The following is a 55142-nucleotide window of genomic DNA, read 5'->3' on the forward strand; positions in this document are numbered from 1 at the left end:
CGACACCCTGGCGCGACGCTTCGGCGCGGCGGCCGAGCGGGGCCTCGCCGCCCTCGCGGCGCGCGATCCCGAGGCGGCGGCGCGCCAGCGGCGCGAGGCCGAGGCGCTCCCGCCCGGCCCGGCCGGCCGCCTGCTCGCGGCCCCAGAGGCCGCGCGACGGCTCCGCGAGGACCCGGTCCTGGGCGCCGAGGTCTGCGCCGCGCAGCGCGCCGAGCTGGAGGACTGGGCGGCCGGCCTCGCCGGCCGCGCCAGCCTCGCCGGGCCCGGCGCGCCGGCCGTGGCGGTGGTGCCCGTGCCGGTGGACCGCGCGCCGGCCGACGCCGTCGCGGCCGAGGACGGTTACGCCCCTCCGCTCCCGCCCGTGCTGCTATGGCCGCTGCTGCCGGTCCGCCGCCACGGCCTCGTCGCCGCCCCGTTCCGCCCCGCCCCGCGCCTCCACGCCAGGACGAGCGCGCACCTCTTCGAGCGGCCAGCGCGGCCGGGGCGCGTGATCGAGCGGGTCCGCAAGCCCCAGGCGCAGGCGTTCGATCCCCGCCCACGCCACCATCACGGCGTTGTCCGTGCACAGCCGCAGCGGTGGGGCGACCAGGCGCACCCGGTTCCGCCCCTGGGCGCCTTCCAGCCGCGCCGCTAGCGCCGCGCGCACGGTCGCGTTCGCCGCCACGCCGCCCGCCACCACCAGCGCCCGCGCCGCCGGCAGCATCGCGAGCGCGTGCGCGGCGCGGTCGGCCAGCACCTCGGCGACCGCGGCCTGGAAGGAGGCGGCGAGGTCGGCCCGTCCCTGCTCGTCCGCCGCCGCGCCCTTCGCGACCAGGTGCGCCACCGCGGTCTTGAGCCCGCTGAAGGAGAAGTCGCAGCCCGGCCGCCCGAGCAGCGGCCGCGGCAGGGGAAAGCGCCGGGGGTCGCCGCGCGCCGCCAGGCGCTCGAGATGCGGCCCGCCGGGCCAGGGCAGGCCGAGCAGCTTGGCCGCCTTGTCGAAGGCCTCGCCCACCGCGTCGTCGAGGGTGGTGCCGAGCCGCCGGTAGCGCCCCACGCCCTCGACCGCGACGCACTGGCAATGGCCGCCGGAGACGAGCAGCAGCAGATAGGGGAAGTCCGGCGGTCCGCCCTCGATCAGGCCGGGCAGCCGGACGGTCAGGGCGTGCGCCTCGAGGTGGTTCACCGCGACGAAGGGCAGCCCCCGGGCGAGCGCGATCCCCTTGCCGAAGCTCGCGCCGACGATCAGCCCGCCGATCAGCCCGGGCCCCGCGGTCGCCGCCACCCCGGCGAGGTCGCCGGGCGCGAGGCCGGCGCGCTCCAGCACGGCGCGGGCGAGGCGCGGCAGGTGGCGCAGATGGGCGCGCGCGGCGATCTCCGGCACCACGCCGCCGAAGCGGGCGTGCTCCTGCTCCTGGCTCAGCACCGCCTCGGCCAGCACCGTGCCGTCGCCGGCGAGCACCGCCGCCGCCGTCTCGTCGCAGCTCGATTCGAGGCCCAGCACCGCGCCCTGCGCCGCCATCGCCACCTTCCGTCCGTCCCGGCCCGGCTCTAATAGGCCCCGCCATGTCGGCCGGCCATCCATCCCCCCCGCACGGGCGGCGCCCCGGATCCCCGCCGCCCGCCGGTCCGGCGCCCCGCCCCGCCGTGCCGGTGCGCCCGCACGGCCGGCCGCTGCCGCTGCGCGTCGGCACGCGCGGCTCGCCGCTCGCGCTCTGGCAGACGCGCGACTTCCTGCGGCGGATCAGCGGCTTCTGCCCGGTGCTGCGCGCGGCGCAGGCCTTCGAGGAGCACGCCATCACCACCTCCGGCGACCGCATCCAGGACCGCAGGCTCGCCGATCTCGGCGGCAAGGGCCTGTTCGCCAAGGAGATCCACGAGGCGCTGCTCGACCGCCGGGTGGACTTCGCGGTGCACAGCCTGAAGGACCTCGAGACCGAGCTGCCGCCCGGCATCGTGCTCGCCTGCACGCTCCGGCGCGAGGATGCGCGCGACGCGCTGATCCTCGGCCCCGGCTGCCGCGCCCCCGATCCGGCCGACCCGTGGGGCGCCATCCCCGCGGGCGCCGTCGTCGGCACCGCCTCGGTCCGCCGCCAGGCGCAGATCCTGCACGCGCGGCCCGACCTCAAGGTGGCGACGATCCGCGGCAACGTGCAGACCCGTCTCGCCAAGGTGCGCGAGGGGGGCGCCTACGCCGCCACCCTGCTCGCGCTCGCCGGGCTGCGCCGGCTCGGGCTCGAGGGCGAGGCGGCGCTGGTGCTCGACGCCGAGGCGATGGTGCCGGCGGCGGGCCAGGGCATCGTCGGCGTCACGGTGCGCGCGGACGACACCGAGCTGCGCGAGCTGCTCGCCGCCATCGAGGACCCGGAGGCGCGGGCGGTCTCGACCGCCGAGCGCGCGCTGCTCGCGGCGCTCGACGGCTCCTGCCGCACCCCGATCGGCGGCCACGCGCGGCTGCTGCCGGACGGGCGGCTGCACCTGACCGGGCTGGTGGCGCGGCCGGACGGAAGCTTCCTGCTCAAGCGGAGCCTGACCGGCACGGTGGCCGAGGCGGAGCGGCTCGGCCGCGCGCTCGGCGAGAGCCTGCGGCGCGACTCGCCCGCCGACATCTTCGCGTGAGGGGGCGCGGCCGCCGTGAGCGCCTCCGCCCCTGCCGGCCGGACGCCGCCGGACGCCGTCCTGATCACCCGGCCGGAGCCCGGCGCCGCCGAGACCGCCGCGCGGGTGGCCGCGCTCGGCTGGCGGCCCGTGCTCGCGCCGGCGCTGGTGCTCGCGCCCCGGCCGGAGGCCGCCGCCGCGGCGCTGGCGCGCCCGGCCGCGGCGCTGCTGCTCGCCAGCCGGGCCGCCGCCCGCGCCTTCGCGCCCGGGGCGGCCGGCGTCGCGCCGCCGCCGGTGTTCGCCGTCGGCGCGGGCACCGCCGCGGAAGCGCGCGCCCGGGGCTTTCCCGAGGTCGCGGCGGCGGAGGGGACCGCGACCGCGCTCGCGGCGCTGGTCGCCGACCGGCTCGATCCCGCCACCGCCGGACCGCTGCTGCTCGCGGTCGGCGAGGGCTATGGCCAGGACCTTGCGGCCGCGTTGCGGGCACGCGGCTTCCGTGTGCGGCGCCGGGTGGTGTATGCCGCGGCGCCGGCCCGCGAGTTGCCGGAGCCGGCGCGCGCCGCGTTGCAGGCGGGCGAGGTCGCCGCCGCCCTGTTCTTCTCGCCCCGCTCGGTCGCCGCGACCATGGCGCTGCTGCGCCGCGCGGGCCTGGAGGCGACCCTCGCGCGGATCACGGCGCTGGCGATCAGCGCCCGGGTGGCGCGGGCGCTCGAGGACGCCGCCCCGCCCGGCGGCTGGCGGTGCCTCCGCATCGCCGCGCACCCGGGGGAGGAGGCCATGCTGGCGCTGCTCGGCCCGCGCCGCGCGGCGGCGGCCGGGACGGAGCCGGCGCCGGGACGAGCGGAGGACGGCGTGCCGTGGCTGGACGAGGCGCCGCAGCGCGGCGCGGGAAGCGCAGGAGTGGCATGAGCGAGCAGACCCCGAAGGACCCCGCCGCCGCGGCCGGCACCGGCGCCCCGCCTGCCGAGGCCGCGGCGCCTCCCCCGGCGCCGGAGGCGGCGCCCCCCGCCGCGGCCGTGCCGCCCGCCCCGCCGCCTCCGGCCGGCCTGGCGCGGCGCCTGGCCGGGATCGAGCCGGCGGCGCTCGCCTGGCTCGCCCTGGCCGCCGTCGTGCTGGTCATGGCCGTGGTCGCGCTGTGGCGCTCGCCCGTTCCGTCCGCCGAGACGGCGAGCCGGATCGCCGCGGTGGAGGGCGCGGCCGAGGGGCTGAACCGGCGCCTCGCCGTGCTGGAGGAGACGGGCGCCCGGCTGGAGCGCCTGGAGGCGACGCTGGGGCAGCGCCTCGGAAGCCTCGCCGAGGGCATGGACCGCACCCAGCGCGCGCTCGCCGCCCTGGAACAGCGCCTGGGCGCGGTGGAGCAGCAGCGCCAGCAGCCGGCGTCGCCGGCCGCGGCCGATCCCGCGGCGCTGGAGCAGCGGATCGTGGCGCTGGAGGCCGCGGTGGTCGCGCTCGACGCGCGCCCTGTCGCCGATCCGGCCGCGCTTGCGGCGCTGCGCCAGGCGCTGGAGCAGCTCGCGGTCCGCGCCGAGCGCGCCGCCGAGCGGCAGGAGGCGCTGCTCGCCCGGCTGCAGGCGGTCGAGGCGGAGGCGGCGCGGCGCCACGAGCTGCTCGCCCGCACCCTGGCCGACCGCCTGGCCGCGCTCGAGCGCACCGTCACGGAGCGCGCCGCCGCGGCCGAGCGTGCCGCGGCCGAGGCCCGCCAGGCGGCCGAGCAGCGCGTCGTGGCGCTCGAGCAGCGCCTCGGCGCGCGCCTCGCGCAGGCGGAGCAGGCGACCGCCGCCCAGCTCGAGGCGCAGGCGCGGCGCCTGGCCGCGCTCGAGGGCCGCGCCGCGCGGCTCGCGGCGCTCGACGCGCTGCGGGCGCGGCTGGAGGCCGGGCAGCCGCTCGGCCCGGCCCTGCGCGCGCTCGGCGCCGCCGAGCCGCCGCCGGCGCTCGCCCGCTTCGCGGACGCGCCGCCGCCGACCGAGGCCGCCCTGCGCCTGGGCTTCGAGGAGCACGCCCGGGCCGCCCTCGCGGCGAGCGAGGCGAAGCCTCCCGGCGGCGAGGGCGGCGTGCTGGAGTCCGCGCTCGCCCGCCTCTCCGGGCTGGTGACGGTGCGGCGCGGCGAGACCGTGGTCTGGGGCGACGCCGCCGCGGCCGAGATCGAGCGCGCGCGCCGCGCGCTGGACGCGGGCGACCTCGAGGCCGCGCTCGCCGCCCTCGGCCGGCTTCCCCCGGCCGCGCAGGAGGCGATGCGGCCCTGGACGCAGCAGGCGCGGGCGCTGCTGGAGGCGCGCGCGGCGCTGCACCAGCTCGCCGCCGCCCCGGCCTCGGCAGGCTGAGCCGCGATGCGCCGCGCCCTCGCCCTCCTCGTCCTGCTCGCCGCCGGCGTCGCGCTGGCCCTCTGGCTCGCCGACCTCGGCGGGATGGTGGAGATCCGGGTGCGCGACACCTGGATCGGGGTGAGCTTCCCCGTCGCCCTGCTGCTGCTCGCGCTCGGCTTCCTGCTGCTGCACGGGCTGCTGCGCGCCCTCGCCTGGCTGCGCGGCCTGCCGGCGCGGCGGCGCGCCCGCCGCGCGGAGCGCCGCCGCATCGAGGGCGAGGCGGCGGTGACGCGCGCCCTGGTCGCGCTCGCCGCCGGCACCCCGGCGCAGGCGCGCATCGAGGTGCGGCGCGCCCGCGTGCTGCTCGGCGACACGCCGCAGGTCCTGCTGCTGGGCGCCGAGGCGGAGCGCCTCGCCGGCCGCGAGGAGGCCGCGGCGGAGCTGTTCCGGGCGCTTGCCGCGCGCGAGGACAGCGCCCGCTTCCTCGGCCTGCGCGGCCTGCTGCGCCAGGCGATGGCGCGGCAGGACTGGGCGGCGGCGCGGCGCCTCGCGCGCGAGGCCGAGGCGGTGCAGCCGGGCGCCGCCTGGGTGCGCGAGGAGCGGGCGCGGCTCGCGCTGCTGACGCACGACTGGCGCGAGGCGCTGGCCCTCGGCGCGCCCGACGTGCCGCGCGCGGCGCTGGCGCTGGCCGCCGCGGCGCAGGAGCCGGATCCGGACAAGGCGGCCGAGCTGGAGCGGCAGGCGGTCGCCGCCGATCCGGGCTTCGTCCCGGCGGCGCTGGCGTATGCGCGGCGGCTGCGCGCCGGGGGCAGCCCGCGGCGGGCGCGCGCCGTGCTGGAGCAGGCCTGGATGCTGACCCCGCATCCCGAGCTCGGCCGGGCCTATCTGGAGGAGGGCGAGGACGCGCTGGCGCGGGTGAAGCTCGCCGAGGAGCTGGTCCGGCGCAATCCGGACCACCCCGAGAGCCGGCTGCTGATGGCGCGCGCGGCGCTGGACGCGGGTCTCACCGGGCGCGCGCGGAGCGTGCTGGAGGCGCTGGTCGCCACGCCCGGCGCGGCCGATCGCCGCGCCTTCCTGCTGCTCGCCGAGCTCGAGGAGACGGAGCACGGCGACAGCCCCGAGGGCCGCGCGGCGCAGGCGCGCTGGCTGCGCGACGCGGCGAACGCGCGGCCGGAGCCGCGCTGGCGCTGCACGAGCTGCGGCGCGGAACACCCGGCCTGGGAGCCGGTCTGCGGGGTCTGCCAGACGGTGGGGCACATCGTCTGGGCGGCGCCCGGAACGGCGGTGACGCAGGCGGTCGCGGGCGGCGCCGCCCCGGCCACGCCGGGACCGCAGGCGCGGGCGGCGGAATAGGCGGGCCGCGGGCAGCCCGCCCGCCGCGGCGCGCGAGGCCCGCCGCGGCGCGCGAGGCCGGCAGGAGGATGCGCACGCCGGCCGCGCCGGGGCATCCGGCGCGCCCCCGGCCGCGGCGCCTTCGCGCACGCCGCGCCGTGCGCAGGCCGTGGGCACGGGCCTGCATGGGCGGGCTGCGGGGCGCGCCGGCACGGCCTTGCGGCGAAGGGAGGTGGTCCCGCGGCGCGACGGATGATACCATTGCGTAACGGGGCTGGCGGGGACAGCGCGGCCCGTCGGGATCAGGTCATGAGCGCGAAAATCACGCCGGCCCCTGCCGGGTTCCTCCTGTCCGATGCGCCGTTCCTGAACGGGAACAGGATTGCGGTCTATTCTTATGCCGCAACCGCGATCTATGGTCTGCTTGTTTTCTATGCGTACTATCGCGGCTTCTGGTTCAGGGATGCCGCCGGGTTCCCGACGCCGACGGATTTCGTAAGCTTTTGGTCTGCCGGATTCATCGCGTACGCCGGGCGGGCTCCAGAAGCATACATCTGGGAGCTACACAAACAGGCAGCAATTTTCGCAATCGGACGCCAATTCGAAGAAATTTTTCCTTGGCATTACCCGCCTACGTTCCTCCTGGTCGCCCTGCCGCTGGCGTGGTTGCCCTATCTGCAGGCCTGGTTCCTCTGGGTGGCGCTGAGCGGAGCGTTCTTCCTGGCCGCGCTGCGCCGGATCCTGCCGCGGCTCGCCGTTCCGGTCGGGCTCGCCGCGCCGACCTCGCTCGCCTGCGCCGTGGTGGGGCAGAACGGCTTCCTCACGGCCGGGCTGATGGCGGCCGCCCTGGCGCTTCTCGACCGCCGGCCGCGGCTCGCCGGCCTGTTCCTCGGCCTGCTCACCTACAAGCCGCATTTCGGGGTGCTGTTCCCCCTGTTCCTGGCGCTCGAGAAGCGATGGAGCACCATCCTCAGCGCCGCGGCGTCCGCCGTCGCCTTCGCGGGGATCTCCGCCCTCGTGTTCGGAACGGACACCTGGCGGGCGTTCTTCGAGTCGATCGCCGTCACGAACGCCATGCTGCATGCGGGCGCCGCCGGGTGGCACAAGCTGCAGTCGGTCTATGCCCTGTTCCGGCAGCTCACCCGGGACAACCTGGTGTCCTGGGCCGCGCACGGCCTGGTGGCGGCCGGCGTCGGCGCGCTGGCCCTCCGCGTCTGGACCCGCTCCGCATCGCCCGCCGTCAAATCGGCGGCGCTCGTCGCCGCCTCCTTCCTGGTCGCCCCTTATGCCTACGTCTATGACGCGGTGGTCCTGACGGTCGCTGCGGCCTTCCTGGCACGGGATGGGCAGGAGCGGGGATTCGGCCCGTGGGAGAAGATCCTGCTGTGCCTCGCCTGCATCGTCCCCGCGTTCTTCTATGTCCTCAACACCACGGCGTCCCTGGTTGCGGGCTTCCTGCTCCTGTTCGTGGCCGTCCGGCGCGCGTAGCGTTTCGCACCGCCCCGCAGCGATCCCTTCCCCCCATCGCATGCGCGGGAACCGGTACGGACCTGGCGCGCGCCGGCGTCGCGGCGGGCGGGCAGCCGAGCCCGGTTCTGCCGGCGCCGCCTCCCGCACCCTGGAGCCGTTTCCGCTCGGCGGTGCGCGCGGCGACGGCTCCGACTCGTCCTCTGCCGAGCCGATTCACGCTCCCGGCTGTCTCCGGCCGTCCGCGATCCGCCCTATCCGATTCGCGCCAGCATGCCCCGGTGGTTGACCAGCCGCGCGAAGCCGCGCCCGACGACGTACCAGTGCACGAGGAACGCCTCGCGGGCGAGCCGCGCGAGCGTCGCCGGCGTGGCGCGGAAGCGCGCCTCCGCCGCGCAGGGCGCGACGGCGAGGCCGAGGCCGCGCGCCATCATCAGGGCGCGCGCGAGGTGGTGGCGGCTGGTGATCAGCAGGTCGGGCGGGGCGGGCGCGGCGCCCCAGACGGCGCGGAAGTGGCGCAGGTTCTCCAGCGTGTGGCGCGAGCGCGCCTCGGTCGCGAGACGCGCCGGCGCGAGCCCGGCGGCGAGCAGATGACGCCGCCCGGCCTCGGCTTCCGCCGGCAGCCCCGGCCGCGTCGCCCCGCCGAGCAGCACGACGGCCAGCGACGGATCCCGCGCCGCGAGGGCGGCGGCGCGGTCCAGCCGCGCGCGGAAGACGGCGCAGGGCGTGCCGTCGCGCCGCAGCCGCCGCCCGAGCACGAGGACGCGGCGCGGCGCGCCGGCGGCGGGCAGCGCCTGCACGGGCGCGGCGCGGGCGACGCGCAGCACGTGCCCGAACGCGACCGCCAGGCTGATCCCCGCCGTCGCCAGCGCGACCACGCAGGCGAGCAGCAGCGTCGCCAGCCCGTCGCCCCCGAGGAAGGGCTCGACCGCACCCCCGGCCGCCAGGGTCCCGTCCGGCGGCCAGGCGCGCGCCGCGCCTGCGGGAATGCTCCTTTCCCCTCCCTCCATCGCGCGACGGTCCTGCGACGGGCCACGCGGCGCCGCGGCCTCTCCTCCGCCCCCCTACTCGCGCAGTTGCGGATTGTCGAAAAGCGGCTCGCGGTAGCGGCGCAGCGCCGCCGAGAGCGCCGCCGCCAGGTCGCGCCGCTCGGCGTCGCCGAGGTCGCGGCCGATCTCCACGGCGCGGCGGCGCGGCGCGGTCAGGTGCAGCTCGCAGGCGGCGCCCGCGCGCTCGCGCAGCGCCACGCGGGACCAGTAGGGATCCAGCGACTCCTCCTCGCGCCGGCCGCGCCCGTCGCAGCGCGTCACGGTCAGGCGGCCGGCGGTGAGCTGCACGATCTCCAGCCGCCGCGCGCTGCGGCGCCGGTGCAGCGCGATCAGCCCGAGGACCAGGCCGAGCTCGCCCCCCAGGAAGCCCGTCACCGGCCAGGCGCCGAGCGCGGCGAACAGCGCCGCCGCGCCCGCCGCCGGCAGGGCGAGCAGCAGCGCCAGCGCGCGCAGCCCGGCACGGCCAAGGCCGCGCGGGGGGGTGATGACGGCTTCGAACAGGAGGGGCTCGGACGGGACCGGAGGGACTGCCATTGCGGCCGGACATGGGTTAGGGCTTGCCGTACCGCCATCCTGCCACACCGCACGCCGCATGTCCGCCCCCGCCCGCCGCGCCGGCCGCCGCGCCTCCCCTGCCCGCACGCCCGCCGGGGAGCCGCCCGCGCGGCCGGCGAGCCGTGCCGCACCGGCCGCCGCGCCGGGGCGGGCACGCGCCGGCGCGGCGGCCGCAGGAGCGGCGGCCGGCAGCGGAGGCAAGGGCCGGACCGCCACCGCCGCCCCCGCGGCGCCCCGGCACGGCACCGCGGACGCCCCGCGCCGCGCGCGGCCGCTGTCGGCCGCGCCGGCGGCGGCCTTCCTCCGCGCGCTCGCCGCCGCCAACCCGTCGCCGCGGACCGAGCTTCACTACACCGATCCCTTCACGCTGCTGGTCGCCGTGGTGCTCTCCGCCCAGGCCACCGACGCCGCGGTCAACCGCGTCACCCCGGCGCTGTTCGCCGCCGCGCCCACCCCGGCGGCGATGGCCGCGCTCGGCGCCGAGGGGATCGCCCCCTACATCCGCAGCATCGGTCTCTGGCAGGCGAAGGCGCGCAACCTGGCGGCGCTCGCCCGCCTGCTGGTCGAGCGCCACGGCGGCAAGGTGCCGCGCGAGCGCGCGGCGCTGGAGGCGCTGCCCGGGGTCGGGCGCAAGACCGCCAACGTCGTGCTCAACGTCGCCTTCGGCGAGCACACCCTCGCGGTGGACACGCACATCTTCCGCGTCGCCAACCGCACCGGCCTCGCCCCCGGGCGCACCCCGCGCGAGGTCGAGGAGCGGCTGGTGCGGCGCTGCCCGCCGGAGCTGCTGCGCGACGCCCACCACTGGCTGATCCTGCACGGCCGCTATGTCTGCAAGGCGCGCCGCCCCGAGTGCTGGCGCTGCGTCGCGCGGGCGCACTGCAACTACCCCGACAAGGTCCTGGTCCCGCCGCCGGCGGGCGCGCAGCCCGCGCGCCGCCGGGGCGCCGCGCCGGCGCCGGAGGCCGGCGGCAGCGCCTGATCCGGCCTCGCCGCCCGGTCCGCAGGCGCCGGACGCCCGGAGCGGTTCCCGCTCGCCCGCGGTCGCGGCAGCGGCTCCGGCTCAGGGGCGGGTGCGGCGGGTCACGCTCCCGTTCCCCCTGTCCCCCGTCCGCGACCGGCGTGCCCGCGCGCCGCCGGCGGATGTCAGCGCGGCGCCGCGGGCGGCGGCGGCAGCGCCTCGCGCTGCACCGCACCGGGCAGGGCCGGCCCGGCGGCGGCCGGCAGCCCGGCGCCGGGCGGCGCATAGGCCGGCGGCCCGGGCGGAGGCGTCGCCGGCAGGGCCGCGCCCCCGCTGCTGAAGCGCAGCAGCACCCCGCGCAGCGGGTCGGAACCCGGATTGTGCACGGCCATCTCGATCACGATCTGCCGCGGCGAGACCTCCCGCCCGTAATAGGCCCGGTTCCAGGCGCTGCGCTGGCTCAGGATCGAGCCCTCCAGCGTCAGCCCCGCATACAGCCCGCGCGCGCGCGCGAAGGCAACGATGTCCGCGCCGATCGCGGTGGTGAGCGCGCCCTCGACCCCGACGCCGAGATGCGCGAACGCGACGGAGGCGTCGGCGCCGATCTTGAACTGGCTGTCGAGCAGCGCGTTCAGGCCGCGATCGGTCAGGATGATCATCATGATCTGCAGGTCCTGCACGCCGATCTGCAGCCCGGCGCTGACCGAGGCGATGCCGTAGAAGGCCGGCGAGGACCAGGAGCCGGCGCCGTCGCGCGCGAGCAGCACGCAGTCCCCGCCCTCGCCGCCGAAGAGGAAGCCGGCGCGGAAGACGCGCGGGCAGACCATCACCGCGCGGGCCCGGCGCAGGAGCCGCGCCGCCTCGCTCGCGCCGTCCCCGAGCATCAGCTCCTGCACCGCGAGGGTGGCCCGGTCCACGACGGCCTGCTGCTCGGCCTGCGCGCGCGCGGCCCGGGGGACGCCGAGCAGGAGCAGGAGAAGGGCCAGGATCGCGGCGGTTCCGGGACCGGCCAGGGTCAGCAGACGGCGCATGAACCTTTCCCTCCAAGCCCTTGATCCGCTGGCATCATACGGACCGGATCGCGGCGCAGGCAAGGCAAGCTTCGGGCAGGGGCGGGGCGGCCTTTTCGCGCCGTCACGCCGCCGGCCGGTCTGGCTCGGCCGCGGGCAGGGTCCAGGGCTCCTCGTTCACCGCCGCGACGCGCCAGTCGGTGCCGTGCCGCTCGAGCCGCGTCAGCGACAGGTTGCGGATCGAGAAGTGCAGCGCCTGGTGCGGCGTGAGCCCGATCGCATGCGCGAGCGCGGCGCGGATCGAGCCGCCATGCGCGATCACCACCACGTCCTGGCCCTCGAGCAGGTGCGCCATGCGCTCGAGCGCGGCGCCGACGCGCGCCAGCACGTCGCGGAAGCTCTCGCCGCCCGGCGGCCGCTCCTCGCCCGAATGCGGCCAGAAGGGGTGCGGCGGCTCGGTCAGGAGGGCCGGCAGCGCCTCGTGCGGGATGCCCTGCCAGGCGCCGAGATGCTGCTCGGCGAAGTCGGGCTCCTCCTCGAGCGGCTGCTCCGGATAGCCCGCGGCAAAGATCGCGGCGGCGGTGGCGCGGGTGCGCGAGAGGTGGGTGACGAACCAGCGCGCCGGGTGCGGCAGCCGCGCCGCGAGCCAGCGGTAGAGCGCCGCCTCCTGCCGCAGCGCGAGGTCGCACAGCGCGACGTCCATCGCCCCGTAGAGCACGGCGCGGGCGGAAGGCTCGACCAGGGCGTGGCGGACCAGGAAGAAGCGGGTGACGGGAGAGGACACGGCGGAGATGTAGTCCGCCCGGCTGCCGGGGAAAACGGCGTGGCCGGGAGCGTGCCGCCGGCGCGGGCGGGAGTGCCCCGGCGCGGCCAGGCCGTCGCGCCCCCTGGCCCGCCGCCATGGCCGCGGCGCGCTGGGCAGTAAGGGTTCGTTCAGCACGCCTCCGCACCCTGGGCCGAGCAGTCCGGTCCCTCGCCCGAGCCCAGCGCCGATGCCGCTCCTCGCCGCCGCCGCGCCCACATCGTTCCGTGAGGCCGCCGGCATGGCGACGGGCTTCGGGGCGGACACGCCGGAGGCGACGGGGCCGCGGGGGGCCGGGGCAAAGGGGCCGTGGAGAGAGGCGCAGGGGGCAGAGGCGCCGGGGGCAGAGGGGTCGAGGGCGGAACGGGTGCGAACCGGGGCGCGAGAGGCAACGGGGCCGCAGGCGGGCCACGCGCTGGCAACCCTGGTGCTGCGCCTCTCCGACGCGCCGCGAGGGGCGCTGCGGGCGGCGCACCGGACCGTGGCGCGCGCGCTGCTGGCGGCGGAGGCGGAGCGGTTCGGCGACGCCGCACCCCGGCTGGCCGAGACCGGCGCCGAGGGCGACCCGGTTCTGCTCGGCCTGCCGGAGCGCGAGGCGCGGCGCATCGCCGCGATGCTGGAGGGCGTGTTCGGCCGCGCCCTGGCGCCGGGTCTGGCCGAGATCCTGCCGGCGGGCGCGGAGGCGCGCGCGCTGCGGCCCTCCGGGCCGGACGCGGCGGGCGCGCCTGGGCTGGACGGCCCGGCGGAGGCCGCCCTGGCGGAGCTCGACGCCCGCATCGCCGCCCTGCCCCTGGCGCAGTGCGCGCGCCGGGAGCCGCTCCTCCGGCTGCACCCGCGCGAGCGCCCCGGCCTGGCCGGCCTCCGCCTCGCCCTCGACGCCGCGGCGCTGGCCGCGGCGCTCGGCCCCGCGCTGGCCGGGGATGCCGACCTGCTGGGCCACGCTGCGGCCGTCCTGGCGCCGCGGCTGCTGCGCGCCCTCGCCGACCCGGCGGCGCGCGCGGAGGTGCTCGGTTCCGCGCCGGACGGTGCGGCCCCGCTGTTCGTCGCGCTGCCCGCGGAGGCGGCCCGGCAGGCGGCGGCGCTGCTCGGCGCGGCGGCGGCTGCGCCCGGCCTGCCCCGGATGGTGCTGATGGTGCCGCTCGCGGCGGTCGCCGCGCAGCCCGGCGGGCTGAGTTCGCTGCGGGCGGCGGCGGAGGGCGGCGCCGTGGCGGTCGCGCTCGAGGGGCTTGACGCCGAGGCGCTGGGCCTGCTCGCGCCGGAGGCGGCCGTCCTCGCCGAGGCCGAGCGGCTGGCCCTGCGCTGGTCGCCGCGCCTCGCCGAGGACCGCGCCGCGGGCGCGGCGCTGCGCCGGCTCGACCCGGCACGGCTGCTGCTGCTCGGCTGCGACGGGCCGGAGGCGCTGGAATGGGGCGCCGCCCACGGCATCGCCTGCTTTGGCGGGCCGTGGATCGGCCTGGCGCTGGCCGCCCTGCGCCGGCTCGCCTGCCCGCACGCCGCGGGATGCGCCCTCGGCGCGTGCGCCGCCCGCGCCGCCGCGACCGAGGCGGCGGGGCGCGCCGGCTGCGCGAACCGCCCGCTGCTCGCGGCGCTGCTGCCGGACCGGGGTTTCCCCGCGTGATCCTCGCCGCGCACAGACCGGCGGAGGACGGCACCGCGCCGGCCGACGCCGGCACGCTGCCGATCCGCGCGGCCGCCGTGCTCGCCGCCGGGGCAGGCGGCGGGCGGAGCGCGGCGGTGGAGCTGGTCGCCCTGGTGCGCGATGCCGTGGCGGCCGGGGCGGAGCGCCAGGTGCTGCTGCTGCGGCTCCCCGCGCTGCTGCGCGGCGGCGGCCGGGGCGCCCGTCACGCGGGCCTGCTGCGCGAGGCGCTGGCGCCGCTCCGGCAGCATCCGCGCCTGCGCGTCTTCGACCTGCCGAACGGGGACGTCGCGGCGGTGGGCGGGCCCCGGGCGCCGCAGCTCGAGGCGGCCCACGGCGCCTTGCGGGCCATGCTGGAGGACGGGCCCGGGCCGGACGGAAGGCCGCCCGCGGCGGTCCGCCTCCATCGCCTGCCGGAAGAGGCGGCGGCGGTGCTGGCCGCGATCGAGGACGCGCTCGGCCTGACCGCCGCCGCATCGCCCCCCGGCCACGCCGCAGGGGCCGCCCAGGCGCCGCGGGCGCCGCTCGACGGGGCCGGGCTGGCCGCGGCGGAGCGCGCCCTGGCGATGGCGGACCTCACGCCGTTCCTGCGCCGCCAGGCGGTCTGCCGCCTGTCCGGCGAGGACGGCGCGGCGCCGGAACCGCTGTGGGAGGAGCGCCGGGTGCCGCTCGCCGAGATCGGCGCGGTGCTGCTGCCCCGCTCCGATCTCGCCGCCGCGCCGCACCTCGCGCGGCGGCTGCGCCGGGCGCTCGATCGCCGGCTGCTGGCCGAGCTGGCGCGGCCGGAGGAACTGCGCGACCTGCACCCGCTGCTGCTGCCGCTCGCGCTGGAGAGCGCGACCTCGGCGGAGTTCCTGCGGTTCGACGCCCTGCTGCCGTCCCGCCTGCGGGCCGGGGGCGGCCTCGCCGTGGCGCTCTCCGCCGAGGACGTGCTGCGCGACCCCGCCGGCTACGCCTTCGCGCGCGACGTCCTGCGCCTGCGCGGGCACAGGGTCGTGCTCGACCTCTCCTCCCCGGCGCTGGCGCCGCTGCTGCCGATGGCCCGGGTGCGGTTCGACCTGCTGCGGCTCGACGCCCAGGCGGTGCAGGCGGAGGCGGAGCCCGGGGCGATGGCGAGGCTGCGCGCGGCGCTGCCCGCCGAGCCGGGCCGCGTGGTGCTGTCCGAGGTCGAGCGTCCCGCCGCGATCGCCTGGGGCTGGGAGATGGGCATCACCCTGTTCCAGGGGCGGCTCGTGGAGCGCCGGCGCATCTTCGGCTAGGGCCGTTTCCGCCCGGCTGTGCGCGCGGCAACGACTGCGCCTCGTTCTCTGCCGCGCGGATTCACGCTCCCGGCTCTTCCCGGCCGTCCGCGATCCGCTCCACGGCCGTTCCCGCCCGGCTGCGGGCGGCAACGGCTGCGGCCGGGTGTCGGCCGAGCGGGTTCGCCCCCGGCGGTCTCCCCCCGCCCGCGATCCGCGCGCGGGCCGGCCCGCGGCGCCCGCGCCCTCAGCCCGTCACGTAGCCGAGCGCGCGGTCGCGCGCGGCCGCTTCGGGATCGCGTTCCGCCGGGTCGCCGAAGCCGCCGCCGCCCGAGGTCTCGAGCCGCACCACGTCGCCGCGCCGGAGCAGCACGCCGTCGCTCTTGGGCGGGATCGGCGTCGCCTCGCCGTCGCGGATCAGGAGCAGCCGGCCGCGGCGGCCCGGGCGCCCGCCGGCAAGCCCGTAGGGCGGGAAGCGGAAGCGGTCCATGTTGGCGGTGAAGAGGCAGCTCGGGCTCTCCACCCGCCACTCCCGCACCAGGCCGAGGCCGCCGCGGAAGCGCCCGGCGCCGCCCGAGTCCGGCACGAGGCCGTAGCGGGGGATGGAGAGCGGCATCTGGCTCTCGATCATCTCCACCGGGATGTTGGCGTTGTTGTGCATGCCGAAGGAGAAGGCGCTGACGCCGTCCTTCGCCGGGTGCGCGCCGGTGCCGCCGATCTCGATCTCGACCAGCACCTCGCGGTGGCCGTCCTCGGCGATGGTCTGGAAGGTGGCGACGTAGCTGCCGCCGTAGTAGGCGGCGGGGATGCGCTCCGGCAGCGCCTGGTGCAGCGCGCCGAACAGCACGTTGGCGAGGCGGTGGGTGGTGGCGACGCGGTGCGCGACGGCGGCGGGCGGGCGGCAGCTCGTGACGCTGCCCTCCCGGTGGCGGATGCGGATCGGGCGGTAGCAGCCGGCATTGGCCGGCATCGCGCCGTCGGTCGCGGCGATGACGGCGTAGTAGACGGCGCAGTCGGACATCGCCGGCGTGCAGTTGACCGGGCCGCGCTGCTGGTCGGCGCAGCCGGTCAGGTCCACCTCGATCTCGTCGCCGGCGACGGTGAGGCGGGCGTGCAGCCGCACCGGCTCGCCCGAGACGCCGTCGTCGTCGAGGAAGTCCTCGAACTCGTAGGTGCCGTCGGGCATGGCGCGGATCGCGGCGCGCATCGCCGCCTCGCTCATGTCGAGGATGCGCGCGGAGGCCTCGAGCAGCGCCGCGGCGCCGTAGCGCGCGGCGAGGCGGCGGATCGCGGCCGCGCCGACCTCGAGGCTGGCGAGCTGGCTCTGCAGGTCGCCGAGCATCAGCGCCGGCTTGCGCACGTTCTGGCCGATCATCGCCCAGACCGCCTCGTTGCGCCGGCCGTCCTCGATCAGCTTGAGCGGCGGGATGCGCAGCCCCTCCTGGAACACCTCGGTCGCGGTCGCGGCGTAGCTGCCCGGCGCCATGCCGCCCATGTCGATGTGGTGGCACAGCGCGCCGACATAGGCGACCCGCACGCCCTCGTGGAACACGGGCCGGAACACCAGCACGTCGTTGAGGTGCTGCGCGCCGCAATAGGGGTCGTTGGTGATCACCACGTCCTCCGCCCCCCACCGCGCCGGGTCCACGAAGCGGTCGAGCAGGGCGCGCAGCGCCGCGCCCATCGAGTTCAGGTGCTGCGGGATGCGCGCCGACTGGGCGACGTTGTTGCCCTCGGCGTCGAAGACGGCGGTGGAGTAGTCGAGCAGCTCGCGCACGATGGTCGAGCGGCTGGTGCGCCAGATGGTGACGTCCATCTCCGCGGCGGCCGCGGTCAGGGCGTTGCGGATCACCTCGATCTCGATCGGGCCGAGGGTCGGGCGCATGCGGTCCTCCTACGCCGCCCGCCGCGGGCGCGTCGCCACCAGCGCGCCGGCCGGGCCGAGGCGGGCGGTCCAGCCGCGGCCGATCCAGTGCGTGGCGAAGGGTTCCTCGACCAGGGCCGGTCCCTCGATGCGGTCGGCGGGCGTCAGCGCCGCGCGGTCGAAGACCGGCGCCTCGCACCAGGCGCCGTCGGCGAAGACGCGGCGGCTGCCCTTGCGCGCGGGCCGCGCGGCGGGACGCGGCTCGCCGACCTCGGGCCTGGGGAGGCGGCCGGTGGCGATCGCGCGCAGCGTCACGATCTCCACCGGCTCGTCCGGGTTGGCGTAGCTGAAGCGCCGGCGGTGCGCGGCGTGGAAGGCGGCGGTCAGGCGCGCGAGCGCCGCGGCGTCCGGCGCGGCCACCGCGCCCCAGGGGATCAGCAGCTCGAAGGCCTGGCCGACATAGCGCATGTCGGCCGCGATCTCGATCGCGCGCGCCTCGGGCGGGATGCCGTCGCGCGCGAGGCGGGCCTCGGCCTCGGCGCGCAGCGCGGCGACGGTCTCGGCGATCGCCGGCAGGGCGGCGGGCGCGGCGCGCAGCAGGCGCGAGCGCGCGACGTCCTGCACCAGGTCCGAGAACAGGATGCCGTAGGCGGAGAGCGTGCCGGGCTCGCGCGGGAAGATCACCTCGGCGATGCCGACCTCGGCCGCCACCTCGGTCGCGTGCAGGCCGCCGGCGCCGCCGAAGGAGAGCAGCGCGAAGTCGCGCGGGTCGAGCCCCTTCTCGAACAGGGAGAGGCGGATGGCGGCGCCGAGATTGGCGTTGGTGACGGTGAGGATGCCCTCCGCCGCGCCCTCGGGCGAGAGGCCGAGCCGCGCGCCCACCCGGCGCGCGATCGCCGCGCGCGCCGCCGCCGGGTCGAGGCGCATCATCCCGCCGAGGAAGTAGCCGGGATCGAGCCGGCCGAGGACGAGGCTGGCATCGGTCACGGTCGGCTCGGTCCCGCCGCGGCCATAGGCCACGGGCCCGGGCTGCGCCCCGGCGCTCCGCGGCCCGACCGTCAGGCGCCCCCCGGCGTCCACCGCGGCGATCGAGCCGCCGCCCGCGCCGATGGTGCGCATCTCCACCATCGGCAGGCGCACGGGCAGGCGGTCGATCTCGCCCTGGGTCACGACCGAAACGCGGCCGTCCTGCACCACCGAGACGTCGAAGGAGGTGCCGCCCATGTCCACCGCGACCAGGTTCGGCCGGCCGAGGAGCTGCGCCAGCCGCCCCGCCGCCAGCGCCCCGCCCGAGGGGCCGGAGAGCAGGAGCCGCGCCGGCTGCTCCGCGGCGGTGCGCAGGCTGCACACGCCGCCGTTGGACTGCACGAGGAGGACGCGCGGCCGGAAGCCGCCCTCGCCCAGCCGCCGCTCGAGCCGCTCGAGATAGGCCCGCACCACTGGCATCAGCAGCGCGTTGAGCACGGTGGTGGAGGTGCGCTCGTATTCGCGGATCTCCGGGCTGACCTCGGAGGAGAGGGAGAGCGGCAGGTCCGGGCGCGCCGCCCGGAGCAGCGCGGCGAGGCGCCGCTCGTGCGCCGGATTGGCGTAGGCGTGCAGCAGCGAGATGGCGACGCACTCCGCGCCGAGCGCCGCGATCCGCGCGAGCAGCGCGGGCAGGGCGGCCTCCTCCAGCGGGCGCTCGACGGTGCCGTCGGCGCGCAGCCGCTCGGCCACGCCGAGGCGGCGGTCGCGCGGGATCAGCACCGGGAAGGGGTCGGGCGCGAGGGCGTAGATGTCGCGGCGGACGTGCCGGTTGATCTCCAGCACGTCCTCGAAGCCGGCGGTGGTGAGCAGCACGCCGCGCGCGAGGCGGCGCTCCAGCACCGCGTTGGTGGCGATGGTGGTGCCGTGCAGCAGCAGGCCGACCTCGGCGAGGGCGAAGCCGAAGTGCGCGGCCGCCTCGCGCACGCCGGTCACGAGGCCGAGCGAGGGGTCGTCCGGCGTGGTCGGGGTCTTCCAGGCGTGCACCAGGCCGGTGCGGGCGTCGAAGATCTGGAGGTCGGTGAAGGTGCCGCCGATGTCCACGGCGATCCGCACCGGGCGGAGGGGCTCGTCGCTCTGGGTCACCAAGGCGTTCCTGGGGTCCTGCGGACGGGGCGCGCAGTGTGCGGCGCCCCGGCGCGCCTGACCAGGGGCGGCGGCGCCGGGGGAGCGCCGTGCGGGGCGGTCAGCCGCCGGCGCGGCCGCGCTCGATCAGCGCCGCGGAGCCGACGATCTCGGCGTAGCGCTCGCCGGCGTCGAGGCGGGCGAGGGTGCGCTTCTCCTCCTCCTGCATGGCGATGGCCCGCCGCGCCGCCCACTCGATGTCGGCGGGGTCGAGCACGAGGACGCCGTTCTCGTCCGCGAACACCGCATCGCCGGGTCGCACCGCCACGCCGCCGCAGGAGACCGGCACGCAGAAGCCGCCGCCCAGGCCGAGGATCTTGGTCGTGACCGGGGAGAGCCCGCGCGCCCAGACCGGGACGCCGCAGGCGCGCAGCTCGGCGATGTCGGTCACGAAGCCGTCCACCACGATGCCGGCGAGGCCGGCCTTGCGTGCGGCATAGGCCACCGCCCCGCCGACGCAGGCGTGGCGGAGGTCGCCGCAGCGGTCGATCACCAGCACGTCGCCCGGCCGCGCCTGGCCGACGGCGTGGTGCACCATGACGGCATCGGCCCCCGGGGCGCGCACCGTCACGGCGGTTCCGGCGATGCGGACGCCGGGGAGCAGGGCGCGGATCGCGGGGTCGAGGAAGCCGGTGTGCAGGAAATGGCCGATCGTCGCCGGCTCCGCCTGGCGCAGCAGGTCGAGCAGGCGGTCCCCGATCGGCGGCGGCAGCGGGGCGAGCGTGTACATCGGGCCTCCCTCGGCCGTGGCCGGTTGCGGACGGGCCCGGCGTCCGGCGCCGGCGGCGCGGAGGCGGGCCGCCCGATCTCGCCGCGGTCCGGGACGCCCGGTCAAGGCGGAAGGGCGGCGGCGCGCCGCTTGCCTCGCGCGCGCCGCCAGTGCCAAGCTTCCCCGGTCCGGAACGGCGCCCGCCCCGGAACTCCCGGGCGCGGAGCGTCCCGAGGGAGGGAGGTTCACGTGACCATGCGCACCCTGCTCGGCGCCGCCCTCGCGGTGCTGCTGCCGGCGCTGTTCGGCGGCGCCTCGGCGCAGGACCTGCCCAGGCTGCAGTTCAAGGCGATCGGCCTCAACAGCCCGACCGTCGCCTCGTCCGTGGACGAGATCCCGTTCTGGCGCGAGACGATCCCCCGCGCCTCGAACGGCGCCATCAGCGTGGACATCACGCCGCTCGACCAGATGGGCATCGACGACAAGACGATGCTCCGCCTGCTCCGCCTCGGCGTGATGGACTTCGCGGGCATGGACATCTCGAAGATGGCGGGCGACGACCCGCGCTTCGAGGGCTGCGACCTCGCCGGCCTCACGCTCGACATCGAGCGCGCGCGCGCCGCCTGCAACGCCTGGCGGGCGGTGATGGACCGGCAGATGCAGCGCAACTGGAACGCGCGGCTGCTCGCGATCGGCGGCAACCCGCCGCAGGTGTTCTGGTGCCGCACCGTCGTCCGCGGCCTCGAGGACCTGCGCGGCAAGAAGATCCGCGTCTTCAACAACACCATGCGCGACTTCCTGCAGGGCATCGGCGCGACCGCGGTCAGCATGGCCTTCGCCGAGGTGGTTCCGGCGCTCAACAACGGCGTCGTGGACTGCGCCGTGACCGGCAGCCTGTCGGGCAACACCGCGGGCTGGCCGGAGGTGACGCGCTCCCTCTATCCGATGTCGCTCGGCTGGAGCATCAACGTGCTGGCGGTGAACCTCAACACCTGGAACCGGCTCGAGCCGCGGGTGCAGGCCTTCTTCCTCGAGCAGGCCAGGGCCTACGAGGAGCGCATGTGGAACACGCTGCGCGAGGCGACGGCGCAGGCGGACAACTGCAACACCGGCCGCCAGCCCTGCACCATGGGGCGGCTCGCCAGCATGACCATCGTGCCGGTCAAGCCGGAGGAGCAGGAGCTGCACCGGCGCCTGGTCGAGGGGACGGTGCTGGCGAACTGGGCCCGCCGCTGCGGCGCCGAGTGCGCGCGGGAGTGGAACGAGACCGTCGGCCGGACCCTTGGCCTCGCCGCTCCCGTGCGCTGAGCGCCCGCGCCGCCCGCCGCGGGGCGCAACCGCCGGCGCGCCGCCGCCCGCCGGCGCCGCGCGCGCGCGAGGAGGCGCCTGATGCTCGCGGCCGCGCACCGCGTGGCCCGGGCGGGCCTCTGGCTCGGCGGGCTGCTGATCCTGCTCGCCGCCCTCCTGATCGGCGTGGACGTGGCGCTGCGCAAGCTGTTCGTCGCCTCGATCGGCGGCGCGGACGAGCTCGCGGGCTACGCGCTCGCGATCGGCACGGCCTGGTCGCTCGCCGCCGCCCTGCTCGATCGGGCGCACATCCGGATCGACAGCTTCTACCTGCTGCTCCCGGGCCCGGTGCGCGCGGCGCTGGACCTGATCGGCCTCGCGCTGTTCGTCGGCTTCTTCGCCCTGGTCGGCTGGCACGGCATCGGCGTGCTGCGGCAGTCCTGGGCCTCGGGCTCGCGCAGCCAGTCGGCGCTGGAGACGCCGCTCGTGCTGCCGCAGGCGCTCTGGCTCGCGGGCCTCCTCGTGTTCGTGGCGATCGGGGCGGTGCTGTTCCTCGCCGCGCTCGGCCGCCTGCTCGCGGGCGACCGCGCCGCGGCCAGCCGCCTCGTCGGCACGCGCTCGGCCCAGGAGGAGGTCGAGGAGGAGATGCGCGCCGCCGCGGCGCGCCGGGAGGCGGTCGGCCCGTGATCGCGACGGCGCTGCTCATCCTGCTCGGGCTGCTCGCGGCCGCGGTGCCGGTGGCGGCGGCGCTCGGCGCGCTCGGCCTCGCGCTCGACCAGATCTACGCCCGCTTCCCGCTCTCCCTCGCCATGGGGGAGCTCGCCTGGTCCACCTCCAACTCCTTCCTTCTGGTCGCCATCCCCTTCTTCGTGCTGCTCGGCGAGATCCTGCTGCGCTCCGGCATGGCGGAGCGGATGTACGCCGCGCTGGTGCAGTGGATGCCGTGGCTGCCGGGCGGGCTGATGCACTCGAACATCGTCGCCTGCGGGCTGTTCGCGGCGACCTCCGGCTCCTCCGTCGCCACCGCGGCGACGATCGGCACCGTCGCGCTCGGCGAGGTCGAGCGGCGCGGCTACAACGAGCGGCTGTTCCTCGGCACCATCGCCGCGGGCGGCACGCTCGGCATCCTGATCCCGCCCTCGATCAACATGATCGTCTATGGCGTGCTGACCGAGACCTCGATCCCGCAGCTCTACCTCGCCGGCATCCTGCCCGGCGCGGTGCTGACCGCGCTGTTCAGCCTGACGGTGCTGGCGGCGTGCCTGCTGCGCCCCGGCCTCGACGGGGCGCGGGTGGCGACGAGCTGGGAGGGGCGCTGGCGCTCGCTGCCCGACCTGCTGCCGCCGCTCCTCATCTTCGTCGCGGTGATCGGCTCGATCTACGCCGGCCTCGCCACGGCGACGGAATCGGCGGCGCTCGGCGTGCTCGCCGCGCTCGCCCTCGCTGCCTGGAAGCGGCGGCTGACGGGGGCGATGCTGCGCGCGGCGTTCGAGGGCACGATGCGCACCACGGCGATGATCATGGCCATCCTGATCGCCGCCTACTTCCTAAACTTCGTCATCACCTCGATCGGCCTCACCGCGCAGGTGAACCGCGCCATCACCGGCCTCGGCCTCTCGCCGATGGAGCTGCTCCTGGTGGTGATCGGCTTCTACCTGGTCCTCGGCATGTTCATGGAGACGCTCTCCATGATGGTGGCGACGGTGCCGATCATCGCCCCGCTCATGTTCCACGCCGGATTCGACCCGGTGTGGTTCGGCGTGCTCGTCATCCTGCTGATGGAGACGGCGATGATCACGCCGCCCGTCGGGATCAACCTCTACGTCGTGCAGGGGCTGCGCCGGCGCGGCCGCATCGACGACGTGATCCTCGGCGTCGCGCCCTTCGTGCTGACGCTGCTCGTCATGATCGCGATCCTGGTCCTGTGGCCGGAGCTCGCGCTCTGGCTGCCGCGCCGCGTCGCCGGAGGCTGACGCCCCCCGGCCGCCACGCCTGCCGCGCCCGCGCGGACCGCCCCCGGCGCGGGACGCCGTGCGGGAGGCGCAGGCGCTGGTCACCGCACACCACGCCGGCGGGCGCTTCCGCGCGCATCCCGCCCCCCTTTGAGCGCCACCCGCCGCACGATCCTTCGCCGCCGCGCGCGGCGGGGCGCGGCGGGCCGCCTCCGGCCGCGGCGAGGGGCTATGCCGCGCGCGCCCGGCGGCGTAGCCTCGCCGCACGGCACGCGCCCGAGCGGAGTGCCGTCCCGGGCCACAAGGGGAAGCGGGGGAGCCGGAAACGACCATGGCCGATATCCAATACCTGGCGCCGCGGACGCTGGACGAGGCGGTGGGCGCCTACGCCGCGGCCGCGGGCGCCGCCCGCATCCTGGCGGGCGGCACCGACCTGCTGGTGCAGATGCGGTCCGGCGCCGTGCGGCCCGGGGTGATCATCGACATTAAGAAGATCGCCGAGCTGACCCGCATCGAGGAGACCCCCGACGGCGGCTTCCGCATCGGCGCCGCGGTCACCGGCGCCGCGCTGGCGGAGCACCCGCGCTTCGGCAAGGTCTGGCCCGGCGTGCTGGAGGCGGTGAACCTGATCGGCTCGAAGCAGGTGCAGGGCCGCGCCTCGCCGGGCGGCAACCTGTGCAACGCCTCGCCCGCCGCCGACAGCGTGCCGGCGCTGGTCGCGGCCGGCGCGACCGTGACGGTGCAGGGCCCGAACGGGCGGCGCGAGATGCCGGTGGAGGCGGTTCCCGCCGGCCCGGGCCGCACCAGCCTCGCGCCCGGCGAGATCGTCGTCCGCTTCACCCTGCCGCCGCGGCCCGCGGGATCGGGCGACGCCTATCTGCGCATGATCCCGCGCACGGAGATGGACATCGCCGTGGTCGGCTGCGGCGTCAACCTGACGCTCCGCGACGGCGCCGTCACCGCGGCGCGCGTGAGCCTCGGCGCCGTCGCCCCGACCGTGCTGCTGGTCGAGGACGCGGCGAAGGCCTTGATCGGCTCGCGGCTCGAGGAGGCGGCGCTGGAGGCCGCCGCCGCCGCCTGCCGCGCCGCCTGCCGGCCGATCAACGACAAGCGCGGGACGATCGCATACCGCACCAGGGTCGCGGGGGTGCTGCTGAAGCGCGCCGCCGCGATCGCCGCCGAGCGCGCCGGGAGGGCCTGAGGCCATGGCCAAGCTGCACGTGTCCACCACCATCAACGGCGAGCCGGTGGAGTTCCTCTGCTCGCCGCAGCAGAGCATGCTCGAGGTGCTGCGCAACACGCTCGGCCTGACCGGCACGAAGGAAGGGTGCGGAACGGGCGACTGCGGCGCCTGCAGCATCACGCTGGACGGGCGGCTGGTCTGCTCCTGCCTGATGCTCGCCGCGGAGGCCGAGGGGCGCGAGATCGGCACCATCGAGGGCATGGCCCAGGGCGACCGGCTGCATCCGCTGCAGCGGAAGTTCCTCGAGCTCGCGGCGCTGCAGTGCGGCATCTGCACGCCGGGGGTCCTGGTCGCGGCCAAGGCGCTGCTCGACCGCAACCCCGACCCGACCGAGACCGAGGTGCGCTACTGGCTCGCCGGCAACCTCTGCCGGTGCACGGGCTACGACAAGATCGTCCGCGCGGTGCTCGAGACGGCGGCGGAGATGAGGGAGGAGGCAGCGCGATGAACGTCGTCAGCAACAAATGGATCGGCCAGCGCACCATCCGCCCCGACGGCGCCGACAAGGTCACCGGGCGCGCCGCCTACGCCGCCGACGCCACCATGCCCGGGATGATCTGGGGCAAGATCCTGCGCAGCCCGCACCCGCACGCCCGCATCCGCTCGATAGACACCTCGAAGGCCGAGGCGCTGCCGGGCGTGAAGGCGGTGGTGACGGCGAAGGACATCGTGGACTTCCCGGTGGACACGCCGGTGCCGCTCGGCATCCAGGACATGCGCTGGATGTGCCGCAACGTCATGGCGCGCGAGAAGGCGCTGTTCCACGGCCATCCCGTCGCCGCCGTCGCCGCCACCACGGAGGAGATCGCGGCCGAGGCCTGCCGGCTGATCGAGGTGGACTACGAGGTCCTGCCCTGGGTGATCGAGATCGAGGACGCGATCCGGCCCGACGCGCCGATCCTGCACGACTTCCTCCGCTTCGAGGGCAGGCCCTCGAACATCGCCGGCAAGCTCGAGCACAGGCTCGGCGACGTCGAGGCCGGCTTCGCCGAGGCCGACGTCGTGATCGAGCGCAGCTTCGCGACGCGGCCGGTGCACCAGGGCTACATCGAGCCGCACGCCTGCCTGGTCAGCGTCGCCCCGGACGGCAAGACGACGATCTGGAGCTCGAGCCAGGGCCAGTTCATGGTGCGCGCCATGACCTCGCTGCTGACGGGCATCCCGCAGAGCGACATCCGCGCCATCCCGGCCGAGATCGGCGGCGGCTTCGGCGGCAAGACCATCATCTACCTCGAGCCCGTGGCGGTGATGCTGTCGAAGAAGTCGGGCCGGCCGGTGAAGATGGTGATGACGCGCGAGGAGGTGATGCGCGCCACCGGCCCGACCTCCGCCTCGCGGAGCACGGTGAAGATCGGCGCGAGGAGGGACGGCCGCATCGTCGCCGCCCAGGGCACCTTCTACCTGCAGGCCGGCGCGCTGCCCGGCTCGCCGATCCGCGGCGCCGCCGGCTGCGCCTTCGCGCCCTACGACATCCCGAACGTGCACTCGGTCGGCTACGACGTCGTCTCCAACCGATCGAAGGTCGCCGCCTACCGCGCGCCCGGCGCGCCGATCGGCGCCTACGCGGTGGAGTGCGTGCTCGACGAGCTCGCCGAGGCGCTGGGGATGGACCCGCTGGAGCTGCGGCTGAAGAACGCGGCGCGGCAGGGGACCAAGGCGGCGCACGGGCCGGTCTATCCGCGCATCGGCTTCGCCGAGACGATCGAGGCGGCGCTCGCGCACCCGCACTACAAGGCGCCGCTCGGCAAGCGCCAGGGCCGGGGCGTCGCCTGCGGCTTCTGGTTCAACGCCGGCGGCGAATCGAGCGCGCAGGTGAACGTCACCGAGGACGGCAACGTGGTGGTGACCACGGGCCATCCGGACATCGGCGGCTCGCGCGCCTCGATCGCCAACATCACGGCGGAGCTGCTCGGCATAGACTATCGCCGCGTCTCGGTGCTGATCGGCGACACGGCGACGATCGGCTACAGCAACCTCACGGGCGGCAGCCGCGTGCTGTTCGCCTCGGCGACGGTGGTGACGCAGTCGGTCGAGAAGGTGATCACCCAGCTCCGCGAGCGGGCGGCGAAGATCTGGGGCATAGACCCCGACGCGGTGAAGTGGGAGGACGGCCAGGCGCTTCCCGCCGGCGACAACGCGGGCAGGTTCCCGCCGCTCACGCTCAAGCAGCTCGCCGCGAAGGCGAGCGAGACGGGCGGGCCGATCGGCGCCGGCGTGCAGCTCAACACCACCGGCGCGGAGGGCGGCTTCGCCACGCACATCTGCGACGTCGAGGTGGACCCGGAGCTCGGGATCGTGCGGGTCGTGCGCTACACGGCCTTCCAGGACGCCGGGCGGGCGATCCATCCGGGCTACGTCGAGGGCCAGATGCAGGGCGGCGTCGCCCAGGGCATCGGCTGGGCGCTCAGCGAGGAATACGTCTACGACCGGCAGGGCCGCGTGGACAACGCGAGCTTCCTCGACTACCGGATGCCGGTCTGCTCCGACCTGCCGATGATCGACACGGTGATCATCGAGGTGCCGAACCCGAAGCACCCGCAGGGCGTGCGCGGCGTCGGCGAGGTGCCGATCGTGCCGCCGCTCGCCGCGATCTCCAACGCGGTCTACAACGCGCTGGGCCGGCGCTTCTACAGCCTGCCGATGTCGCCGCCGAAGGTGCTCGCGACGCTGGAGGGGGCCGCGGCGTGAGGCGCGGCTGAGGCAGGCCCGCCGCGCGCACGGCGCCGGGGCCGCGAGGAGCGCGCTCCCGTCCGCCCGCGTCTCCGTGGTGGAGGCGCGCCCTACGGCGCGCCGGCGCCCGGCGGCGCCGGCCGCTTCAGCAGCTTCCAGGTGGAGGTCGCGAACGCGACCAGCGCGCCCGTCGCGTCGCGCGCCTCCGCCCGCAGGAACCAGGTGCCGCCGCGGCGCAGCGCCTCCCCGCGGCAGACCACGCGCCCGCCGCGCACCGGCGCCAGGTACTGGATCTTCATCTCGAGCGTGGTGCCCGGCCCGGCGTGGCGGTTGATCAGGTGGCCCATGGCGATGTCGAGCGCCGTGGCCAGGATGCCGCCGTGCAGCGTGCCCTGCGGGTTGAACATGAAGTCCGCGACGTCGAAGGCGACCTCGCAGGCCTCGCCGGGATAGCTGACCTCCAGCCCCAGGAGGCGGGCGAGGAAGAAGTCGCCGAAGACCTCCCGCGTGCCGGCGGCGGCGCGCTCGAAGGCGGCGCGCGCCTGCGCCTGGTCGACGCGGCGGGGGGTGGTGGATTCGCTCATCGCGCTCCGGAAGGGATGCAACGGGTTCCGCACCATGTCCGCGAGGGCCCGCTCCGGCCGCCGTGCCGCGGCGCGCCTGCCGGCCGGCCGGCGGGCGGCGCGCCTCAGCCCGTCAGGGCGATCGCCAGGGCGATGCCGCCCGCGAGGACGGCGGCGGCGCCGGCGATGCGGCGGGCCGCCGGCATCCCCGCTGCGCCGGTCTCGCCCAGCGGGCCGCGCGCCGCGGCCATCACCGCGAGCCCCAGCGCGCCCTGCACGGCGGCGAGGCCGGCCAGGTAGGCGCCGATCGGCCCGGCCTCCGCGCCCACGACGGCCTCGCCATAGGCGTGGCCGTGGAACAGGCCCGCCAGGGCGAAGGCGGCGATCAGCGCCCCGCCGCCGACCGCCCCGCGCGTCAGCAGCAGCATCGCGCCCGCGCCGAGGGCGGAGAGCGCGACGGTCGCCTCCACCGGGCCGAGGCCGATGCCCCGGAGGTGCAGCAGGGTGCCGGCCGTGCCGGCCAGCACGAAGGCCAGTAGCGCCGCCGTTCCCGTCCTGCGCGCCGGCGCCCCGGCCGCGAGGACGCCGGCGGCGACGAGGAACGCCAGGTGGTCGAGCCCGATGACCGGGTGGCCGATGCCGGAGGCGAGCCCCTGCCACAGGGACTGCGGCGTCGCGCCGCCCATCGCGTGATGGGCGTGCGCCAGCCCCGGCGCGGTGCCGATCGCGCAGACGGCGGCGACGAGAGGGCGGGTGAGGCGGATCGTCATCGGTCGGTCCCCGGTGGGCTGGCGGTCGGCCGGCATGCTCGCCGCCGCGCGGGCGGACGGCAAGCCGTCGCCGGCATCCGGGCGTGCCCGGCCGCGCTCGGCCGCAGGCGCGCGGTCCCCGCGGCGCGCCGGCGCGCGCGGCGGCGGCCCTAGCCGCGCAGGTAGCGCTCCGCCGCGTCCGCCAGCACCTGGCAGCCGAGCACCAGGTCCTCCTCCTTCGTGTCCTCGGCCCAGTGGTGGCTGATGCCGCCGATCGAGGGCACGAACAGCATCGCCGCCGGCATGCGCCGCGCGATGTACTGCGCGTCGTGCCCGGCGCCGCTCGGCATGTACTGCCAGAGCCCGGGCGCGTGCCGCTCGGCGGCGGCGGCGAGCGCCGCCTGCATCGCCGCGTCGCAGAGCGCCGGCGTGGCGCGGCTGACCTGCTCGAGCGTCGCCGGGCAGCGCTCGCGCCGGTTGCTCTCGCGCACCAGGGCGCGCAGCGTCTCCTCCATGCGCTCCAGCACCGCCATCGAGACGTCGCGGAACTGGAACAGCACCTCGGCCCGGCCCGGGATGATGCTCGGCGCGCCCGGCTCGAGGACGATGCGCCCCGTGGTCCAGGTGCTGCGCTCGCCGCAGACGCGCGGGAATTCGCGGTCGATCGCGGCGAGCAGGCGGACCGCGGAGAGGCCGGCGTCGCGGCGTTCCGCCATGGTGGTGCCGCCGGCGTGGTCCTGCTGGCCCTCGAACACGATCCGCCACTGCCAGATGGCGACGATCCCCGTCACCACGCCGAGGCGCAGCCCCGCCTTCTCGAGCTGCGTCCCCTGCTCGATGTGCATCTCGAGGAAGCCCTTGTGCCGGCCCGGCTCGAGCCGCAGGCGCGGCCTGCCGGCAAGGCCCGCCGCGGCGAGCGCCTCGCGCAGCGGCGTGCCGTCGTTGCGGCTTCGGCTGCGGTCTATCTCCTCCTCCGAGAGGTCGCCGATGATCGAGCGGCTGCCGAGGAAGCCGCCCTCGAAGTGGCCCTCCTCGTCGGCGAAGGCGCAGACGTCCACCGGCAGCCCGGCGCGCGCCAGCGCCACCCCCGCCACGACGCCGAGCGCGCCGTCGAGCCAGCCCGCATGGTTCTGCGATTCGATGTGGCTGCCGACGAGCAGGTGCGGGCCCGGCCCCTTGTGGCGGCCATAGACGTTGCCGATGCCGTCCAGGCTCGGCTCGAGCCCGCATTCGGCCAGGCGCTCCATCAGCCAGCGGCGCGCCTCCATGTCCTGCGGAGAGTAGGTCGGGCGGTGCACGCCCGTCCGGTAGGCGCCGATCCGGCGGAGATCGTGCAGGTCCTTGAGGAAGCGCTCGGCGTCAATGCGCGGCATCGGTCCCTCCTCGCCCTCAGCGGCTCTCGAGCGTCAGGCCGCCGTCCACCACCACCGTCTGGCCGGTGACCATGCCGGCGCCGGCGAGCAGGAAGACCATCACCTCCGCCAGGTCCTCCGGCCGGCAGCGGCGCTTGAGCAGCGCCTTCTCGGCGCTCGCCCGGCGCCGCTCCTCGGTCCACTCGACCATCCATGAGGAGTCGACCGCGCCCGGCGCCACCGCGTTCACCCGCACCTCCGGCGCCAGGCCGCGCGCGAGGTTCTTGGTCAGGCTGATCACGCCCGCCTTGGTCGCGCCGTAGGCCATCGAGGAGCCGGGGCTGTCGAGGCCGGCGATGGAGGCGACGTTGACCACCGCGCCTCGCGCCGCGCGCAGCGCCGCCGCCGCCGCCTTGGTGCAGCGGAACACGCCGAGCAGGTTGACCTGCAGCACGGTGGTCCACAGCTCCTCGGTCAGCCGGTCGAATTCGTCGGGGCGGATCAGGGTGCGCGTCCCCGGCGTGCCGGCGTTGTTCACCAGGTAGTCGAGCCGGCCGAGATCGGCGATCGCCCGCTCCACCATCCGCGGGCAGTCCGCCGCGTCGCCCACGTCGCCGGGCGCCGCGATCACGTCGCGCCCGAGGCCGCGCAGGCGCGCCACCTGCTCCGGCCCGCGCGGATCGCCGGGCAGGTGGTTGATCGCCACCCGGCAGCCGCTCGCCGCCAGCAGCTCCGCCGTGGCGAGGCCGATGCCGGAGGCGCCGCCGGTGACGAGCGCCGTCTTGCCCCTGAGGTCGTAGGTGATCATTCGCCGCTCCGCTCCATTCCCGCCATGGTGCCGATCCGCCGCAGCGCCTGCTTCAACGCGATCAGCCGCCGGTCGCGCTCCTCGAACAGCGTGGCGGGGTCCTTGCCGCCCCAGTCGTAGAAGCCGGCGCCGGACATCACGCCGGTCCGGCCCTCGGCGACCAGCCGGTCGAGCGTCTCGCAGCGGCCGCGCACCGGCGGCGGCTCGTACATCCGGTTGCGCAGCGCGTGCTGCATCATCGGCAGGCCGGTGAAGTCCGCCTTGGCGAAGACGCCGAGGATCGGCAGGCGCAGCGCGATGCCGTGGACGATCGCGGCGTCGATCTCCTGGGCAGTCGCGATGCCCTCGTCGAGCAGCCTCTGCACCTCGAGGCCGATCGCCGACTGGATGCGGTTGGCTATGTAGCCGGGGACGAAGCGGCGCATCACGATCGGCTGCTTGCCCATCGCCGCGCACATCGCGCGCACCGTCTCGACCGCCGCCGGGTCGGTCCGCGGGCCGCCGACGATGTCCACCAGGTCGCAGAGATAGGGCGGCGTGTACCAGTGCGCGATCAGCGTCCGGGGCTGCCGCCGTTCCGGCACCAGCGGGAAGATGTCGAGGTAGGAGGTGTTGGAGGCGATGATCGCCTCCTCCGGCGCCAGCCGGTCGAGCTCGGCGAACAGGGCGCGCTTGGCCTCCGGGTCCTCGACGATCGCCTCGACGATCAGCTCCGCCCCCTCCACGCATTCGGCGAGCGAGCCGTGGCGCGTGACGGCCTGCGCGAGACGCGCGGAGGTCCACTCCGCCGGCGCCTCGCCGCCCGCGACCAAGGAGGCGAGCGCCTTCTCCATCAGGCCCTGTGCCCGGGCGAGGGTCTCGGGGTTGCTGTCGGTCAGGCGGACGCGATGGCCGCCGAGCGCGAAGACCAGCGCGAGCGCGTGGCCCATCGTGCCGGCGCCGAGGACGGCGATGCGACTCATCCCGGATGGATCCTCCGTCGTGGCGGGCGGCCGGGGCCGAGCGGACGCCGCGGCCGGAAGCGCCCCAAGCTGCCCCGCGCCGGCTGCGCCGGCAAGCGGGGGCCGCTCAGGGCGCCGGCCGGCGGCGCAGCAGGTAGCGCTGCCGCCCCTCCAGCACCAGCTCGCCGCGCTGGTTGTGCACCGTGCTCCGCATCCCGACCACGCCGGTGGTGCGCTGCGGCGTCAGCTCGTCCACCACCAGCGCCGGGTAGAGCGTGTCGCCGACGAAGACCGGGCGCAGGAAGCGGCTCGACTGCTCGAGGAACCCCTTGAGCGACTCCTCGACGAGGTGGGGGAACAGGCCGGCGCCGGCCGCGGTCTGGATCAGCACCTGGAAGCCGTGGGCGAGCATGTGCGGCAGGCCGCGCGCCCGGCAGTACGCGGCGTCGTAGTGGAGCGGGTGGTTGTCGCCGCTCGCCGCCTGGAAGGCGAGGAAGACGGCCTCGGTCATGGTGCGGCTCGGCAGGGCGAAGCGCTCGCCGAGGGTGAAGTCCTCGAACCAGCGCTGCTGCGGCACCAAGCGGTGGGCGCGCGGGTCGAACGCCGCGGTCACGGCGCGGCCCCGCCGCCCGCGGCGGGGCCGCGGCGAGCGCCGGGGCGGGGGGCGCGGGGCGTCTGCATGGGGCGCGCAGGATAGGCCGCCGCCGCGCCGCGGTCATCCGCGCGGCCGCGGCGCCCGCCGCCCGCCCGCACCGCGCCCCGGGGCCCGGTCCGGTTGCCTTCGCCGTCGCTTCCGGCTACCGCCCGCCCGCCGTGCCCGACTTATCCACAGCCCCCCCTGCCGCCGCGCCGCTGCGGACGGCGGATTTCGACTTCGCCCTGCCCGAGCGCCTGATCGCCCAGGCGCCGGCGCGGCCGCGCGACTCCGCGCGCCTCCTGGTGGTGCCGCCGGCGGGACCGTTCGCCGACCGCATCGTCCGCGATTTGCCGGCGCTGCTCGCGCCCGGCGACCTCCTGGTGGTGAACGACACGCGCGTGATCCCGGCCCGCTTGCGCGCCCGGCGCGGCGCGGCGCGGTTCGAGCTGCTGCTGAACCGCGCGGAGGGCGGCGGGATCTGGCAGGCGCTGGTGCGCAACGCCCGCCGGCTGCGCCCGGGCGAGCGGGTGGAGATCGAGGGCGCGCCCGGCTGCGCCGCGCGCGTCCTCGGCCGCGACGGGGAAGGCGCGGTGCGCCTCGACTTCGGCGCCGATCCGGCAGCGCTCGCCGCGGCGCTGGAGCGGGCCGGGGAGGTGCCGCTGCCGCCCTACATCCGCCGCCCCGACGGGCCGCGCCCCGAGGACGCCGCCGACTACCAGACCGTGTTCGCCCGCGTTCCCGGCGCCGTCGCCGCCCCGACCGCGAGCCTGCACTTCACCGAACCGCTGCTCGCCGCGCTCGCGGCGCGCGGCGTCCGGCGCACCACCGTCACGCTGCATGTCGGCGCCGGCACCTTCCTCCCGGTGCGCGCCGAGGACCCGCGGGCGCACCGCCTGCACGCCGAATGGGGCGAGGTCGGCGAGGAGGCGGCGGCGGCGATCGCCGCCGCGCGGCGCGAGGGGGGGCGGATCGTCGCGGTCGGCACCACCGCGCTCCGGCTGCTCGAGACCGCGGCGGCGGCGAGCGGCGAGGTGCGGCCGTTCCGCGGCCTGACCGACCTCTACATCCTGCCCGGCCACCGCTTCCGCACCGCCGACCTCCTGCTGACCAACTTCCACCTGCCGCGCTCGACGCTGTTCATGCTGGTCTCGGCCTTCGCCGGCACGGCGCGGATGCAGGCCGCCTACGCGCACGCGATCGCCCGCGAATACCGCTTCTACAGCTATGGCGACGCGACGCTCCTCCACCGGGACGACACCCCATGACCCTGCGCTGGGCCCTGGTCGCGAGCGACGGCGCGGCGCGCGCCGGCGTGCTGCACACGGCGCATGGCGCGGTGGAGACGCCGGTCTTCATGCCGGTCGGCACCGCCGGCACGGTGAAGGCGATGACGGCCGAGGCGGTGCGCTCCACCGGGGCGCGGCTGGTGCTCGGCAACACCTACCACCTGATGCTGCGCCCGGGGGCGGAGCGCGTGGCGCGGCTCGGCGGGCTGCACCGCTTCATGGACTGGCGCGGGCCGATCCTGACCGACTCGGGCGGCTACCAGGTGATGAGCCTGTCCGAGCTGCGCGAGATGGACGAGGGCGGCGTCACCTTCCGCAGCCACCTGGACGGCACGCGCCACCGCCTGACGCCGGAGCGCAGCGTCGAGATCCAGCGCCTGCTCGGCGCCGACATCGCCATGTGCCTCGACGAGTGCACGCCCTTCCCGGCGACGGAGGCCGCGGCGGCGGCGTCCATGCGCCTCTCCATGCGCTGGGCGGCGCGCTGCCGCGCCGCCTTCGTGCCGCGGCCGGGCCACGGCCTGTTCGGCATCGTCCAGGGCGGCGTCTATCCCGAGCTGCGCGCGGAGAGCGTCGCCGCGCTGACCGCGATCGGCTTCGAGGGCTACGCCATCGGCGGCCTCGCCGTGGGCGAGGGGCAGGCGGCGATGTTCGCGGTGCTCGACGGCACGGTGCCGCTGCTGCCGGCGGACCGGCCGCGCTACCTGATGGGCGTCGGCACCCCGGCCGATCTGGTCGGCGCCGTCCGGCGCGGGGTGGACATGTTCGACTGCGTCCTCCCGACCCGCTCCGGCCGGACCGGCCGGGCCTATACCCGCCGGGGGGTGCTGAACCTGCGCAATGCCCGCCACGCCGAGGACCCGGGCCCGCTCGATCCCGCCTGCGGCTGCCCGGCGTGCAAAAATCACTCGCGCGCCTATCTGCATCACCTGTTCAAGGCGCGCGAGATGCTCGGGCCGATGCTGCTCACCTGGCACAACCTCCAGTACTACCAGGACCTGATGCGGGGCCTGCGCGCGGCCATCCTCGCCGGCCGCTTCGAGGAGGCGGCGGCGGAGGCGGCCGCGGGCTGGACGGCGGAGCCCGCGGAAGCGGCGGAGGCGGCGGCATGAGCGGCGCCCCCGACCACGCCGAGCTGACGCAGCTCGGCCGGCCCGCCCGCATCCCGGACAGCCCGGCGGCGGCGGTGCTGGAGCGGATCGCCAACCCGCACCCGGACCTCCTCTACTGCGTCCGCTTCACCGCGCCGGAATTCACCACGCTCTGCCCCGTCACCGGCCAGCCGGACTTCGCGCACCTGGTCATCGACTACGTGCCCCACAGCTGGATCGTCGAGAGCAAGTCGCTCAAGCTCTACCTCGCCTCCTTCCGCAACCACGGCGTCTTCCACGAGGCCTGCACGCTGGAGATCGCCAAGCGGCTGATCGCCACCCTCGCGCCGCACTGGCTGCGGATCGGCGGCTACTGGTACCCCCGCGGCGGCATGCCGATCGACGTGTTCTACCAGTCGGGCGAGCCGCCGGCCGGGGTGTGGATCCCGCCGCAGGGGGTGCAGCCCTACCGTGGCCGCGGCTGAGGCACCGGGCGATCCGCGCGCGGCGATCCGCGCCGAGGCGCTCCGGCTCGGCTTCGACGCGGTGGGCTTCGCGCGCGCGGAGCTGGGCCCGGAGGTGCGCGAGCGTCTGCGCGCCTTCCTGGACGCCGGAATGCACGGCGAGATGGGCTGGATGGCGGAGCGCGCGGAGCAGCGCGCGCATCCGAAGGCGCTGTGGCCGGAGGCGGCGAGCGTGATCGCGCTCGGCGTCTCCTACGCGCCGGCCGGGGACCCGCTGGCGACGCTCGCCCGGCGCGACCGCGGCACGATCAGCGTCTACGCCCGCAACCGCGACTACCACGACGTGCTCAAGAGGCGCCTCAAGGCGCTCGCGCGCTTCATCGTCGGGCGCTGGCCGGGCGCGGACCTCAAGGTGTTCGTGGACACCGCGCCGGTGATGGAGAAGCCGCTCGCGCAGCGCGCCGGGATCGGCTGGCAGGGCAAGCACACCAACCTGGTCTCGCGCGCGCACGGCTCCTGGCTCTTCCTCGGCGAGATCTACACCACGCTGCCGCTCGCGCCCGACCCGCCGGAGCAGGACCACTGCGGCTCCTGCCGCCGCTGCCTCGAGGCCTGCCCGACCGCCGCCTTTCCCGCGCCCTACCGCCTCGATGCGCGGCGCTGCATCAGCTACCTCACGATCGAGCACCGCGGCCCGATCCCGCACGCGCTGCGGCCCGCCATCGGCAACCGCATCTACGGCTGCGACGACTGCCTCGCCGTCTGCCCCTGGAACAAGTTCGCCCGCGCCCATGCCGAGCCCGCCTTCCTGCCGCGCGCCGCGCTGTCCGCCCCCCGCCTCGCCGAACTCGCCGCGCTCGACGATGCCGCCTTCCGCGCGCTGTTCGCGGGCAGCCCGATCAAGCGGATCGGCCGCGGCCGCTTCGTGCGCAACGTGCTGATCGCGATCGGCAACGCCGCCGACCCGGGCCTGCGCCCCGTCGCGCAGGCGCTGGCCGAGGACCCCGATCCGGTGGTCGCCGAAGCCGCGCGCTGGGCGGCGCAGCGCCTGGAGGCCGTGACCGGATGAGCGACGACGGCGCCCTCGTGCTGTTCAGCGGCGGCCAGGACAGCGCCACCTGCCTCGCCTGGGCGCTCGCGCGCTTCGCGCGCGTCGAGACGGTCGGCTTCGACTACGGCCAGCGCCATCGCGTCGAGCTGGACTGCCGCGCCGCCTTCCGCGCCGGGCTCGCCGAACGCTTCCCGGACTGGGCGGCGCGGCTCGGCGAGGACCACCTGCTGCGGCTCGACGCGCTCGGCGCCGTCTCCGAGACGGCGCTGACGCGCGAGGCGGCGATCGCGCCCGGCGAGGACGGCCTGCCCAACACCTTCGTCCCCGGCCGCAACCTGATCTTCCTCGCCTTCGCCGCCGCCCTCGCCTGTCGCCGCGGCCTCAGCCACCTGGTCGGCGGCATGTGCGAGACCGACTCCTCGGGCTATCCCGACTGCCGCGACGACGCGATCAAGGCGATGCAGGTCGCGCTCAACCTCGGCATGGCGCGCCGCTTCGTGCTGCACACCCCGCTGATGTGGCGCGACAAGGCGGCGACCTGGCGGCTCGCCGAGGCGCTCGGCGGCGCCGCCCTCGTCGCGCTGATTGCCGAGCACACCCACAGTTGCTATGTCGGCGACCGGGCGCACCGCCACCCCTGGGGGTATGGCTGCGGCGCCTGCCCGGCCTGCGAGCTGCGCCGCCGCGGCTTCGAGGCCTATCGCGCCGCCCTCCCGCACCAGACCGCACCGCCATGACCGACCGTGATCCCCGCGCCGAGGGCCTGCTGTTCCTGCTCGGCTTCGGCCTCTGCATCCCCGCCGCGAACTGGCTGATCCAGAACGTCGGCACGGCCTGCGTGCCGCAGGGCGGCCCGTGCCTGATCCCGGTCGCCCCGGGCGGCGTGATGGCGCCCTCCGGCGTGCTCCTGGTCGGCCTCGCGCTGGTGCTGCGCGACCTGGTGCAGCGCCGGCTCGGCCTGCGCTGGGCCGCCGGTGCGATCCTCGCCGGCACCGCGCTCTCCGCTCTGCTCGCCCCGCCCGCCCTCGTCCTCGCCTCCGCCGCCGCGTTCCTCCTCAGCGAATTCGCGGACCTCGCGGTCTATACGCCGTTGCAGCGGCGCGGCCTGATCGCCGCCGTGGCGGCGAGCAGCGTCGTCGGGCTGGTGGTGGACAGCGTGGTGTTCCTCTGGCTCGCCTTCGGCAGTCTCGACTTCCTGGCCGGCCAGGTGGTCGGCAAGGCGTGGATGGTGCTCGCCGCCCTGCCCTTCCTGCACTGGCTGCGCCGGCGCGACGCGCGGCTCGGCATCGCGCCGGCCTGAGGGTCGCGGCCGGCGCGGGCCGCCGCGCGCTCAGTCGGCGGCGATGCGGTGCTCGCGCACCACGCGCGACCAGGTGGCGATCTGCTGGTCGAGGAACCGGCGCAGGGTCTCGGGGTCGGACAGCACCAGCCGCGCCTGCTGCGTCTCGGTCATCTGCCGGCGCGCGCGCTCCTCCGACAGCGCCTCGCGCAGCGCGGCGTTCATGCGGGCGACGACCGGCGCGGGCGTGCCGTGCGGCGCGAACACGCCCCACCAGGCCTCGGCCTGCAGGCCGGGGAATCCGCTCTCCTCCGCCGTCGGCACCGCGCCGAGCGCGGGCAGGCGCTCGGGACCGAACTGCGCCAGGGGGCGCAGCGTGCCCGCGGCGATCTGCGGCATCAGCAGCGCGGCGCTGCCGATCATCATCTCGACATGTCCGGCCACCGCGTCGTTCACCGCGAGGCCGCCGCTGCGGTAGGGCAGGTGGGGCATGCGGATGCCGGCCCGCTCCTGCAGCAGGACCATCGTCAGGTGGCCGATCGTGCCGTTGCCGGTCGAGCCGAAGCTCACCCGCTCCGGCCGCGCCTTCGCCGCGGCGACGACGTCGGCGAGGCTGCGGTAGGGCTTGTCCGGCTTGCAGGCGATCACGTAGGGCGCGCCGCCGATCAGCATCACCGGGTCGAGATCGCGCGTCAGGTCGAAGGGCAGGCTCGGCAGCAGCGCCGGCATCACCGCGTGGCTGTCGAAGGTGACGAGCCAGGTCTGCCCGTCCGGCGGCGCCTTCGCCACCACCGCCGTGCCGATCGAGCCGGCCGCGCCCGAGCGGTTCTCGACCACGATCGGCACGCCGAGGCGCTGCTGCAGGCCGGGCGAGACCAGCCGCGCCACCGCGTCCGTCGAGCCGCCGGGGGCGAAGGGCACGACGAGGCGCACCGGGCCGTTCGGCCAGGATGCCGCGGGCTGCGCCCGGGCCGCGCCGGCGAGGCCCGCGACCAGCGCCCCCGCCGCGGCCCGTCTCGAAACAGCGATCATCGGAACCTCCCCACACTCCGCCGCGCCGACCGGGACGAAACCGCCGCTCAGCGGTCCTCCAGATCGAGCGTGCTCGGATGGAACAGCGCCTCGGGCTCGATCGCCCGCGCCGCCAGCCCGTCGTGCACGGCGAAGCGGATCATCGCCGCGATCTCCGCGCGGTTGCGCGCGAAGCCGTAGGGCCAGGGGTCGCCGCCCATGAACGCGGTCTGCGCCGCCGCCTCGGCGGCGATCCAGGGCAGCGAGACGCGCAGCACGTTCACCATGGCGAGCTCGGCGAGCGAGAGCGCCTTGGCGCGAGCGAAGGCGCGGAACAGCTCGACCGGCAGCCAGGGATGGCGCTCGGCGACGTCGCGCCGCACCGCGAGGCAGTGCATGATGGGGAAGAAGCCGCTCGCCTTGAACCAGGCTTGCTCCGCGGCGCGATAGTCCGGGAACAGCCGGTCCACCGGGGCGCTGCGCTCGAGGAAGCAGGCCGGCGGCCGCGGCGCGATCAGCGCGTCCAGCCGGCCCGCCGCCAGCGCCGCCTCCAGCGGCTCGCCGAGCGGGCGCACGTCGAGGCCGTCCGGCAGCGCGATCGCCACGCGCTCGCCCGCCGTGCGCCAGGCGATGCCGCGCGTGTCCACGCCGTAGTGCTCGCGCAGGATGCCGCGCACCCAGAGCGCCGCGGTCTGCTGGTATTCCGGCAGGCCGACGGTGCGGCCGGCGAGGTCGCCCGGCGCGCGGATGCCGCGGTCGGAGCGGACGTAGATCGCCGAGTGGCGGAAGGCGCGCGAGAGGAAGACCGGCACGCCGACATAGGGCGCATCCCCGCGCGCGGTGGTGACGATGTGGCTGCCCATGGAGAGCTCCGTCACCTCGAAGGCGCGGTCGCGCAGCGCGCGGCGGAAGATGTCCTCCGGCTCCCCCGGCAGGCCGATGAAGCGCACGCCCGGCACGGCGACGCGCCCGTCGAGGACCGGCCGCGTGCGGTCGGTCGCGACGCAGGCGAGCGAGAGCGTGATCTCGCTCATGCGGCGTCCATCGCGGCCGCGATGGTCTCGCGCGTGAACGGCATCGCCCGCACCTGCACGCCGAGCGCGTCGCGGATCGCGCCGGCCAGCGCGGCGACGGTGGGGGCGAGGGCGCACTCGCCCGCGCCGAGCGGCGGCTGGTCCGGGCGAGGGAGCAGCCGCACCGCCACCGCCGGGACCTCGGAGAAGCGCAGGATCGGGTAGGTCTCCCACGAATCGCTGGTGACGCGGCGGCGATCGAAGCGCACCGCCTCCTTCAGCGCCATCGAGACGCCGTGGATCGCGCCGCCCTCGAGCTGGTTGGCGACGCCGTCGGGGTTGATCGCCTCCCCGACATCGGCCGCGATCCAGAGGCGCCGCGCGCGCACCTCCGCCTCCGCCGCGATCTCGGCGATCACCGCGCACCAGGCGCCGCTGTTCTTGTAGCGCGCGAAGCCGACGCCCATGCCGACGCCCTCGCGGCGCGCGCGGCCCTCCCAGCCGGCCATCTCCGCGACCGCGCGCAGCACCTCCGCCGCGCGCGGATCGTCGAGGTGGCGCAGGCGATAGGCGATCGGGTCCGCGCCGGCGCGCGCGGCGAGCTCGTCCATCGTGGACTCGATCGCCCAGACGTTCACCGGCGCGCCGAGGCCGCGCAGCGCCGAGCTGCGCAGCGGCATCACGGTGAGGCGGCGGAGGTCCACGCGCAGCCGCGGCACGCGGTAGAGCGGCACCGCGTTGCGCTGCGCCCCGCCGCCGCCCGCCATCGGCGGGTTGATCGAGGGCGGGACGGGAACGCCGCCCTCGACATACTCGCCCGAGAGCAGGGTCGGCTCCGCGCCGCGCCCCGGGCGGGAGGAATGGCCGTTGCCGATGATCTCCGCCCGCCAGGAGACGAGGTTCCCGGCGGCGTCGGCCGCCGCCTCCACCTCCACCAGCATGGCCGGGGAGAAGGGCGCCCAGCCGAGCTCCTCCGTCCGGCTCCACAGCACGCGCACCGGCCGGCCCGGCGCCGCCCGCGCCGCCAGCGCCGCATCGAGCGCGACGTCGTCGGCCCCGTTGTGGCCGTAGCAGCCGGCGCCCTCGACATGGCGCACGACGATCCGCTCGGGCGCGATCCGCAGCACCTTGGCGAGGTCGGCGCGCAGATTGTAGATGCCCTGGCTGTGGGTCCAGACCTCCAGCGCCCCGTCGCTCCAGCGCGCCACGGCGCAGCAGGTGCCGATCGAGGCGTGCGCGACGGGCGGGCGGAAGAAGGTCGCGCGCACCACGCTCGCCGCCGGCGCCGCCGCGCCGTCGCGCTCGGCGACGAGGGAGCGCTCGTGCGGCGCCGCGCGCAGCCAGTCGGCGAGCGCGCCCTCCTCCGGCAGCGTGTCCGCCTCCTGCCAGCGCGCCCGCGCGGCGAGGCGCGCCGCGGCCGCCTCCGCGTCGTGCTCGGCGGCGGCGAGAACCGCGAGGAAGGACCCGTCGCGCACGACGCGCGCCTCGCCCGGCAGCGGCCCTTCGCGCACCTCGAGGAGCCGCGCGCCGCGCGCCGGGGGGCGCACCACGCGGGCGTGCAGCATCCCCGGCAGGCGCAGGTCGTGCACGAAGCGCGCGGCGCCGAACACCTTGTCCGGCAGGTCGAGCCGCGGGGCGGAGGTGCCGGCGACGCGCCGCGCCGCGGGCGGCTTCGGCCTCGCCTCCGGCAAGGCCTCGCATTCCAGCAGCGCGTCGTCGGCCTGCGCCCAGTAGGACCCCACCGGCCCGGCCGGGCCGAGGAAGGTGCCGTCCTCCACCCGCAGCGCCGCGAGCGGCACGCCGGTGCGCTGCGCCGCGACCGAGAGGTGGATCGCACGCGCGTTGGCGCAGGCGTGGCGCAGCGCCGCGCCGCAGTCCTGCACCGACAGGCTGCCGGAGGTGACGCCCTCGTTCGGGCTGTCCGGCGTCGCCGCCGGCTGCACGCGGATGCGCGCCAGCGCGACGTCGAGCTCGTCGGCCGCGATCTGGGCGAGCGCGGTCAGGATGCCCTGGCCGAGCTCCACCTTGCCGGGCCGGATGGTGACGAAGCCTTCGCGGTGGAAGGTCAGCCACTGCGCGAGCCGGCGATTGGTGTGCAGGCTGCCGGGCAGGCGCGGCCGCCCGTCCTCCGGCGTCACCAGCCCGTGGAACTGCGCGCCGCCGCTCATGCCCGGGCCTCCTCTCCGCGCAGCGCGCCGGCGGCGCGGCGCACCGCGCGGACGATGCGGTTGTGGCTGCCGCAGCGGCAGAGATGCGGCTCGAGCGCGGCGCGGATCGTCGCCTCGTCCGGGTCGGGATCGCGCGCGAGCAGCGCCGCCGCGCTGACCAGGATGCCGGAGAGGCAGAAGCCGCACTGCCCGGCCTGCTCGGCGAGGAAGGCGGCCTGCAGCGGATGCGGCCGCTCCGGCGTGCCGAGTCCCTCGACCGTGCGCACCGCCTTCCCCTCGACCGCGCCGAGCGCCAGGGTGCAGGCGTGGCGCGGCACGTCGTCCACCAGCACCATGCAGGCGCCGCACTGCTCGGCGCCGCAGCCGTAGCGCGGGCCGCTGAGGCCGAGCGGGCCGCGCAGCGCGTGCAGCAGCGGCACCTCGCCCGGCAGCTCGACCGAGGCCGCCGCGCCGTTCAGGGTGAAGCGCACCATGGCGCGGCTCAGCTCGCCTGGATGCGCGCCATCCGGATCCATTCGCGCTGGCGCTCGATGTCGCGGCGCAGGAAGGCGTCGAACTCGGCGATGGTCATCGGCATCGGCTGCGCCCCGAGCCGGGCCTGGGCCTCGCGCGTCGCCGGCAGGGCAAGGATGCGGTTCACCTCCGCGTTCAGCCGCTCGATCACCGGCCGCGGCGTGCCCGCCGGCGCCATCAGCCCGAGCCAGAGCGCGGATTCGTAGCCCGGCAGCGTCTCCGCCACCGTCGGCAGCTCGGGCAGGAGCGGGCTGCGCTGCGGGCCGGTGGTGGCGAGGCCGCGCACGCGGCCGCTGCGGATGTGCTCGGCCATGGTCGGGATGGCGTCGAACATGATCGGCACCTGGCCGCCGATCACCGCGGTGCGCGCCTGGTCGCTGCCGCGGAACGGCACGTGCGTCACCTCGATGCCGGCCATGGCGCGGAACACCTCGCCGGCGATGTGGTAGGGCGTGCCGGGGCCGGAGGAGGCGTAGTCGAGCCTGCCGGGGTTGGCCTTCGCGTACGCGATCAGCTCGGCGACCGTGCGCGCGGGCAGCGACGGGTGCACCACCAGCACGTTGTAGGCGATGTTCACCGCCGCGACCGGCGCGAGGTCGCGCATCAGCGCGTAGGGGCGGTTCGGCAGCAGCGTCTCGTTCGCCGTGTGCGTGTTCGACATCATCAGCAGCGTGTGCCCGTCGGGCGGCGACTTCGCCACCGCCTCGGTGCCGATCACGGCGCCGGCACCGGGCCGGTTCTCCACCACCACCGGCTGGCCGAGCGCCTGGCCGAGCGGCTCGGCGAGGAAGCGGGCCGCGACGTCGGCCGAGCCGCCGAGGCCGAAGGGCACGATGATCCTGACCGGCCGCGTCGGCCAGGAGGCCGCCGCCTGCGCGCGCAGCAGGCGCGGCGCCGCGAGTCCCCCGAATGCGATCCCCACCAGCCAAGCCCTGCGATCCAGCGGCACCGGCTCCTCCCAAGTCCACGTCCTGACCCCTTCAGGATCGGGCGGCGCGCCGCGCTCGGCAAGGCCCCCGCCGCGCCCCCCGGCTCCGGCAAGGGGGACGCTGCCGGCGGCGGCGCGGCCCGGCGCGCGGGCGGGCCGGCAGGGTTCCTCGGCTTGTCGCGCCCGCGCGCGCATGCCAGCCTGCCGGGACGGGATGGCCCGGCGGCAGCGAGAGGATCACCCGCCATGAAGATCGTCGAGGTCAAGGCCTATCCGACCTCCTTTCCCCTGCCGCCGGAGGGCGGGGTCGCGCTCGGCATCGGCCGCGCCGTCAAGCGCGACGCGGTGCTGGTCAAGGTGGTCACCGACGACGGCCTGGTCGGCTGGGGCGAGAGCCACCACGGCCGCGCCCACACCGCGGTCGCGCGGCTGATCGAGACCACGCTGCGCCAGCTCGTGCTCGGCATGGACGCGCACGACACCGTCGGGATCTGGGCGCGGATCTACAAGTACCAGCTCGGCAGCCACGGCATGGGCGCCGCCTGCGCGATGGCGATGAGCGGCATCGACATGGCGCTGTGGGACATCAAGGGGAAGGCGACCGGCCTGCCGCTCTACCGGCTGCTCGGCGGCGCGGCGCGGGCCGTGCCCGCCTACGCGGGCGGCGTCGCGCTCGGCTACCAGCCGCCGGCGCAGCTGATAGACGAGGCGGCGCCGCTGGTCGCCGCGGGCTACAGGGCGGTGAAGCTGCGCGTGGGCGACACGGTGCGCGACGACATCGCGCGCATGGAGGCGGTGCGCAACGCCTTCGGCCACGACCTCGTCATCCTCACCGACGCCAACACCGGCTACCGCCCGGAACAGGTCCGGCAGGTGATGCCGGCGATGGACGAGCTCGGCGTCGGCTGGCTGGAGGAGCCCTTCCCCGCCCACGACCACCGCGCCTACGCCGAGGCGCGGCGCTACGGCCGCACGCCGTTCGCCGCCGGCGAGAACCACTACACGCGCTTCGAGTTCACCCGCGTCCTCGAGGACGGGGTGATCACCCTCTGGCAGCCGGACCTCTCGAAGTGCGGCGGCATCACCGAGGCGCTGCGCATCGCGGCGATGGCCTCCGCCTTCAAGATCCCGGTCCACCCCCACTCCTCGATGACCGGCGTCAACCAGGCGGCCTCCGTCCACCTGCTGGCCGCCATCGAGAACGCCGGCTACTTCGAGGCCGACGTCTCGAAGGGCAACCTGTTCCGCGACGCGCTCGGCAGCGAGCCCTGGCGCATCGGCGCCGACGGCTGCGTGCGCCCGCTCGAGAAGCCGGGCATCGGGGTCGAAGTGGACGAGGCCTTCCTCGCCGCGCACCCGCCGATCGAGGGCCCGGGCTACGTCTGAGCGCGATCCGCGCCGGCGCGCCCGCCGGCGATCTCGCGCACCAGCTTGGCGCGCAGGGCGCGGGCGAAGTCGCGGCGGTCCCCGATCGCCATGACGAAGGCGCCGGGGCCGCCGATCACCTCGCGCTCGTAGTGCACGCGCAGCGGCAGGCCGAGGCGCGTCACCGGCGCGAGCTCGATCGCCAGCGCGTTGACGGTGATGCCCGCCGCCACCGCCGCGTCGCGCGCCTCCGGCGCCGGCCGCAGCGAGCGCAGGTCGGGCCCGTCGCCGGAGACGTCGATCACCCGCTCCTCGGCGCGGAACGGCGCGGCGGCGATCAGCGCCGCCGCATGCGCGATCGCGTCGCCGATCGCGTTGTAGCTCTGCGCCGAGCGCGGCGCCGCCAGCAGCTCGCGCGCCAGCGCCCCGGCGGAGGCGGCATCGGCGACGCGCCGCCAGCCGAGCACCGTCGCCGGCGCGCCGGGCGAGCCCCACTCGACGACCGCCACCGCGATCGCGCCGCGCGGCCTGGAGGCGACGGCGGCAAGCGTCGCGGGATGCGTCAGCGCCTCGGCGCAGCCCTCGCGCTGCAGGCGGAACTCGTCGGCGTCCATGCTGCCCGAGGCATCGAGCGCCAGCACCAGCAGGAGATCCACCGCGGCGGCTTCGGCCGCCGCGCCGAGCGCGGCCGCGCCCGGCAGCAGCAGCGCCGCGCGCCGCCGCAGCATCGTCAGGAGGCGATCGCGTAGGCCGGCCGCCGCGGATCGGCCCCGGCGTGGATCATGCCCGCTTGCGGATCGGTCAGGATCACCTCCACGCCGCCGGCGAGCCAGGTCCACTCCGGCCAGTCCTGCAGCGCGTGGCCGCGCGCGGCAAGCGCCTCGCGCGTCTCGCGGGCGATGCGCGCCTCGGCGGCGAGGCGGGCGGGGAAGTACTCGAACGGCGCGAAGGAGGAGGGGAAGGAGTAGCTCGCCACGCGCGGCGCCTCGACCGCCTCCTGCACCTCCATGCCGAAGTGCAGGATGTTGAGCATCACCTGCAGCATGGCCTGGATCTGCACGTCGCCGCCCGGCGTGCCGAACGGCATCAGCCCGCCGTCGCGCGTGACGACCATCGCCGGGTTGGGCGTCAGGCGCGGGCGCTTGCCGGGGGCGACGCCGCTCGGGTGCCGCGGATCGGGCCGGCTCTGCGAGCCGCGGTTGGAGGGGATGATGCCGAGGCCTGGCACGACGGGCGAACTCCACGACCCGTCGGAGGGCGTGGCGCTGAAGGCGTTGCCCCAGCGGTCCACGACGCAGACGTAGCTGGTGTCGGCCTCCGCCGCGGGCGCCGCGGCGCGGGTCGCGGACGCCGGCGCGGTCCCGGCGCCGAGCAGCGGGCCCGGCATGCCGGGATGGGCGCGGCGCGGATCGATCGCCCGCGCGCGCGCCGCGACGTGCGCCTCCGAGAGCAGCGCGTCGAGCGGGACGTCCACGAAGGCCGGATCGCCGAAGTGGTACTCGCGGTCCGCCATCGCCGCCTTGATGGCCTCGGCCAGCAGGTGCAGGTAGTCGGCCGAGTTGTGCGCGAGCCCGTCGAGGCCCGCCCGCTCCATCACCAGCAGCGCCTCGAGCAGCGCCGGGCCCTGGCACCACGGCCCGCAGGTCAGCACCTCGTGGCCGCGCCAGCGCCGCCGCACCGCGGGCTCGATGCGCGAGCGGAACCCGGCCAGGTCCTCCATCGAGAGATAGCCGCCCTCGCGCCGCTGGAAGGCGACGATCTCGCGCGCGATGTCGCCCCGGTAGAACGCCGCCCGCGCCGCCGCGAGCCCGGCGAGGCGCCCCTTGCCGGCCGCCTTGCGCTCCTCGTCCGCCATGTACTGCAGCGTGCGGGCGAGGTCGGCCTGCACGAACCTCTCGCCGACGCGCGGGCGCCGCCCGCCGGGCAGGAAGATCGCCGCGTTGGAGGGCCAGCGCGCGTATTCCGCCTCGTGCTTCTCGATGTTCTCGGCGAGCAGGGGGAACACTGCGAAGCCGTCGCGGGCGAAGCGGATCGCGTGCTGCGCCACCTCGCCGAAGCCCATGGTGCCGTGGCGCTCGAGCGCGGTGATCCAGGCGTCGGGCGCGGCCGGCACCACGGTGCGCAGCACCCCCGGCGGGATCCGGCCGCCGTGCTCGCGCAGGAACAGGTCGGCGGGGAGCGACCTCGGCCAGTGGCCGAGGCCGGCGATGGTCTCCACCGCGCCGTCGGCGGTGCGGATCAGGATCGGCGCCACGCCGGCGACGTTCACCAGGTCCGGCAGCAGGACGCCGAGCGCGATGCCGGCGGCGCAGCCCGCGTCGATCGCGTTGCCGCCGGCCTCCAGCACCGAGAAGCCGGCGGCCGCGGCGAGATAGTGGCCGGCCGCGACCGCGTGGCGCGTGCCGCTGATGGTCGGGCGTGTCTGCATGGCGCGACGCTCCTCCCGGCGCGGGCCCGGCCGGCCCGCCGCCGCTCCGGCGCAGGCTCCGCGCGGGCGGGGTGCGGTGTCAACCGCCTCCCCGCCCCCTTCACGGCGCCCGTTCCGGGGGCGAGGATGCGCGCGCCCCGCCGCGCGCGTGCGGGCCCCGAGACGGAGCAGCCGCCCATGTCCGACACCACCGACGCCACCGCCGCCCCGCCCGTCCTCCTCGCCACCGATGCCCGCGGGATCGCCACCGTCACGCTCAACCGCCCGCACAAGGGCAATGCCTACGACGAGGACATGCTCGCCGCCCTGATCGGCGGGCTGGATCGGCTGGAGAAGGACCCCGCCGTGCGCGCGGTGGTGATCCGCGGCGCGGGCAGGCACTTCCAGGCCGGCGCCGATCTCGACTGGCTGGCACGGGCCGCCGCCTACCCGCCGGAGCGCGCCTTCGCGGCCTCGATGGCCACCACCCGGGCGATGCAGCGGCTCAACGAGTTCCCGCGCCCGACCTTCGCCCTGGTCCACGGCGCCTGCTTCGGCGGCGGCTGCGGCATCGTCTGCTGCGTGGACGTCGCGCTGGCCACGACGGAGGCGGTCTTCGGCCTCACCGAGGTGCGCGTCGGCGTCGCCCCGACGCCGATCAGCACGCACATGGTCAACGCCATGGGCCTGCGCCATACCCGCCGCTACGCCCTCACCGGCGAGCGGTTCGACGCCGCCGAGGCGCTGCGCATCGGCCTCGTCCACGAGGTCCACCCCGCCGAGCGGATCGAGGCGCGGCTTGCCGAGATCCTCGACCAGACCCTGCTGTCCGCGCCCGGCGCGGTCGCGGTGACGAAGCACTCCTTCCTCGCCGCCAACGGCCTCACCCTCGATCCGCGCGAGATGGCGATGCTCGCGCACGAGAGCTGGATGCAGCGCGCCTCGGCGGAGGGCCGGGAGGGGCTCGCCGCCTTCCGCGAGAAGCGGCGGCCGAGCTGGTACCGCTGACCCTCCTCCCGCCGGCCGCGGGGCGCGATCGGCGCTCGCGACCCGGAGCGGCGCCGCGAGGTCGCGACGCCTTTCGCCTCTTCGCGGAGATCCGGCCGCAGCACCGGGAAGGGGCGGCATCCGGAGCGCGATGCCGGGTAGGGCGGCCCGCACCGTCCGTGCTATGACCCGCCCCCATGGACCCCGAAGCCGAATACAACAACCGCGCGCGCGTCCCGGAGCACCCCGCGATCCTCGAGGGCTGGGCGCGCGACGCCGCCGCCTACCGGGCCGCGCACCCCGACGCCGAGCTCGGCCTCGCCTACGGGCCGGGCGAGCGCGAGCGGCTCGACCTGTTCTGGCCCGCGGGCGGGGCCGGCCGCGACGCGCCGCTGGCGCTGTTCCTCCACGGCGGCTACTGGCAGGCGCTCGACCGGAGCTGGGTCAGCCACTGCGCGCGGGGCCTCAACGCGCGCGGCATCGCGGTGGCGGTGCCGTCCTACGACCTCTGCCCCGCGGTGACGGTCGCGCGCATCGTGGAGCAGATGCGCGCGGCGGCCGCCTTCCTGCACCGCCGGCACGGCCGGCGCCTGCTGGCGGTGGGCCATTCCGCGGGCGGCCACCTCGCCGCCATGCTGATGGCGACCGACTGGCGCGCGTTCGATCGCGCCCTGCCGGCGGGGCTGGTGCCGGCCGGCCTGCCGGTCTCCGGCGTGTTCGAGCTGGAGCCGCTGCTCCCGACCACGATCGCGCGTCCGCTCGGGCTCGACGCCGCGACGGCGCGCGCCCTGTCGCCGCGCTGGCTGCCGCGCCCGCCCGGCACCGCCGCGCTGCACGCCGTGGTCGGCGCGGCGGAGAGCGCCGAGTTCCTCCGCCAGACGCGCGACTTCGCCGCCGCCTGGGGCGGCACCTGGGAGGCGCTGCCGGGCGCCGACCACTTCACCGTCCTGGCGCCGCTCGTCGAGCCGGCGAGCCCGCTGGTCGCGCGCGCCGCGGCGATGGCGCAACGGCTTGCCCGCTGATTCGTCGACCCTAGAATGAGCCGCAGAATGACCCGCCCGGACCGCGGAAGGAGGGAGGCATCATGACGACGCCACGCCTCGGCAGGCGCCGGCTGCTCGCGACGGCCGCGGCCTGCGGCCTCGCCGCCCCGCACGTGGCGCGCGCGCAGGCGCAGGCGGTGAGGATCGGCTTCGTCACGGTGCTGACCGGCCCGCAGGCGGCGCTCGGCACCCAGCTCCGCGACGGCTTCCAGCTCGGCCTGCGCCACCTCGAGGGCAGGCTCGGCGGCCGGCCGGCCGAGGTGCTGGTGATCGACGACGAGCTGAAGCCCGACGTCGCCGTCACCAAGGTCCGCGCCGCGCTGGAGCGCGACAAGGTGGACTTCGTCGTCGGCGTGGTGTTCTCCAACATCCTCCAGGCGGTGTTCCGGCCGGTGACGGAGGCGAGCACCTTCCTGATCTCCACCAACGCCGGCCCCTCGCCCTTCGCCGGGCGCGGCTGCAGCCCCTACTTCTTCGCCGTCTCCTACAACAACGACCAGGTCCACGCGACGATGGGCCAGGTGGCGCAGGACGAGGGCTACCGGCGCGTCTTCATCCTGGTGCCCAACTACCAGGCCGGGCGCGACGCCGTCGCCGGCTTCAAGAGCCGCTTCAGGGGCGAGATCGCGGACGAGGCCTACGTCCCCCTCACCCAGCTCGACTTCTCGGCGGAGCTGGCGCGGATCGCGGCCGCGCGGCCGGACGCGCTGTTCACCTTCATGCCCGGCGGGCTCGGCGTGAACCTGGTGCGCCAGTACCGCCAGGCGGGCCTCGCCCACATCCCCTTCCTCTCCACCTTCACGGTGGACGAGGCGACGCTGCCGGCGCAGGGCGAGGCCGCGCTCGGCTTCCTGCACGCCGCGGTCTGGGCGCCCAACCTCGACAACGAGCAGAACCGCCGCTTCGTGCGCGACTTCGAGGCGCAGTACGGCTACATTCCCGCGACCTACGCCGCGCAGTCCTACGACGGCGCCATGCTGCTCGATTCCGCGATCCGCAAGACGGGCGGCGACCTCGCCGACAAGGCGGCGGTGCGCCGCGCGCTGGAGGCGGCGGAGTTCCGCTCCGTGCGCGGCAACTTCCGCTTCGGCCCGAACCACTTCCCGGTGCAGGACTTCTGGCTCTGCCGCGTCGCGCGCCGCGCGGACGGCAGGTTCCAGACCGAGGCGGTGCGCAAGGTGCTGGAGAGCAGCGCCGACCCATACGCCGGCGAGTGCCGCATGCGCACGGGCTGATGTCGGCCGAGCTGCTGCTGGTGCAGGCCCTGAACGGCCTGCAGTTCGGCGTCCTTCTGTTTTTGGTGGCCGCCGGGCTGACGCTGGTGTTCGGGGTGATGGACTTCATCAACCTCGCCCACGGCGTGCAGTACATGCTCGGCGCCTATTTCGGCGCGACGCTGGCGGCGGCGACCGGGAGCTTCTGGCTCGGCCTGCTGCTCGCGCTGCCGGCGGCGCTGGCGGCGGGCCTCGCGCTCGAACTCCTCGTCTTCCGCCATCTCTACGGCCGCGACCACCTGGCGCAGGTGCTGGCGACCTTCGGCGTGATCCTGTTCCTCAACGAGGGGGTGAAGCTGGCGTGGGGGGCGGCGCCGCTGCAGATGCCGGTCCCGCCGCTGCTCGAGGGCGGCGTTGCGCTCATGCCGGGGCTGCAGTACCCGGTCTATCGCCTCGCCATCCTCGCCGCGGGCCTCGCCACCGCGCTGCTGCTCTGGGTCCTGGTGGACCGCACGCGCGCCGGCATGCTGGTGCGCGCGGGCGCGACGCACCCGGACATCGTCGCGGCGCTCGGCGTGGACATCCGCCGGCTGTTCCTGCTCGTCTTCGCCTTCGGGGCGATGCTCGCGGGCTTCGCGGGGGCGATGGCGGCGCCGGTCCTGTCGGTCGAGCCGGGCATGGGCGATGCGCCGCTGATCCTCGCCTTCGTCGTCATCGTCATCGGCGGCATCGGCTCGATCCGCGGCGCCTTCGTCGCCTCGCTGCTGGTCGGGCTGATGGACACGCTCGGCCGCGCCGCGCTGCCGGACCTGCTGCGCCTGTTCCTCGCCCCCTCGCCGGCGCGCCAGGCGGGGGCCGCGATCGCCTCGATGCTGGTCTACATCCTGATGGCCGCGGTGCTCGCCGTCCGCCCCGCCGGCCTGTTCCCCGCGCGCGCCGGCTGAGCCCCGGCGCATGCGCGAGCGGGCGGTGCCGCTGCTGCTGTTCGCCGCCCTCGCCGCCGCCCCCTTCCTCGGCTTCGGCGAGGGCTACGCGCTCACCCTGCTCGCCCGCGCGATGATCCTCGGCATGGCCGCGGTCGGCCTCGCGCTGCTGGTCGGCGGCGCGGGCCTCGTCAGCCTCGGCCATGCCGCGACGCTCGGCGTCGGCGCCTACGCGGTGGTGGCGCTGGACGCCAACGGCATCGTCGAGGGCGCGCTCGTCCTTCCGGTCGCGATCGGGGCGGCGGCGCTGTTCGCGCTCGCCACCGGCGCGGTCAGCCTGCGCACCTCCGGCGTGCACTTCATCATGATCACCCTCGCCTTCGGGCAGATGGCGTTCTTCACCGCCTCCTCGCTCGCCGCCTACGGCGGGGACGACGGCTACACGCTGTACGCGCGCACCGAGCTCGGCGGCACCCGCCTGCTCGAGGACCGCCTGGTCTTCCACTACGCCTGCCTCGGCCTGCTCGCGCTGGTGTTCCTGTTCTGCCGCGCCGCCCTCGCCGCGCGCTTCGGCCGCGTGCTGCGCGCGGCGCGCGAGAACCCGCTCCGGGTGCGCGCCGTCGGCTTCGACCCCTACCCCTACCGGCTGCTCGCCTGCGTCATCGCCGGTGCGATCGGCGGCCTCTCCGGCGTGCTGCTCGCCAACGCGACGGAGTTCGTGGCGCCCAGCTACCTCTCCTGGCAGCGGTCGGGCGAGCTGCTGTTCATGGTGATCCTCGGCGGCCTCGGCAGCCTGCACGGCGCGATCCTCGGCGCCCTCGCCTACGTGCTGCTCGAGGAGTGGCTGTCGCACCTGACCGAGCACTGGCGGATGGTCTTCGGCCCGCTGCTGGTGCTCTCGGTGCTGTTCTTCCGCGGCGGCCTCGCCGGCCTGCTGGCGCCGCGGCGGCGATGACCGCGCCGCTGCTCCGCATCGAGGGGCTGAGCAAGCGCTTCGGCGGCCTCGCCGTGACCGACGCCGTCTCGCTCGAGGTCCGCGCGGGCGAGATCCACGCCCTGATCGGCCCGAACGGCGCGGGCAAGACCACGCTCATCAACCAGGTCAGCGGCGCGCTGGCGCCCGATGCGGGCCGCATCCTGTTCGCCGGCCGCGACATCACGCGCCTCTCCATGCCGCGCCGCGTGCGCGCGGGCCTCGCGCGCACCTTCCAGGTCACCTGCATCCTTCCCGGCTTCTCGGTGCTGGAGAACGTCGCCCTCGCGGCGCAGGCGCGCGACGGCTCCTCGTTCCGCTTCCTCCGCCCTTCGGCGGGCGAGGACCGGCTCAACCGCGCCGCCCTGGAGGCGCTCGCGGCCGTCGGCCTCGCCCACCGCGCCGCGGCGCCGGCGGGGGCGCTGGCGCACGGCGAGAAGCGCCAGCTCGAGCTCGCCATCGCCCTCGCCACCCGCCCCCGCCTGCTGCTGCTCGACGAGCCGCTGGCCGGAGCGGGACCGGAGGAGACGGAGCGGCTGATCGCCCTGCTCGGCCGGCTGCGCGCCGACTACGGCGTCCTCCTGGTCGAGCACGACATGCGCGCGGTGTTCGCCCTCGCCGACCGCATCTCGGTGCTGGTCTACGGCCGCGTGATCGCCACCGGCGCCCCGCCGGAGATCCGCGCCAATCCCGAGGTGCGCGCCGCCTATCTCGGCGAGGACGAGGCGTGATGCTGCGCGTCGCGCATCTCGCCGCCGGCTACGGCGAGAGCCAGGTGCTGTTCGACGTCACCTTCGGCGTCGCCGCGGGCGAGGTGGTGACCCTGCTCGGCCGCAACGGCATGGGCAAGACGACGACGGTGCGCGCGGTGATGGGCCTGCTCAGGCCCTGGTCGGGCGAGCTCCGCTTCGGCGGCGTCTCCCTCGCCGGCCTGCCGCCCTACCGCATCGCCCGCCTCGGCCTCGGCCTGGTGCCGGAGGGGCGGCAGGTCTTCCCGACCCTCACCGTCGAGGAGAACCTGGTCGCCACCGCCCGCCCCGGCCCGTGGACCCTGGCGCGCGTCCTCGCCCTCTTCCCCCGCCTGGCGGAGCGCCGGCGCAACCTCGGCGCGCGGCTCTCGGGCGGCGAGCAGCAGATGCTCGCCATCGGCCGCGCGCTGATGACCAACCCCCGTCTCCTCATCCTGGACGAGGCGACGGAGGGGCTGGCGCCGCTGGTGCGGACCGAGATCTGGTCGGTGATCGCGGCGCTGAAGGCGGAGGGCCTCTCGATCCTGCTGATCGACAAGAACCTCGCCGCGGTGCTGCGGCTCGCCGACCGGCACGTGATCCTCGAGAAGGGCCGCACCGTCTGGACCGGCAGCAGCGCCGCGCTCGCCGCCGCGCCGGAGGTTCGCGACACCTACCTGCACCTGTGAGGCCCGCGCCGCGCGATCGCCGGCCCGCCCCGCCTGCCGCTCACCCTTCCGGCGTCTTCCGCCGCTCGAGGAAGGCCGTCAGCATCCGGCGCGGCTCCTCGCCGCTCCAGGCCTCGGCGAAGGTGGAGATGCCGGCGCGGATCGCCTCGGCCATCGGCAGCTCCTCCCAGGCGCGGATCAGGCGCTTCTGCAGCCGCACCGCGCGGGGCCCGGCGCGGCCGAGCCGCTCCAGCCACTCCGTCACCGCCGCGTCCAGCGCCGGCCCCGGCGCCGCGACGCGCTCGACGAGCCCCCAGGCGAGCGCCTCCTCCGCGCCGATCGTCTCGCCGAGCAGCAGCAGCCGCCGCGCCCGTCCCCATCCGATCAGCGTGGGCAGCAGCGCCGCCTCCACCACCGAAGGCAGGCCGAGCAGCACCTCCGGCATGCCGAAGCGCGCGGTCGCGGCGGCGATGCGCAGGTCGCAGGCGGCCGCGAGTTCGAGCCCGGCGCCGAGCGCCGCGCCGTTGATCCGCGCGATCGCCGGCACCGGCAGGTCGCGCACCGCCCTGCAGGCGCGGTGCACGGCCTCGATGAAGCGGCGGGCCTCGGCGGGGCCGGCGAGGTCCGCCATCTCGCGGATGTCGGCGCCGCCGACGAAGGCCCGCTCGCCGGCGCCCGTCACCACCGCCGCGCGCAGGTCCGCGTGCGCGGCGAGGCCCTCGACCGCGGCGGCGAAGCGGTGCAGCAGCGGCGAGCCCAGCGCGTTGCGCTTCGCCTCGTTCGCGATCGTCACCCAGGCGACGGGTCCGACGTGCGGCATCGGGTCGAGCCGCACCGTCACGTCTCCGGCCGAAGCGGCCATCAGCGCCGATCTCCCTCCCTCCGGCCCGCGCCGGTTCAGACCACCGGCGCCTCGCCGATCGGCAGGTGCGGGCTGTCGCCGCCCGGGGCGTGGGCGGTCCCTCCCGGCGCGCCCTCGATCCGGTCCTCGTCGCGCCAGCGGTTGCGGCGGCGCATCATCCGGCACGCCGCCCAGGCGCCGCATGCCCCCGCCGCGCCGAGCGCCGCGCCGAGCACCAGGCCCGCGGCGAAGGCCCCCCCGGCCGCCGCCAGCCCGGCCATGCCCATCCCCACGGTCCGCATCCCAGGCAGCGATGGCAGCACCATCGTCGGCCTCCTCCTTGCTCGCGACCGGAACCTGTGGGCTCCGGCCGATGGCGCCGCAACCGCTCACGCGTGCTTGAAATCACACGATGGTTGAGGCTCCGGGGCCGCCGGGGTGGTAGCGTCCGGCCGCCCGCGCGGCCGGGGCGCGGGCTTTGCGGAGGAAACGGTCCCATGTCCCTGTCGCGTCGCGCCCTGTTCGGTGCCGCCGCCGCTGCTGTCCTGCCGCTGTGGCCCGCCTCGGAAGCCCGGGCGGCGGCCCCGTTCCGCAACGAGCTGCCGCCCGCCTGGCACCGCTTCCGGGTCGGCGAGTTCGAGGCCACCATCGTCTCCGACGGCGCGCTGCCGCTCGGCCGGCCGGCGCCGGCCTTCCCCGCCTCGCCGCCGGAGGAGATCGAGGCGCTGATGCGGGCGCACTTCCTGCCGGTCAACGAGGCGACGCTCGAGCAGAACGCGCTGATCCTCAACACCGGCCGCCAGCTCATCCTGTTCGACACCGGCATGGGCGAGAGCATGGGGCCGCAGAGCAAGATGTTCGGCCCGACCACCGGCCGGCTCTTGCGGAACATGCGCGCCGCCGGCATCGAGCCGGAGCAGATCGACCTCGTCTGCGCCACGCACGCGCACTGCGACCACGTCTGGGGCCTGGTGGACGAGCGCGGGCAGCGCGTCTTCCCGAACGCGCAGGTCGCCATCAGCGAGGCGGACCTGAAGTTCTGGACCGACGACGGCAACAAGCGCGGCCCCGAATGGGTCTCCGTGTTCATCGAGGGGGCGAAGAAGAACCTCGCCGCCTACCGCGACCGCCTGGTGATGGTGCGCGACGGGCAGGAGGTGGTGCCCGGCGTCACCGCCATCGCCACGCCCGGCCACACGGTGGGCCACTACGTCTATGCCATCACCTCCGGCGGGACGACGCTGGTGAACACCGGCGACCTCGCCCACCACCAGGTGCTGCTGCTGCGCCGCCCGCTCTGGGAGTTCGCCTACGACACCGACCCCAAGCAGTCCGCCCA

At 76.4% G+C, this 55142-nt stretch carries 52 protein-coding genes (1 of these 52 running past the window's edge); 29 read left to right on the forward strand and 23 right to left on the reverse strand.

Annotated features, from left to right (window positions below):
- Positions 1-367: 367 nt before the first annotated feature.
- On the reverse strand, positions 368-1498 hold the full coding sequence (gene tsaD, locus K1J50_RS06840) for a tRNA (adenosine(37)-N6)-threonylcarbamoyltransferase complex transferase subunit TsaD (RefSeq protein WP_220116964.1): 1131 nt from the start codon (positions 1496-1498) through the stop codon (positions 368-370).
- Between the two features lie 44 nt (positions 1499-1542).
- Here tsaD and hemC point away from each other — a divergent pair, with 44 nt between their 5' ends.
- From hemC to K1J50_RS06865, 5 genes are all read left to right on the forward strand, one after another.
- Positions 1543-2595, forward strand: a complete 1053-nt coding sequence (gene hemC, locus K1J50_RS06845) for a hydroxymethylbilane synthase (RefSeq protein WP_220116965.1) — start codon at positions 1543-1545, stop codon at positions 2593-2595.
- A 15-nt stretch (positions 2596-2610) separates the two neighbouring features.
- The gene (locus K1J50_RS06850) at positions 2611-3483 is read left to right on the forward strand and encodes a uroporphyrinogen-III synthase (RefSeq protein ID WP_220116966.1); all 873 of its coding nucleotides are present in this window, start codon (positions 2611-2613) and stop codon (positions 3481-3483) included.
- Positions 3480-4895: a coiled-coil domain-containing protein gene (locus K1J50_RS06855; RefSeq protein WP_220116967.1), complete on the forward strand. Its 1416-nt coding sequence runs from the start codon at positions 3480-3482 to the stop codon at positions 4893-4895. Before K1J50_RS06850 ends, K1J50_RS06855 begins: the two co-directional genes overlap by 4 nt.
- Positions 4896-4901: 6 nt before the next feature.
- Positions 4902-6230 (forward strand): heme biosynthesis HemY N-terminal domain-containing protein, encoded by a 1329-nt coding sequence (locus tag K1J50_RS06860; RefSeq protein ID WP_220116968.1) that lies wholly within the window; start codon positions 4902-4904, stop codon positions 6228-6230.
- A 288-nt stretch (positions 6231-6518) separates the two neighbouring features.
- On the forward strand, positions 6519-7697 hold the full coding sequence (locus tag K1J50_RS06865) for a glycosyltransferase family 87 protein (protein ID WP_220116969.1): 1179 nt from the start codon (positions 6519-6521) through the stop codon (positions 7695-7697).
- A 233-nt stretch (positions 7698-7930) separates the two neighbouring features.
- Here the strand turns inward: K1J50_RS06865 and K1J50_RS06870 are convergent, their stop codons facing one another.
- Positions 7931-8686, reverse strand: coding sequence for a YdcF family protein (locus K1J50_RS06870; RefSeq protein ID WP_220116970.1), 756 nt, complete (start codon positions 8684-8686; stop codon positions 7931-7933).
- Positions 8687-8740: 54 nt separating this feature from the next.
- Positions 8741-9259 carry a DUF2244 domain-containing protein gene (locus tag K1J50_RS06875; protein ID WP_220116971.1) on the reverse strand — a complete coding sequence of 173 codons (519 nt, stop codon included), beginning with the start codon at positions 9257-9259 and terminating at the stop codon, positions 8741-8743.
- Between the two features lie 295 nt (positions 9260-9554).
- Between K1J50_RS06875 and nth the strand changes: the two genes are divergently transcribed.
- Complete coding sequence (nth, locus tag K1J50_RS06880) at positions 9555-10262, forward strand: endonuclease III (protein WP_220117031.1); 708 nt, start codon at positions 9555-9557, stop codon at positions 10260-10262.
- 164 nt (positions 10263-10426) lie between these two features.
- Here nth and K1J50_RS06885 read toward each other — a convergent pair whose 3' ends face one another.
- Together K1J50_RS06885 and K1J50_RS06890 are read right to left on the reverse strand one after the other, a co-directional pair.
- Positions 10427-11272 (reverse strand): lipid-binding SYLF domain-containing protein, encoded by an 846-nt coding sequence (locus K1J50_RS06885; protein WP_220116972.1) that lies wholly within the window; start codon positions 11270-11272, stop codon positions 10427-10429.
- Positions 11273-11375: 103 nt separating this feature from the next.
- Positions 11376-12035, reverse strand: coding sequence for a histidine phosphatase family protein (locus K1J50_RS06890; protein ID WP_369413537.1), 660 nt, complete (start codon positions 12033-12035; stop codon positions 11376-11378).
- A gap of 445 nt (positions 12036-12480) precedes the next feature.
- Here K1J50_RS06890 and K1J50_RS06895 point away from each other — a divergent pair, with 445 nt between their 5' ends.
- On the forward strand, positions 12481-13671 hold the full coding sequence (locus K1J50_RS06895) for a hypothetical protein (protein WP_220116974.1): 1191 nt from the start codon (positions 12481-12483) through the stop codon (positions 13669-13671).
- Positions 13668-14948: a hypothetical protein gene (locus K1J50_RS06900; protein ID WP_220116975.1), complete on the forward strand. Its 1281-nt coding sequence runs from the start codon at positions 13668-13670 to the stop codon at positions 14946-14948. The genes K1J50_RS06895 and K1J50_RS06900 overlap by 4 nt, the downstream gene beginning before the upstream one ends.
- Positions 14949-15174: 226 nt before the next feature.
- Here K1J50_RS06900 and K1J50_RS06905 read toward each other — a convergent pair whose 3' ends face one another.
- The 3 genes from K1J50_RS06905 to K1J50_RS06915 all read right to left on the reverse strand — a co-directional run bounded on the left by K1J50_RS06905 (position 15175) and on the right by K1J50_RS06915 (position 19669).
- A complete protein-coding gene (locus K1J50_RS06905; protein WP_220116976.1) occupies positions 15175-16812 on the reverse strand; it encodes a hydantoinase B/oxoprolinase family protein in 1638 nt (545 codons plus the stop codon).
- 9 nt (positions 16813-16821) lie between these two features.
- Complete coding sequence (locus K1J50_RS06910) at positions 16822-18900, reverse strand: hydantoinase/oxoprolinase family protein (protein WP_220116977.1); 2079 nt, start codon at positions 18898-18900, stop codon at positions 16822-16824.
- 100 nt (positions 18901-19000) lie between these two features.
- A complete protein-coding gene (locus tag K1J50_RS06915; RefSeq protein ID WP_220116978.1) occupies positions 19001-19669 on the reverse strand; it encodes an RraA family protein in 669 nt (222 codons plus the stop codon).
- Positions 19670-19903: 234 nt separating this feature from the next.
- On the opposite strand from K1J50_RS06915, the gene K1J50_RS06920 reads away from it, so the two are divergent.
- The 6 genes from K1J50_RS06920 (at position 19904) to K1J50_RS06945 (ending at position 26818) form a co-directional block, all read left to right on the forward strand.
- Positions 19904-20956 (forward strand): TRAP transporter substrate-binding protein, encoded by a 1053-nt coding sequence (locus K1J50_RS06920; protein ID WP_255575020.1) that lies wholly within the window; start codon positions 19904-19906, stop codon positions 20954-20956.
- Between the two features lie 81 nt (positions 20957-21037).
- A complete protein-coding gene (locus K1J50_RS06925; protein ID WP_220116980.1) occupies positions 21038-21622 on the forward strand; it encodes a TRAP transporter small permease subunit in 585 nt (194 codons plus the stop codon).
- Complete coding sequence (locus tag K1J50_RS06930; protein ID WP_220116981.1) at positions 21619-22908, forward strand: TRAP transporter large permease; 1290 nt, start codon at positions 21619-21621, stop codon at positions 22906-22908. Before K1J50_RS06925 ends, K1J50_RS06930 begins: the two co-directional genes overlap by 4 nt.
- Before the next feature lie 310 nt (positions 22909-23218).
- Positions 23219-24088: an FAD binding domain-containing protein gene (locus K1J50_RS06935; protein WP_220116982.1), complete on the forward strand. Its 870-nt coding sequence runs from the start codon at positions 23219-23221 to the stop codon at positions 24086-24088.
- Positions 24089-24092: 4 nt separating this feature from the next.
- Positions 24093-24578 carry a (2Fe-2S)-binding protein gene (locus K1J50_RS06940; protein WP_220116983.1) on the forward strand — a complete coding sequence of 162 codons (486 nt, stop codon included), beginning with the start codon at positions 24093-24095 and terminating at the stop codon, positions 24576-24578.
- A complete protein-coding gene (locus tag K1J50_RS06945) occupies positions 24575-26818 on the forward strand; it encodes a xanthine dehydrogenase family protein molybdopterin-binding subunit (RefSeq protein ID WP_220116984.1) in 2244 nt (747 codons plus the stop codon). Before K1J50_RS06940 ends, K1J50_RS06945 begins: the two co-directional genes overlap by 4 nt.
- 92 nt (positions 26819-26910) lie before the next feature.
- Here the strand turns inward: K1J50_RS06945 and K1J50_RS06950 are convergent, their stop codons facing one another.
- From K1J50_RS06950 to K1J50_RS06975, 6 genes are all read right to left on the reverse strand, one after another.
- Positions 26911-27384, reverse strand: coding sequence for a PaaI family thioesterase (locus tag K1J50_RS06950; protein ID WP_220116985.1), 474 nt, complete (start codon positions 27382-27384; stop codon positions 26911-26913).
- A 104-nt stretch (positions 27385-27488) separates the two neighbouring features.
- On the reverse strand, positions 27489-28133 hold the full coding sequence (locus tag K1J50_RS06955) for a HupE/UreJ family protein (protein WP_220116986.1): 645 nt from the start codon (positions 28131-28133) through the stop codon (positions 27489-27491).
- Between the two features lie 149 nt (positions 28134-28282).
- Positions 28283-29485 carry a Zn-dependent hydrolase gene (locus K1J50_RS06960; protein ID WP_220116987.1) on the reverse strand — a complete coding sequence of 401 codons (1203 nt, stop codon included), beginning with the start codon at positions 29483-29485 and terminating at the stop codon, positions 28283-28285.
- 16 nt (positions 29486-29501) lie between these two features.
- The gene (locus K1J50_RS06965) at positions 29502-30272 is read right to left on the reverse strand and encodes an SDR family NAD(P)-dependent oxidoreductase (protein WP_220116988.1); all 771 of its coding nucleotides are present in this window, start codon (positions 30270-30272) and stop codon (positions 29502-29504) included.
- On the reverse strand, positions 30269-31234 hold the full coding sequence (locus tag K1J50_RS06970) for a 3-hydroxyacyl-CoA dehydrogenase family protein (RefSeq protein WP_220116989.1): 966 nt from the start codon (positions 31232-31234) through the stop codon (positions 30269-30271). Before K1J50_RS06970 ends, K1J50_RS06965 begins: the two co-directional genes overlap by 4 nt.
- Before the next feature lie 106 nt (positions 31235-31340).
- Positions 31341-31826 carry a MaoC family dehydratase gene (locus K1J50_RS06975; protein WP_369413538.1) on the reverse strand — a complete coding sequence of 162 codons (486 nt, stop codon included), beginning with the start codon at positions 31824-31826 and terminating at the stop codon, positions 31341-31343.
- A 239-nt stretch (positions 31827-32065) separates the two neighbouring features.
- Here K1J50_RS06975 and queA point away from each other — a divergent pair, with 239 nt between their 5' ends.
- Genes queA through K1J50_RS07005 form a run of 6 tightly spaced genes read left to right on the forward strand, consistent with a single transcriptional unit; the run spans position 32066 to position 37042 of the window.
- A complete protein-coding gene (gene queA / locus K1J50_RS06980; protein WP_220117033.1) occupies positions 32066-33115 on the forward strand; it encodes a tRNA preQ1(34) S-adenosylmethionine ribosyltransferase-isomerase QueA in 1050 nt (349 codons plus the stop codon).
- Positions 33112-34248 carry a tRNA guanosine(34) transglycosylase Tgt gene (gene tgt, locus K1J50_RS06985; protein WP_220116990.1) on the forward strand — a complete coding sequence of 379 codons (1137 nt, stop codon included), beginning with the start codon at positions 33112-33114 and terminating at the stop codon, positions 34246-34248. The genes queA and tgt overlap by 4 nt, the downstream gene beginning before the upstream one ends.
- Positions 34245-34712 (forward strand): preQ(1) synthase, encoded by a 468-nt coding sequence (gene queF / locus K1J50_RS06990; RefSeq protein ID WP_220116991.1) that lies wholly within the window; start codon positions 34245-34247, stop codon positions 34710-34712. The genes tgt and queF overlap by 4 nt, the downstream gene beginning before the upstream one ends.
- Positions 34699-35760 (forward strand): tRNA epoxyqueuosine(34) reductase QueG, encoded by a 1062-nt coding sequence (gene queG / locus K1J50_RS06995; protein WP_220116992.1) that lies wholly within the window; start codon positions 34699-34701, stop codon positions 35758-35760. Before queF ends, queG begins: the two co-directional genes overlap by 14 nt.
- Positions 35757-36479: a 7-cyano-7-deazaguanine synthase QueC gene (queC, locus tag K1J50_RS07000; RefSeq protein ID WP_220116993.1), complete on the forward strand. Its 723-nt coding sequence runs from the start codon at positions 35757-35759 to the stop codon at positions 36477-36479. The genes queG and queC overlap by 4 nt, the downstream gene beginning before the upstream one ends.
- On the forward strand, positions 36476-37042 hold the full coding sequence (locus K1J50_RS07005; RefSeq protein ID WP_220116994.1) for a VUT family protein: 567 nt from the start codon (positions 36476-36478) through the stop codon (positions 37040-37042). The genes queC and K1J50_RS07005 overlap by 4 nt, the downstream gene beginning before the upstream one ends.
- Before the next feature lie 30 nt (positions 37043-37072).
- On the opposite strand, the gene K1J50_RS07010 is transcribed toward K1J50_RS07005, so the two are convergent.
- The 5 genes from K1J50_RS07010 to K1J50_RS07030 are packed head-to-tail and all read right to left on the reverse strand — an operon-like array spanning position 37073 to position 42648.
- On the reverse strand, positions 37073-38053 hold the full coding sequence (locus K1J50_RS07010; protein WP_220116995.1) for a tripartite tricarboxylate transporter substrate binding protein: 981 nt from the start codon (positions 38051-38053) through the stop codon (positions 37073-37075).
- Between the two features lie 47 nt (positions 38054-38100).
- Positions 38101-39066, reverse strand: a complete 966-nt coding sequence (locus tag K1J50_RS07015; protein WP_220116996.1) for an ABC transporter substrate-binding protein — start codon at positions 39064-39066, stop codon at positions 38101-38103.
- The gene (locus K1J50_RS07020; protein ID WP_220116997.1) at positions 39063-41213 is read right to left on the reverse strand and encodes a xanthine dehydrogenase family protein molybdopterin-binding subunit; all 2151 of its coding nucleotides are present in this window, start codon (positions 41211-41213) and stop codon (positions 39063-39065) included. Before K1J50_RS07020 ends, K1J50_RS07015 begins: the two co-directional genes overlap by 4 nt.
- The gene (locus K1J50_RS07025; protein WP_255575015.1) at positions 41210-41686 is read right to left on the reverse strand and encodes a (2Fe-2S)-binding protein; all 477 of its coding nucleotides are present in this window, start codon (positions 41684-41686) and stop codon (positions 41210-41212) included. Before K1J50_RS07025 ends, K1J50_RS07020 begins: the two co-directional genes overlap by 4 nt.
- Positions 41687-41694: 8 nt before the next feature.
- Positions 41695-42648: a tripartite tricarboxylate transporter substrate binding protein gene (locus K1J50_RS07030; RefSeq protein ID WP_369413539.1), complete on the reverse strand. Its 954-nt coding sequence runs from the start codon at positions 42646-42648 to the stop codon at positions 41695-41697.
- A 252-nt stretch (positions 42649-42900) separates the two neighbouring features.
- Between K1J50_RS07030 and K1J50_RS07035 the strand changes: the two genes are divergently transcribed.
- A complete protein-coding gene (locus K1J50_RS07035) occupies positions 42901-44040 on the forward strand; it encodes a mandelate racemase/muconate lactonizing enzyme family protein (protein WP_220117000.1) in 1140 nt (379 codons plus the stop codon).
- Here the strand turns inward: K1J50_RS07035 and K1J50_RS07040 are convergent.
- Both K1J50_RS07040 and K1J50_RS07045 read right to left on the reverse strand, forming a co-directional pair.
- Positions 44031-44747 carry a DUF1194 domain-containing protein gene (locus tag K1J50_RS07040; protein WP_220117001.1) on the reverse strand — a complete coding sequence of 239 codons (717 nt, stop codon included), beginning with the start codon at positions 44745-44747 and terminating at the stop codon, positions 44031-44033. The two genes, K1J50_RS07035 and K1J50_RS07040, sit on opposite strands and share 10 nt — an antisense overlap.
- Before the next feature lie 2 nt (positions 44748-44749).
- The gene (locus tag K1J50_RS07045; protein WP_220117002.1) at positions 44750-46447 is read right to left on the reverse strand and encodes a gamma-glutamyltransferase family protein; all 1698 of its coding nucleotides are present in this window, start codon (positions 46445-46447) and stop codon (positions 44750-44752) included.
- Between the two features lie 177 nt (positions 46448-46624).
- On the opposite strand from K1J50_RS07045, the gene K1J50_RS07050 reads away from it, so the two are divergent.
- The 7 genes from K1J50_RS07050 (at position 46625) to K1J50_RS07080 (ending at position 52983) form a co-directional block, all read left to right on the forward strand.
- Entirely contained in the window at positions 46625-47434 is an 810-nt protein-coding gene (locus K1J50_RS07050; RefSeq protein ID WP_220117003.1) for an enoyl-CoA hydratase-related protein, read from the forward strand.
- A gap of 176 nt (positions 47435-47610) precedes the next feature.
- Positions 47611-48435 carry an alpha/beta hydrolase gene (locus K1J50_RS07055; RefSeq protein WP_220117004.1) on the forward strand — a complete coding sequence of 275 codons (825 nt, stop codon included), beginning with the start codon at positions 47611-47613 and terminating at the stop codon, positions 48433-48435.
- A 62-nt stretch (positions 48436-48497) separates the two neighbouring features.
- Positions 48498-49691, forward strand: coding sequence for an ABC transporter substrate-binding protein (locus K1J50_RS07060; RefSeq protein WP_220117005.1), 1194 nt, complete (start codon positions 48498-48500; stop codon positions 49689-49691).
- Positions 49691-50614, forward strand: a complete 924-nt coding sequence (locus K1J50_RS07065) for a branched-chain amino acid ABC transporter permease (RefSeq protein ID WP_220117006.1) — start codon at positions 49691-49693, stop codon at positions 50612-50614. The genes K1J50_RS07060 and K1J50_RS07065 overlap by 1 nt, the downstream gene beginning before the upstream one ends.
- A 10-nt stretch (positions 50615-50624) precedes the next feature.
- A complete protein-coding gene (locus K1J50_RS07070) occupies positions 50625-51548 on the forward strand; it encodes a branched-chain amino acid ABC transporter permease (RefSeq protein WP_220117007.1) in 924 nt (307 codons plus the stop codon).
- Positions 51545-52297, forward strand: a complete 753-nt coding sequence (locus tag K1J50_RS07075; RefSeq protein WP_220117008.1) for an ABC transporter ATP-binding protein — start codon at positions 51545-51547, stop codon at positions 52295-52297. The genes K1J50_RS07070 and K1J50_RS07075 overlap by 4 nt, the downstream gene beginning before the upstream one ends.
- Positions 52297-52983, forward strand: a complete 687-nt coding sequence (locus tag K1J50_RS07080) for an ABC transporter ATP-binding protein (protein WP_220117009.1) — start codon at positions 52297-52299, stop codon at positions 52981-52983. The genes K1J50_RS07075 and K1J50_RS07080 overlap by 1 nt, the downstream gene beginning before the upstream one ends.
- A gap of 40 nt (positions 52984-53023) precedes the next feature.
- Here K1J50_RS07080 and K1J50_RS07085 read toward each other — a convergent pair whose 3' ends face one another.
- A complete protein-coding gene (locus tag K1J50_RS07085; protein ID WP_220117010.1) occupies positions 53024-53824 on the reverse strand; it encodes an enoyl-CoA hydratase in 801 nt (266 codons plus the stop codon).
- 35 nt (positions 53825-53859) lie between these two features.
- On the reverse strand, positions 53860-54129 hold the full coding sequence (locus tag K1J50_RS07090; protein WP_220117011.1) for a hypothetical protein: 270 nt from the start codon (positions 54127-54129) through the stop codon (positions 53860-53862).
- 171 nt (positions 54130-54300) lie between these two features.
- Between K1J50_RS07090 and K1J50_RS07095 the strand changes: the two genes are divergently transcribed.
- Positions 54301-55142 carry the 5' portion of an MBL fold metallo-hydrolase gene (locus K1J50_RS07095; RefSeq protein ID WP_220117012.1) on the forward strand. 151 nt of this gene lie beyond the right edge of the window, so 842 of the gene's 993 nt are visible here — the first part of the coding sequence; the start codon lies at positions 54301-54303; its stop codon lies off the right edge, out of view.

Source organism: Caldovatus aquaticus (assembly GCF_019458025.1).
In the GTDB taxonomy this organism is placed as follows: Bacteria; Pseudomonadota; Alphaproteobacteria; order Acetobacterales; family Acetobacteraceae; genus Caldovatus; species Caldovatus aquaticus.

Bases quoted from the DNA above. Each gene is read 5' to 3' on its own strand.
- tsaD (WP_220116964.1), bottom strand. From the start codon at position 1,498: ATGGCGGCGCAGGGCGCGGTGCTGGGCCTCGAATCGAGCTGCGACGAG.
- hemC (WP_220116965.1), top strand. From the start codon at position 1,543: ATGTCGGCCGGCCATCCATCCCCCCCGCACGGGCGGCGCCCCGGATCC.
- K1J50_RS06855 (WP_220116967.1), top strand. From the start codon at position 3,480: ATGAGCGAGCAGACCCCGAAGGACCCCGCCGCCGCGGCCGGCACCGGC.
- K1J50_RS06860 (WP_220116968.1), top strand. From the start codon at position 4,902: ATGCGCCGCGCCCTCGCCCTCCTCGTCCTGCTCGCCGCCGGCGTCGCG.
- K1J50_RS06865 (WP_220116969.1), top strand. From the start codon at position 6,519: ATGAGCGCGAAAATCACGCCGGCCCCTGCCGGGTTCCTCCTGTCCGAT.
- K1J50_RS06870 (WP_220116970.1), bottom strand. From the start codon at position 8,686: ATGGAGGGAGGGGAAAGGAGCATTCCCGCAGGCGCGGCGCGCGCCTGG.
- K1J50_RS06875 (WP_220116971.1), bottom strand. From the start codon at position 9,259: ATGGCAGTCCCTCCGGTCCCGTCCGAGCCCCTCCTGTTCGAAGCCGTC.
- K1J50_RS06885 (WP_220116972.1), bottom strand. From the start codon at position 11,272: ATGCGCCGTCTGCTGACCCTGGCCGGTCCCGGAACCGCCGCGATCCTG.
- K1J50_RS06905 (WP_220116976.1), bottom strand. From the start codon at position 16,812: ATGCGCCCGACCCTCGGCCCGATCGAGATCGAGGTGATCCGCAACGCC.
- K1J50_RS06915 (WP_220116978.1), bottom strand. From the start codon at position 19,669: ATGTACACGCTCGCCCCGCTGCCGCCGCCGATCGGGGACCGCCTGCTC.
- K1J50_RS06920 (WP_255575020.1), top strand. From the start codon at position 19,904: ATGCGCACCCTGCTCGGCGCCGCCCTCGCGGTGCTGCTGCCGGCGCTG.
- K1J50_RS06925 (WP_220116980.1), top strand. From the start codon at position 21,038: ATGCTCGCGGCCGCGCACCGCGTGGCCCGGGCGGGCCTCTGGCTCGGC.
- K1J50_RS06935 (WP_220116982.1), top strand. From the start codon at position 23,219: ATGGCCGATATCCAATACCTGGCGCCGCGGACGCTGGACGAGGCGGTG.
- K1J50_RS06940 (WP_220116983.1), top strand. From the start codon at position 24,093: ATGGCCAAGCTGCACGTGTCCACCACCATCAACGGCGAGCCGGTGGAG.
- K1J50_RS06945 (WP_220116984.1), top strand. From the start codon at position 24,575: ATGAACGTCGTCAGCAACAAATGGATCGGCCAGCGCACCATCCGCCCC.
- K1J50_RS06950 (WP_220116985.1), bottom strand. From the start codon at position 27,384: ATGAGCGAATCCACCACCCCCCGCCGCGTCGACCAGGCGCAGGCGCGC.
- K1J50_RS06955 (WP_220116986.1), bottom strand. From the start codon at position 28,133: ATGACGATCCGCCTCACCCGCCCTCTCGTCGCCGCCGTCTGCGCGATC.
- K1J50_RS06960 (WP_220116987.1), bottom strand. From the start codon at position 29,485: ATGCCGCGCATTGACGCCGAGCGCTTCCTCAAGGACCTGCACGATCTC.
- K1J50_RS06965 (WP_220116988.1), bottom strand. From the start codon at position 30,272: ATGATCACCTACGACCTCAGGGGCAAGACGGCGCTCGTCACCGGCGGC.
- K1J50_RS06970 (WP_220116989.1), bottom strand. From the start codon at position 31,234: ATGAGTCGCATCGCCGTCCTCGGCGCCGGCACGATGGGCCACGCGCTC.
- tgt (WP_220116990.1), top strand. From the start codon at position 33,112: ATGACCCTGCGCTGGGCCCTGGTCGCGAGCGACGGCGCGGCGCGCGCC.
- queF (WP_220116991.1), top strand. From the start codon at position 34,245: ATGAGCGGCGCCCCCGACCACGCCGAGCTGACGCAGCTCGGCCGGCCC.
- queC (WP_220116993.1), top strand. From the start codon at position 35,757: ATGAGCGACGACGGCGCCCTCGTGCTGTTCAGCGGCGGCCAGGACAGC.
- K1J50_RS07005 (WP_220116994.1), top strand. From the start codon at position 36,476: ATGACCGACCGTGATCCCCGCGCCGAGGGCCTGCTGTTCCTGCTCGGC.
- K1J50_RS07010 (WP_220116995.1), bottom strand. From the start codon at position 38,053: ATGATCGCTGTTTCGAGACGGGCCGCGGCGGGGGCGCTGGTCGCGGGC.
- K1J50_RS07015 (WP_220116996.1), bottom strand. From the start codon at position 39,066: ATGAGCGAGATCACGCTCTCGCTCGCCTGCGTCGCGACCGACCGCACG.
- K1J50_RS07020 (WP_220116997.1), bottom strand. From the start codon at position 41,213: ATGAGCGGCGGCGCGCAGTTCCACGGGCTGGTGACGCCGGAGGACGGG.
- K1J50_RS07025 (WP_255575015.1), bottom strand. From the start codon at position 41,686: ATGGTGCGCTTCACCCTGAACGGCGCGGCGGCCTCGGTCGAGCTGCCG.
- K1J50_RS07035 (WP_220117000.1), top strand. From the start codon at position 42,901: ATGAAGATCGTCGAGGTCAAGGCCTATCCGACCTCCTTTCCCCTGCCG.
- K1J50_RS07040 (WP_220117001.1), bottom strand. From the start codon at position 44,747: ATGCTGCGGCGGCGCGCGGCGCTGCTGCTGCCGGGCGCGGCCGCGCTC.
- K1J50_RS07045 (WP_220117002.1), bottom strand. From the start codon at position 46,447: ATGCAGACACGCCCGACCATCAGCGGCACGCGCCACGCGGTCGCGGCC.
- K1J50_RS07050 (WP_220117003.1), top strand. From the start codon at position 46,625: ATGTCCGACACCACCGACGCCACCGCCGCCCCGCCCGTCCTCCTCGCC.
- K1J50_RS07055 (WP_220117004.1), top strand. From the start codon at position 47,611: ATGGACCCCGAAGCCGAATACAACAACCGCGCGCGCGTCCCGGAGCAC.
- K1J50_RS07060 (WP_220117005.1), top strand. From the start codon at position 48,498: ATGACGACGCCACGCCTCGGCAGGCGCCGGCTGCTCGCGACGGCCGCG.
- K1J50_RS07065 (WP_220117006.1), top strand. From the start codon at position 49,691: ATGTCGGCCGAGCTGCTGCTGGTGCAGGCCCTGAACGGCCTGCAGTTC.
- K1J50_RS07070 (WP_220117007.1), top strand. From the start codon at position 50,625: ATGCGCGAGCGGGCGGTGCCGCTGCTGCTGTTCGCCGCCCTCGCCGCC.
- K1J50_RS07075 (WP_220117008.1), top strand. From the start codon at position 51,545: ATGACCGCGCCGCTGCTCCGCATCGAGGGGCTGAGCAAGCGCTTCGGC.
- K1J50_RS07080 (WP_220117009.1), top strand. From the start codon at position 52,297: ATGCTGCGCGTCGCGCATCTCGCCGCCGGCTACGGCGAGAGCCAGGTG.
- K1J50_RS07085 (WP_220117010.1), bottom strand. From the start codon at position 53,824: ATGGCCGCTTCGGCCGGAGACGTGACGGTGCGGCTCGACCCGATGCCG.
- K1J50_RS07090 (WP_220117011.1), bottom strand. From the start codon at position 54,129: ATGGTGCTGCCATCGCTGCCTGGGATGCGGACCGTGGGGATGGGCATG.